The sequence below is a fragment of the Actinosynnema sp. NPDC002837 genome, assembly GCF_040295345.1.
Taxonomy (GTDB): Bacteria; Actinomycetota; Actinomycetes; order Mycobacteriales; family Pseudonocardiaceae; genus Actinosynnema.
Window position 1 is genome coordinate 1 of sequence record NZ_JBEOVG010000051.1, and the last position, 55,998, is coordinate 55,998.

General features: G+C 72.1%; 56 protein-coding genes (1 of these 56 only partly in view). 26 read left to right on the top strand and 30 right to left on the bottom strand.

Annotated features, from left to right (window positions below):
- Positions 1-64: 64 nt before the first annotated feature.
- Positions 65-2,122 (bottom strand): Stk1 family PASTA domain-containing Ser/Thr kinase, encoded by a 2,058-nt coding sequence (locus ABTZ99_RS28450; protein ID WP_498773695.1) that lies wholly within the window; start codon positions 2,120-2,122, stop codon positions 65-67.
- Between the two features lie 185 nt (positions 2,123-2,307).
- Here ABTZ99_RS28450 and ABTZ99_RS28455 point away from each other — a divergent pair, with 185 nt between their 5' ends.
- Entirely contained in the window at positions 2,308-2,673 is a 366-nt protein-coding gene (locus ABTZ99_RS28455; protein ID WP_498773697.1) for an Rv2175c family DNA-binding protein, read from the top strand.
- Between the two features lie 76 nt (positions 2,674-2,749).
- Here the strand turns inward: ABTZ99_RS28455 and ABTZ99_RS28460 are convergent, their stop codons facing one another.
- The 3 genes from ABTZ99_RS28460 to ABTZ99_RS28470 form a co-directional block, all read right to left on the bottom strand.
- On the bottom strand, positions 2,750-3,637 hold the full coding sequence (locus ABTZ99_RS28460; protein ID WP_498773699.1) for a phytoene/squalene synthase family protein: 888 nt from the start codon (positions 3,635-3,637) through the stop codon (positions 2,750-2,752).
- A 139-nt stretch (positions 3,638-3,776) separates the two neighbouring features.
- Positions 3,777-5,270, bottom strand: a complete 1,494-nt coding sequence (gene crtI / locus ABTZ99_RS28465; protein WP_499615442.1) for a phytoene desaturase family protein — start codon at positions 5,268-5,270, stop codon at positions 3,777-3,779.
- Positions 5,271-5,272: 2 nt separating this feature from the next.
- Positions 5,273-6,340: a polyprenyl synthetase family protein gene (locus ABTZ99_RS28470; protein ID WP_498773703.1), complete on the bottom strand. Its 1,068-nt coding sequence runs from the start codon at positions 6,338-6,340 to the stop codon at positions 5,273-5,275.
- A 105-nt stretch (positions 6,341-6,445) separates the two neighbouring features.
- Here ABTZ99_RS28470 and ABTZ99_RS28475 point away from each other — a divergent pair, with 105 nt between their 5' ends.
- Positions 6,446-7,333, top strand: coding sequence for a methylenetetrahydrofolate reductase (locus ABTZ99_RS28475; RefSeq protein WP_498773705.1), 888 nt, complete (start codon positions 6,446-6,448; stop codon positions 7,331-7,333).
- Between the two features lie 291 nt (positions 7,334-7,624).
- Here the strand turns inward: ABTZ99_RS28475 and ABTZ99_RS28480 are convergent, their stop codons facing one another.
- The gene (locus ABTZ99_RS28480; protein WP_499615446.1) at positions 7,625-8,275 is read right to left on the bottom strand and encodes a DUF3153 domain-containing protein; all 651 of its coding nucleotides are present in this window, start codon (positions 8,273-8,275) and stop codon (positions 7,625-7,627) included.
- A 105-nt stretch (positions 8,276-8,380) separates the two neighbouring features.
- Here ABTZ99_RS28480 and ABTZ99_RS28485 point away from each other — a divergent pair, with 105 nt between their 5' ends.
- Together ABTZ99_RS28485 and ABTZ99_RS28490 are read left to right on the top strand one after the other, a co-directional pair.
- Positions 8,381-10,060: a DUF885 domain-containing protein gene (locus ABTZ99_RS28485; protein ID WP_498773709.1), complete on the top strand. Its 1,680-nt coding sequence runs from the start codon at positions 8,381-8,383 to the stop codon at positions 10,058-10,060.
- 83 nt (positions 10,061-10,143) lie between these two features.
- Positions 10,144-10,770 (top strand): CHAP domain-containing protein, encoded by a 627-nt coding sequence (locus ABTZ99_RS28490; protein ID WP_499615449.1) that lies wholly within the window; start codon positions 10,144-10,146, stop codon positions 10,768-10,770.
- A gap of 376 nt (positions 10,771-11,146) precedes the next feature.
- Here ABTZ99_RS28490 and ABTZ99_RS28495 read toward each other — a convergent pair whose 3' ends face one another.
- Both ABTZ99_RS28495 and ABTZ99_RS28500 read right to left on the bottom strand, forming a co-directional pair.
- Positions 11,147-11,707, bottom strand: coding sequence for a GNAT family N-acetyltransferase (locus ABTZ99_RS28495; RefSeq protein WP_498773713.1), 561 nt, complete (start codon positions 11,705-11,707; stop codon positions 11,147-11,149).
- Positions 11,704-12,204 (bottom strand): YbaK/EbsC family protein, encoded by a 501-nt coding sequence (locus tag ABTZ99_RS28500; RefSeq protein ID WP_498773715.1) that lies wholly within the window; start codon positions 12,202-12,204, stop codon positions 11,704-11,706. Before ABTZ99_RS28500 ends, ABTZ99_RS28495 begins: the two co-directional genes overlap by 4 nt.
- A 182-nt stretch (positions 12,205-12,386) precedes the next feature.
- On the opposite strand from ABTZ99_RS28500, the gene ABTZ99_RS28505 reads away from it, so the two are divergent.
- Both ABTZ99_RS28505 and ABTZ99_RS28510 read left to right on the top strand, forming a co-directional pair.
- Entirely contained in the window at positions 12,387-12,800 is a 414-nt protein-coding gene (locus ABTZ99_RS28505; protein ID WP_499615453.1) for an SAV_6107 family HEPN domain-containing protein, read from the top strand.
- Positions 12,797-13,561 carry a maleylpyruvate isomerase family mycothiol-dependent enzyme gene (locus ABTZ99_RS28510; protein WP_498773719.1) on the top strand — a complete coding sequence of 255 codons (765 nt, stop codon included), beginning with the start codon at positions 12,797-12,799 and terminating at the stop codon, positions 13,559-13,561. Before ABTZ99_RS28505 ends, ABTZ99_RS28510 begins: the two co-directional genes overlap by 4 nt.
- Before the next feature lie 117 nt (positions 13,562-13,678).
- Here ABTZ99_RS28510 and ABTZ99_RS28515 read toward each other — a convergent pair whose 3' ends face one another.
- From ABTZ99_RS28515 to ABTZ99_RS28525, 3 genes are all read right to left on the bottom strand, one after another.
- Entirely contained in the window at positions 13,679-13,810 is a 132-nt protein-coding gene (locus tag ABTZ99_RS28515) for a hypothetical protein (protein WP_499615456.1), read from the bottom strand.
- Positions 13,811-13,852: 42 nt separating this feature from the next.
- On the bottom strand, positions 13,853-14,680 hold the full coding sequence (locus ABTZ99_RS28520) for an RCC1 domain-containing protein (RefSeq protein ID WP_499615459.1): 828 nt from the start codon (positions 14,678-14,680) through the stop codon (positions 13,853-13,855).
- 88 nt (positions 14,681-14,768) lie between these two features.
- Entirely contained in the window at positions 14,769-16,343 is a 1,575-nt protein-coding gene (locus ABTZ99_RS28525) for an alkaline phosphatase D family protein (protein ID WP_498773723.1), read from the bottom strand.
- A gap of 23 nt (positions 16,344-16,366) precedes the next feature.
- On the opposite strand from ABTZ99_RS28525, the gene ABTZ99_RS28530 reads away from it, so the two are divergent.
- On the top strand, positions 16,367-17,077 hold the full coding sequence (locus ABTZ99_RS28530) for a VOC family protein (RefSeq protein WP_499615462.1): 711 nt from the start codon (positions 16,367-16,369) through the stop codon (positions 17,075-17,077).
- A 109-nt stretch (positions 17,078-17,186) separates the two neighbouring features.
- On the opposite strand, the gene ABTZ99_RS28535 is transcribed toward ABTZ99_RS28530, so the two are convergent.
- On the bottom strand, positions 17,187-18,083 hold the full coding sequence (locus tag ABTZ99_RS28535; RefSeq protein WP_499615537.1) for an RNA polymerase sigma-70 factor: 897 nt from the start codon (positions 18,081-18,083) through the stop codon (positions 17,187-17,189).
- 139 nt (positions 18,084-18,222) lie between these two features.
- Between ABTZ99_RS28535 and ABTZ99_RS28540 the strand changes: the two genes are divergently transcribed.
- The 3 genes from ABTZ99_RS28540 (at position 18,223) to ABTZ99_RS28550 (ending at position 20,664) form a co-directional block, all read left to right on the top strand.
- Entirely contained in the window at positions 18,223-18,903 is a 681-nt protein-coding gene (locus tag ABTZ99_RS28540; RefSeq protein WP_498773727.1) for a class I SAM-dependent methyltransferase, read from the top strand.
- Positions 18,904-19,022: 119 nt separating this feature from the next.
- The gene (locus ABTZ99_RS28545; protein ID WP_499615465.1) at positions 19,023-19,667 is read left to right on the top strand and encodes a GntR family transcriptional regulator; all 645 of its coding nucleotides are present in this window, start codon (positions 19,023-19,025) and stop codon (positions 19,665-19,667) included.
- Between the two features lies 1 nt (position 19,668).
- Positions 19,669-20,664: a 1-aminocyclopropane-1-carboxylate deaminase gene (locus ABTZ99_RS28550; RefSeq protein ID WP_498773732.1), complete on the top strand. Its 996-nt coding sequence runs from the start codon at positions 19,669-19,671 to the stop codon at positions 20,662-20,664.
- 4 nt (positions 20,665-20,668) lie between these two features.
- Here the strand turns inward: ABTZ99_RS28550 and ABTZ99_RS28555 are convergent, their stop codons facing one another.
- Together ABTZ99_RS28555 and ABTZ99_RS28560 are read right to left on the bottom strand one after the other, a co-directional pair.
- Positions 20,669-21,550 (bottom strand): PHP domain-containing protein, encoded by an 882-nt coding sequence (locus ABTZ99_RS28555; RefSeq protein ID WP_499615468.1) that lies wholly within the window; start codon positions 21,548-21,550, stop codon positions 20,669-20,671.
- Complete coding sequence (locus ABTZ99_RS28560; RefSeq protein ID WP_499615471.1) at positions 21,547-26,091, bottom strand: ATP-dependent helicase; 4,545 nt, start codon at positions 26,089-26,091, stop codon at positions 21,547-21,549. The genes ABTZ99_RS28555 and ABTZ99_RS28560 overlap by 4 nt, the downstream gene beginning before the upstream one ends.
- A 75-nt stretch (positions 26,092-26,166) precedes the next feature.
- Between ABTZ99_RS28560 and ABTZ99_RS28565 the strand changes: the two genes are divergently transcribed.
- Positions 26,167-28,098: an Hsp70 family protein gene (locus tag ABTZ99_RS28565; RefSeq protein WP_499615474.1), complete on the top strand. Its 1,932-nt coding sequence runs from the start codon at positions 26,167-26,169 to the stop codon at positions 28,096-28,098.
- 51 nt (positions 28,099-28,149) lie between these two features.
- A complete protein-coding gene (locus ABTZ99_RS28570) occupies positions 28,150-29,361 on the top strand; it encodes an MFS transporter (RefSeq protein ID WP_498773740.1) in 1,212 nt (403 codons plus the stop codon).
- Here ABTZ99_RS28570 and ABTZ99_RS28575 read toward each other — a convergent pair whose 3' ends face one another.
- Complete coding sequence (locus tag ABTZ99_RS28575) at positions 29,362-29,487, bottom strand: hypothetical protein (RefSeq protein ID WP_498773742.1); 126 nt, start codon at positions 29,485-29,487, stop codon at positions 29,362-29,364.
- Between the two features lie 9 nt (positions 29,488-29,496).
- Entirely contained in the window at positions 29,497-30,336 is an 840-nt protein-coding gene (locus ABTZ99_RS28580) for a LysR family transcriptional regulator (RefSeq protein WP_498773744.1), read from the bottom strand.
- A gap of 71 nt (positions 30,337-30,407) precedes the next feature.
- Here ABTZ99_RS28580 and ABTZ99_RS28585 point away from each other — a divergent pair, with 71 nt between their 5' ends.
- The 6 genes from ABTZ99_RS28585 to ABTZ99_RS28610 all read left to right on the top strand — a co-directional run bounded on the left by ABTZ99_RS28585 (position 30,408) and on the right by ABTZ99_RS28610 (position 34,645).
- A complete protein-coding gene (locus ABTZ99_RS28585) occupies positions 30,408-30,869 on the top strand; it encodes a cupin domain-containing protein (protein WP_498773746.1) in 462 nt (153 codons plus the stop codon).
- Between the two features lie 24 nt (positions 30,870-30,893).
- Positions 30,894-31,745 (top strand): helix-turn-helix transcriptional regulator, encoded by an 852-nt coding sequence (locus ABTZ99_RS28590; RefSeq protein WP_498773748.1) that lies wholly within the window; start codon positions 30,894-30,896, stop codon positions 31,743-31,745.
- 81 nt (positions 31,746-31,826) lie between these two features.
- Positions 31,827-32,582, top strand: coding sequence for a glucose 1-dehydrogenase (locus tag ABTZ99_RS28595; RefSeq protein ID WP_498773750.1), 756 nt, complete (start codon positions 31,827-31,829; stop codon positions 32,580-32,582).
- 61 nt (positions 32,583-32,643) lie between these two features.
- Positions 32,644-32,838: a DUF3046 domain-containing protein gene (locus ABTZ99_RS28600; RefSeq protein WP_498773752.1), complete on the top strand. Its 195-nt coding sequence runs from the start codon at positions 32,644-32,646 to the stop codon at positions 32,836-32,838.
- A gap of 172 nt (positions 32,839-33,010) precedes the next feature.
- Positions 33,011-34,054: a recombinase RecA gene (gene recA, locus ABTZ99_RS28605; RefSeq protein ID WP_498773754.1), complete on the top strand. Its 1,044-nt coding sequence runs from the start codon at positions 33,011-33,013 to the stop codon at positions 34,052-34,054.
- A gap of 36 nt (positions 34,055-34,090) precedes the next feature.
- Entirely contained in the window at positions 34,091-34,645 is a 555-nt protein-coding gene (locus ABTZ99_RS28610) for a regulatory protein RecX (RefSeq protein WP_498774087.1), read from the top strand.
- 37 nt (positions 34,646-34,682) lie between these two features.
- Here the strand turns inward: ABTZ99_RS28610 and ABTZ99_RS28615 are convergent, their stop codons facing one another.
- Complete coding sequence (locus tag ABTZ99_RS28615) at positions 34,683-34,940, bottom strand: hypothetical protein (RefSeq protein WP_499615480.1); 258 nt, start codon at positions 34,938-34,940, stop codon at positions 34,683-34,685.
- Positions 34,941-35,077: 137 nt separating this feature from the next.
- Positions 35,078-35,767, bottom strand: coding sequence for a YqeB family protein (locus ABTZ99_RS28620; RefSeq protein WP_498773758.1), 690 nt, complete (start codon positions 35,765-35,767; stop codon positions 35,078-35,080).
- Between the two features lie 54 nt (positions 35,768-35,821).
- Between ABTZ99_RS28620 and ABTZ99_RS28625 the strand changes: the two genes are divergently transcribed.
- Positions 35,822-36,463, top strand: coding sequence for an HAD family hydrolase (locus ABTZ99_RS28625; protein WP_498773760.1), 642 nt, complete (start codon positions 35,822-35,824; stop codon positions 36,461-36,463).
- 138 nt (positions 36,464-36,601) lie between these two features.
- Here ABTZ99_RS28625 and eda read toward each other — a convergent pair whose 3' ends face one another.
- Complete coding sequence (gene eda, locus ABTZ99_RS28630) at positions 36,602-37,240, bottom strand: bifunctional 4-hydroxy-2-oxoglutarate aldolase/2-dehydro-3-deoxy-phosphogluconate aldolase (protein WP_499615485.1); 639 nt, start codon at positions 37,238-37,240, stop codon at positions 36,602-36,604.
- Positions 37,237-39,102, bottom strand: coding sequence for a phosphogluconate dehydratase (gene edd / locus ABTZ99_RS28635; protein ID WP_499615488.1), 1,866 nt, complete (start codon positions 39,100-39,102; stop codon positions 37,237-37,239). The genes eda and edd overlap by 4 nt, the downstream gene beginning before the upstream one ends.
- Before the next feature lie 227 nt (positions 39,103-39,329).
- Here edd and ABTZ99_RS28640 point away from each other — a divergent pair, with 227 nt between their 5' ends.
- The 4 genes from ABTZ99_RS28640 (at position 39,330) to ABTZ99_RS28655 (ending at position 43,147) form a co-directional block, all read left to right on the top strand.
- The gene (locus tag ABTZ99_RS28640; protein WP_498773766.1) at positions 39,330-39,626 is read left to right on the top strand and encodes an Rv0250c family protein; all 297 of its coding nucleotides are present in this window, start codon (positions 39,330-39,332) and stop codon (positions 39,624-39,626) included.
- 118 nt (positions 39,627-39,744) lie between these two features.
- Entirely contained in the window at positions 39,745-40,506 is a 762-nt protein-coding gene (gene sdhC, locus ABTZ99_RS28645) for a succinate dehydrogenase subunit SdhC (RefSeq protein ID WP_387488424.1), read from the top strand.
- A 9-nt stretch (positions 40,507-40,515) separates the two neighbouring features.
- Positions 40,516-42,393 (top strand): fumarate reductase/succinate dehydrogenase flavoprotein subunit, encoded by a 1,878-nt coding sequence (locus ABTZ99_RS28650; RefSeq protein ID WP_499615492.1) that lies wholly within the window; start codon positions 40,516-40,518, stop codon positions 42,391-42,393.
- Position 42,394: 1 nt separating this feature from the next.
- A complete protein-coding gene (locus ABTZ99_RS28655; protein ID WP_498773771.1) occupies positions 42,395-43,147 on the top strand; it encodes a succinate dehydrogenase/fumarate reductase iron-sulfur subunit in 753 nt (250 codons plus the stop codon).
- A 52-nt stretch (positions 43,148-43,199) separates the two neighbouring features.
- On the opposite strand, the gene ABTZ99_RS28660 is transcribed toward ABTZ99_RS28655, so the two are convergent.
- The 5 genes from ABTZ99_RS28660 to ABTZ99_RS28680 all read right to left on the bottom strand — a co-directional run bounded on the left by ABTZ99_RS28660 (position 43,200) and on the right by ABTZ99_RS28680 (position 46,823).
- On the bottom strand, positions 43,200-44,519 hold the full coding sequence (locus ABTZ99_RS28660) for a hypothetical protein (protein ID WP_499615496.1): 1,320 nt from the start codon (positions 44,517-44,519) through the stop codon (positions 43,200-43,202).
- A 52-nt stretch (positions 44,520-44,571) separates the two neighbouring features.
- Positions 44,572-45,792 carry an MFS transporter gene (locus ABTZ99_RS28665; protein ID WP_499615499.1) on the bottom strand — a complete coding sequence of 407 codons (1,221 nt, stop codon included), beginning with the start codon at positions 45,790-45,792 and terminating at the stop codon, positions 44,572-44,574.
- A 74-nt stretch (positions 45,793-45,866) separates the two neighbouring features.
- Positions 45,867-46,457 carry a TetR/AcrR family transcriptional regulator gene (locus tag ABTZ99_RS28670; protein ID WP_499615502.1) on the bottom strand — a complete coding sequence of 197 codons (591 nt, stop codon included), beginning with the start codon at positions 46,455-46,457 and terminating at the stop codon, positions 45,867-45,869.
- Positions 46,458-46,467: 10 nt separating this feature from the next.
- Positions 46,468-46,707, bottom strand: coding sequence for an ADP-ribosylglycohydrolase family protein (locus tag ABTZ99_RS28675; protein WP_499615540.1), 240 nt, complete (start codon positions 46,705-46,707; stop codon positions 46,468-46,470).
- Entirely contained in the window at positions 46,635-46,823 is a 189-nt protein-coding gene (locus ABTZ99_RS28680; RefSeq protein WP_499615505.1) for an ADP-ribosylglycohydrolase family protein, read from the bottom strand. Before ABTZ99_RS28680 ends, ABTZ99_RS28675 begins: the two co-directional genes overlap by 73 nt.
- A 44-nt stretch (positions 46,824-46,867) precedes the next feature.
- Between ABTZ99_RS28680 and ABTZ99_RS28685 the strand changes: the two genes are divergently transcribed.
- Positions 46,868-47,224 (top strand): hypothetical protein, encoded by a 357-nt coding sequence (locus ABTZ99_RS28685; protein ID WP_499615508.1) that lies wholly within the window; start codon positions 46,868-46,870, stop codon positions 47,222-47,224.
- 263 nt (positions 47,225-47,487) lie between these two features.
- Here ABTZ99_RS28685 and ABTZ99_RS28690 read toward each other — a convergent pair whose 3' ends face one another.
- The 3 genes from ABTZ99_RS28690 to ABTZ99_RS28700 all read right to left on the bottom strand — a co-directional run bounded on the left by ABTZ99_RS28690 (position 47,488) and on the right by ABTZ99_RS28700 (position 51,768).
- On the bottom strand, positions 47,488-50,337 hold the full coding sequence (locus tag ABTZ99_RS28690) for a vitamin B12-dependent ribonucleotide reductase (RefSeq protein WP_499615511.1): 2,850 nt from the start codon (positions 50,335-50,337) through the stop codon (positions 47,488-47,490).
- 109 nt (positions 50,338-50,446) lie between these two features.
- Entirely contained in the window at positions 50,447-50,905 is a 459-nt protein-coding gene (gene nrdR / locus ABTZ99_RS28695; RefSeq protein WP_033437157.1) for a transcriptional regulator NrdR, read from the bottom strand.
- 365 nt (positions 50,906-51,270) lie between these two features.
- Positions 51,271-51,768 (bottom strand): LysM peptidoglycan-binding domain-containing protein, encoded by a 498-nt coding sequence (locus tag ABTZ99_RS28700; protein ID WP_499615513.1) that lies wholly within the window; start codon positions 51,766-51,768, stop codon positions 51,271-51,273.
- A 242-nt stretch (positions 51,769-52,010) separates the two neighbouring features.
- Here ABTZ99_RS28700 and lexA point away from each other — a divergent pair, with 242 nt between their 5' ends.
- Positions 52,011-52,688 carry a transcriptional repressor LexA gene (lexA, locus tag ABTZ99_RS28705; RefSeq protein ID WP_238598522.1) on the top strand — a complete coding sequence of 226 codons (678 nt, stop codon included), beginning with the start codon at positions 52,011-52,013 and terminating at the stop codon, positions 52,686-52,688.
- Positions 52,689-52,707: 19 nt separating this feature from the next.
- On the opposite strand, the gene ABTZ99_RS28710 is transcribed toward lexA, so the two are convergent.
- From ABTZ99_RS28710 to ABTZ99_RS28720, 3 genes are read right to left on the bottom strand one after another with little or no spacing between them, the layout of a single operon-like run.
- The gene (locus ABTZ99_RS28710; protein WP_499615516.1) at positions 52,708-53,697 is read right to left on the bottom strand and encodes a hypothetical protein; all 990 of its coding nucleotides are present in this window, start codon (positions 53,695-53,697) and stop codon (positions 52,708-52,710) included.
- 37 nt (positions 53,698-53,734) lie between these two features.
- Positions 53,735-55,180: a GTPase HflX gene (gene hflX, locus ABTZ99_RS28715; protein ID WP_498773792.1), complete on the bottom strand. Its 1,446-nt coding sequence runs from the start codon at positions 55,178-55,180 to the stop codon at positions 53,735-53,737.
- Positions 55,181-55,222: 42 nt separating this feature from the next.
- Positions 55,223-55,717: an ArsR/SmtB family transcription factor gene (locus ABTZ99_RS28720; protein ID WP_372470452.1), complete on the bottom strand. Its 495-nt coding sequence runs from the start codon at positions 55,715-55,717 to the stop codon at positions 55,223-55,225.
- A gap of 68 nt (positions 55,718-55,785) precedes the next feature.
- Here ABTZ99_RS28720 and ABTZ99_RS28725 point away from each other — a divergent pair, with 68 nt between their 5' ends.
- A protein-coding gene (locus tag ABTZ99_RS28725; RefSeq protein ID WP_499615520.1) for an MFS transporter crosses the window boundary here: on the top strand, positions 55,786-55,998 show its start. The gene runs 1,005 nt beyond the window's last position; 213 of the gene's 1,218 nt are visible here — the first part of the coding sequence; the start codon lies at positions 55,786-55,788; the stop codon falls past the right edge of the window.

A 55,998-nucleotide genomic window follows, 5' to 3' on the forward strand; every position in this document is an offset into this window, starting at 1 on the left:
CCCCGACTCCACGAGTCGGGGGCCACCGGGCGTTCAGGGGTCGCGACGCCGGAGGCGGCGCAGCCTACACAGCGATGATCGTGACCTTCGTGTCCTTCGGGACGCGCTCACCGGCCCGCACGGACTGGTTGACCACGCGTGCCCGGTCGCGGTCGTTGAACTGGACGTCGACCTTGAGACCGGCCTCTTCCAGGATCTTCTTCGCTTCCTTGACCGACTTGCCCTCGACCTGGGGCACGGTCACCGAGTCCGCGGACACCACCACGGTCACCCGCCGGTTGCCCGGTGGCAGGTTCGTGCCCGCCGGCGGGTCGGTGCGGATCACCTTGCCGCCGTCGACCTTGTCGGAGAACTCCGTCGGGCCTTCGACCGGCTCGAACCCGGCCGCGCTCAGCTCGGCGAACGCCTCGTCCTTGGTCTTGCCCGTGACGCTCGGCACCGGCTTGGGCTCCGAGCCCTTGCTCAGCACGATCGTCACCGTCGAGCCGATCGGCACCGGCGTGCCCGGCGCCGGCTTCAACGTCACGACCTTGCCCTTGGGCACGCGGTCGCTGAACTCGTCCTCAGCGGGGTTGAGCTGCGCTTTCAGCCCGACCGACGTGATCTCCCGCTCGGCCGCGGCGACCTCGACGCCCCCGTTGACCTGCGGCACCACCGGCTTGCCCGCGGACACCACGAGCCGCACCAGGTCGCCCTGGTTGGCCTTCGTCCCGGCGGGCGGGTCGGTGCTGATCACCTGCCCGCTCGGCACGGTGTCGCTGTTCTCCCGGCGCACCGTCTTCTTCAGCGACGCCTCGTCCAGCAGCGCGGTGGCGACGGTCTCGTCCTGGCCGACCAGGTCCGGCACGGTCGCGACCCGGCCGATGGCCAGCCACCAGATCGTGACGCCGATCAGGATCGCGGCCACCACGACGACGCTGAGCCACGTGATGAACTGCCGCTTGCCGCGCGCCCGCATCTCCTCGTAGAGCTGCTCGGGCGTCTTCTTCTTCGGCGGTCTCTTGGGCCGCGGGCGGGCCGGGGGAGTCGGGCCGGCCGGCTTGGGCTCGGGCGGCGCGAGCAGCTCGGCCCGGGAGATCGCCCTGGTGCCCTGCGGACCGCTCGCCGGCGGCACGAGCGGGTTCGGCCGGTGCACCGGCACGGTCGGCTCGGCGAACGGCGCGCCCACGCCCACCCGCACCGGTTCCACCCGCAACGTCTGCTCGGCCGTGCTCACCGGCGCCGGCACGTGCTCGGTGGCCTCGTCCGCGACCGCCGCCGCGACGGGCACCGGCACGTCCACGGCGGCGATGCCGAGCTTCGCCCGCGCGGTCTCCACCTCGGACAGGAACGACTCGGCGTCCGCGGGCCGCAGGAACGGCTCCTTGCGGGTCGCCCGGCGCACCAGCTCCGCCACCTCGGCGGGCACGTCCGGCACCGGCGGCACCTCGTCGTTCACGTGCCGGTAGGCCACCGAGATGGCGTTGTCGCCCACGTACGGCGGCGCGCCGGTCAACATCTCGTACAGCAGCACGCCCGCCGAGTACACGTCGCTGCGCGCGTCCGTGGTGCCCGTGGTGACCTGTTCGGGTGACAGGTAGGCGACTGTGCCCAGGATCATGGTGTCGCTGGTCACGCCCGCCGTCGACACCGCGCGCACGAGGCCGAAATCGGCGACCTTCACCGTGCCGCCGGGCCCGATCAGCACGTTCTCCGGCTTCACGTCCCGGTGCACGAGGTCCGCGCGGTGGGCGGCGGCCAGCGGCGAGAGGATCTTCTCGATGACGGTGAGCGCCAGCGGCACGTCCAGCTTGCCGCGCGCGGTGAGCAGGTCGCGCAGCGTGCCGCCGTCGACCAGCTCCATGACCAGGTAGACCCGGTCCTCGTCCACGCCCTGGTCGTGCACCTGCACCACGCCGGGGTGGTGCAACTTCGCCGCGGACCGCGCCTCGCGCTCGAACCTCGCCACGAACTGCGGGTCGGCGGAGAACCGGGGATCCATGACCTTGATGGCCACGGTCCGCTCCAAGCGCGTGTCCACACCTCGGTAGACGGTGGACATGCCGCCCCGCGCGACCAGGGCGCCTACCCGGTAGCGCTGTTCGAGCAGCCCGCCGATCACGTTCGTCGCCGACCTTTCCACAGCCGTGGATCGTACGGTGGGTGGTGCCGACCGAGTGCTGTGCGCTGGAGCATCCCACGCGCGCTTGTGGGATCCGTGTCAAAGTCGGGTGAAACAGGGGGTAGCCGCAACCCGACCCGCGGGTGTACCGCCACCACCCGGTTGGCGCAGGGCGTCGTTCACGTCGTTGTGGCATCGTGACGCACGTGAGTGCGATTCCTGCCGCTGCGGATGTGCTGGCTCCCGACCTGGAGGTCCTGCCCCTCCCCGAGGTCGCCGAGCGTCTTGACCTGCCCATCAACCGAGTCCACCAGTTGCTGCGCGACGGTCAGCTGATCGCCGAGCGGCGCAACGGCGTCCTCGTCGTCCCCGCGCAGTTCCTCGCCGCCGGAGGCGTGGTGAAGGGCCTGCCCGGCACCATCACGGTGCTGCGGGACTCCGGCTTCTCCCCGGAGGAGATCCTCCGGTGGCTGTTCACCGAGGACGAGACCCTGCCCGGCACGCCCGTCGAGGCGTTGCGCGGCGACCGCGGCCGTGAGGTGAAGCGGCGGGCACAGGCCTTGGCCTTCTGACGAGCACCGCACCACCCCCAGACGACCGTCCGCGTCCGGGCGGCTGCCCAGCCGCCCGGACGCCGTGCCCCCCGGCCTAGCGCCCGGTGGCCCTGGCCACCAGCGCCCGCGCGAACCCGGGCACGGCCACCGCCAGCCGCCGCGGGGTCGGCACCACCACCCGCCGGTCCAGCACCTGGTAGTCGGCCGCCGCGATCTCGTCCAGGATCTCCCGGTACAGCGTGAGCGCGGTCCGCACGCACGGCCGCGACACGGGCCGCAGCATCGGCACACCCGCCTCGGCCTCCCGGTACTCGGCCAGCGTGCGCGCGACCAAGTGCCCCGTCACCCGCCGCACCCGCTGGTCGGCCTTCCCGGTCCGCCGGCACCACACCAGCAGCTCCCGGTCGACGCCGTACGCCGTCAGCACGTCCTGCGGCAGGTACAGCCGGCCCCGGTCGAGGTCCTCGCCGACGTCGCGCAGGAAGTTCGTCAGCTGGAACGCGCGGCCCAGCGCGGCGGCGGACGGCTCGGCCTCCGCGCGCGGCACGACCGTCCCGAACACCGGCAGCAGCTGCAGCCCGATCACCGCCGCCGAGCCGTGCACGTAGCGCTCCAGCGCCGGGAAGTCCGGGTAGGACGTGACGGTCAGGTCCATCCGCATGGACGTCAGGAACGCGGTGAACAGCGCGGGGTCGATCGAGTAGCGGCGCACGGTGTCCACCAGCGCGGCGAGCACCGGGTGGCCGGTCCGACGTCCCGCCAGCTCGTCGGCCAGCTGGGCGTCCAGCAGCGCGAGGTCACCGGCCGGGTCGGCCGAGTCGCCGCTGTCCACGATCTCGTCGGCCCACCGGGCGAAGCCGTACAGGGCGTGCACGGCGGGCCGCTGCGCGGGCGTGAGCAGGCGGGTGGCGAGGAAGAACGTGCGGCCGTGCCGGGCGTTCAGCTCGCGGCAGCGGGCGTACGCCGCGGCCAGGTCGGTCACCGCCGGTCCGCCGCCCGGGTAGCCGACGACCGCACCGGCTCGACAAGTGCGGCGCTCGATCGGGGGAGGGACGTGGTCGCGGCCATCGCGCCGACATCGTCGCACAACGCCAGACGTGACGGCCTCGTCACCCGCGCGCTCAGCGCCGGGTCTGCGCCCGCCTCGCCGCCGCGGGGCGCCGCGACCTCGCCCCCGTCGTCCCCGTGATCCGCTGGGCGGCCAGCTTGCCGGAGATCAGCACCGGCGGCACGCCCACGCCCGGCGTGGTGCCGCAGCCGGCCAGCACCGCGTTGTCCAGGACCAGGTTGCGCGGCCGGAACGGCCCGGTCTGCGCGAACGTGTGCGCGGCCGAGAACGGGGTGCCCGCGGCCAGGCCCATGGCGGCCCAGTCCGCCGGCGTGACCAGGTGCTCGACCTCGATCGCGTCGCCGAACCCGGTGAGCCCGCGCGCCTCCAGCACGCCGACCAGCTCGTCTCGGTAGGCCGGGCCGACGCGGTCCCAGTCGACCGGGCCGACGCGCAGGTTCGGCGCGGGCGCCAGCACGAACATCCCCTGCCCGGGCGGCGCCGTGACCAGCAACGACGGGTCGCTCATCAACGTGCCGCGGCGGGTCAGCTCGTCGAACGTCCGGTCCCACTCGCGGCCGAAGAACAGCGTGTGGTGCGCCAGCTCCGGCCACGTCCGGTCCACGCCCGCGTGCAGCACGACCGCCGACGGCGACCACGTGATCGGCACGGGACGGCGCGGCCGGTGGCCGAGCAGGCGGTACGCCATGGGCAGGTCCGGCGTGAGCACGACCGCGTCGCACGGGATGCGCTCGCCGTGCGTGGTGCGCACCGCGGTGACCCGGCCGCCGATGCGCTCCAGCCACGCCACCGGCGTCTGGAACCGCAGGTCCGCGCCCGCGTCCCGGGCCGCCGCCGCCAACGCGTCCGGCAACGCCCGCATCCCGCCCTCGGGGTAGTGCACGCCCGCGATGGTGTCCATGTACGCGATGACGGCGTACGCGGCGAGGGCCTTGCGCGGCGGCACGCCCGCGTACAGCGACTGGAACGAGAACACCCGCTGCAACCGCTCGTCGTGCAGGAACCGCGCCACCGACGGCCCGAGCCTGCCGAACCCGCGCAGCGCGGCCAGCCTCGCCAACTGGGGCGTGAGCAGGGACAACGGCGAGTCGAAGTTCGCGCCGATGAACTGCTCGCGCTCCACCCGGTACAGCTCGGTCAGCCAGCGGCGCAGCGCCCGGTACCCCGCGGCCTCGCGGGGACCGGCGAACCGGCGCACCTCGGCCTCCATCGCCTCGCCGTCGGAGTGCACGTCCAGCGTGCTGCCGTCGGCGAAGCGGGCCCGGTAGGCGGGGTGCACGGGCCGCAGGTCCAGCCGGTCGGCGAGCGAGTCGCCGACCGCGTCGAGCGCCTCGTCCACCAGCTCCGGCATGGTCAGCACGGTCGGCCCGGTGTCGAACCGGTAGCCGCCCAGGTCCAGCCGACCGGCCCGACCGCCGGGCACGGCGTCGCGCTCGACCACGGTGACCCGGCGACCGGCGCCGAGCAGGTGCAGCGCGGCGGACAGCCCCGCCAGCCCCGCGCCGACCACGACGACGTGGTCCGTGCGGCCGGTGACCGTGCGCATCGTCAGGAGGTCCGCTTCGTGGCGCTGATCGCCAGCTCCGCCAGCCGCTCACCCGCCGGTTCGGCGATCGGCGCCCGGTCGAGCGCCCGCAGAGCCGACTCGGTCAGCTCGGCGATCCGCTCCTCGACCGCGTCCACCGCGCCGACCTCGCGCAGCCGCGCGCGCACCTCGTCCACCGTGGCCACGTCCAGGTCGGGCTTGCCCAGCGCCTCGTGCAGCACGTCCGCGCCGAACTCCATGCCCAGCGCGACCAGCAGCGTCCGCTTGCCCTCGCGCAGGTCGTCGCCCGCGGGCTTGCCGGTGACCGTCGGGTCGCCGAACACGCCGAGCAGGTCGTCGCGCAGCTGGAACGCCACGCCGATGTCCGTGCCGAACGAGCGCAGGCCGTCCACCAGCTCCGGTGACGCCCCGCCGATCGCCGCGCCCATGTGCAGCGGCCGTTCCACGGTGTAGGCGGCGGTCTTGAGCCGGTCGATGCGCAGCGCCGCGGCCGGCGAGCTGTCGCCGCGCGCCTGCGTGAGCACGTCGAGGTACTGGCCGGCCAGCATCTCGGTGCGCATGTCCCGCCACGGCAGGCTCAGCCGCTGCAACGCGTCGGTCGGCAGGCCGGCGGCGAACAGCATGTCGTCCGCCCAGGCCAGCGCCACGTCCCCGATCAGCACGGACGCGGCCAGCCCGAACCGCTCCGGCTCGCCGAGCCAGCCCTCGTCGCGGTGCCTGCGGGCGAACCGGACGTGCACGGTCGGCATGCCGCGGCGGGTCTCGGAGGCGTCCATCAGGTCGTCGTGCACCAGCGCGCAGGCCTGGATCAGCTCCAGCGAGCTGACCGCCGTGAGCACGGCGTCGGCCAGCTCGCCCTCCGGGTCGCCACCCGCGGCGCGCCAACCCCACCAGGCGAACGTGGGCCGGATCCGCTTGCCGCCGCCGAGGACGAAGTCGGCCAGCGCGTCGACCGCGCTCGTGAAGTTCTCCTCCATGCGCGCACCCAGTGCCCGGCGGTCGGCCAGGTAAGCGGCCAACGCTTCGTCGACGTGCTTGGGCAGTTCGAGGTCCAACGGGTGGGGCGGCACCCGTCTATGGTCACCTCTGCGACTTCGGGGTGCCCAACCGGGGGGCTCGTCCCATCCAGTGACAGCCTGCTTCCACGCCTCGGGCGAACCTCTAGGCTGTGCGGCATGACGTCGGTGGTCGAACGCCTGCACCGGGGATCCCCCGTGTTCTCCGTCGAGTTCTTCCCCCCGCGCGACGAGTCCGAGGAGACCATCCTCTGGCGGGCGATCCGCGAGCTGGAGGCGTTCGACCCGGCTTTCGTGTCCATCACCTACGGCGCGGGCGGCTCGCAGCGCGACCGGACGATCCGCACCACCAGCCGGGTGGCGCAGGAGACGACCCTGCTGCCGATGGCCCACCTCACGCTGGTCGACCACTCGGTGGCCGAGCTGCGCAACGTCATCGGCTGGTACGCGGCCGTCGGCGTGCGCAACATCCTCGCCGTGCGCGGCGACCCCCCTGGCGACCCGAACGGCGAGTGGGTGGCGCACCCGGAGGGCCTGACCTACGCCGAGGAGCTCGTCCGGCTGTGCCGTGAGCTGGGCGACTTCTGCGTCGGCGTGGCGGCGTCGCCGTACGGCCACCCCCGGTCGACGGACCTCGACTCCGACACCGAGTACCTGGTGCGCAAGCTGCGCGCCGGCGCCGACTTCGCCATCGCGCAGCTGTTCTTCGAGCCCGAGGACTTCCTGCGCCTGCGCGACCGCGTCGCCGCGCGTGGCTGCGACACCGTGCTGATCCCCGGCATCATGCCGCTGACGACGCCTCGGACCCTGGCCAAGACGGTGGAGCTGTCGGGCGCGTCCGTCCCGGACTCGGTGGCGCGCCGCCTCGACCCGTACGCCGACGACCCGGCGGGCTTCCGCGCGGCGGGCATCGACCTGGTGACCGAGGTGGGGGAGCGGCTGATCGCCGAGGGCGTGCCGTGCCTGCACTTCTACACCTTCAACCGGTCGAAGGCGACCAGGGAGATCGTCGGCCGCCTGGGCCTTGTCCCGGCCCGCGCTCTGTAGAATTGCGCCGCCTCCGGCGTCGCGGGCGAGGTCGCCGGGAAGTCGACCGTTCGCGCCCTGATTCTCCGACGATCGAAAAGCGTGATCGCCGGAGAATGAGGACGCGAACGATCGACGCGACCTCGCGGGGGTGTGAACGATGACGGCCCCAGGCGACGTCGGGGCGTAACCGAAGACCGGATCCCGACCCCCGACCTTGGCCTCAGGCGACCTGACGGGCCCGGCGCGTCGGAACGGACGTGACCGGTCTCAGTCGATCTGGCGGGCAGGCGTCGGAACCGAATCAGTGTTTCAGGCGACTTGGTGGCGGCGGTGGGCGACGATCGCGAGGATCACCACGATGAGCGCGGCCCCGCCGGTCAGCCCGGCCACCAGCATGGTCCAGCCGAGGTACGACACCGAGTTCGCGCCCGCGTAGCGCACCGTGGCGCTCAACATCGACGCCTGGCCGGGCTTCGGGGACCACGCGATGGTCGCGTTGTCCTCCTCCTGCCCGTTCGTGTCGATGATTTCACCCGGAAAGCTGATCTTCACCTGGATGTCGGCGCGCTCCGGCGGCACCTGCGTCAAGTCGACCGACCCCGACAGCGTCACCAGGTCGCCGGAGCGCCGGAACGTCAGCTGGTAGCGGCTCGACGACGCGCTCGTCGCCACCGACAGCGCCCGCACCTCGTCGAACGACAGCCCGTTGAACGACAGCTGCGTGCCGACGTAGTCGTCCACCTTGTACGGCTTGGTGCTGACCCGGCTGGCCAGCTCGTTCGGCACCTTCAGCTGCGGGCCGGGGTCGTTGTCCTTGGTCGGCGGGGTGGCGGCGGTGATCTCGCCGGACACGCGGTCGTCGGTGGACAACGCCATGGCGGCGTGCAGCCGGACGCACCCCGTCAGCGCGAACAGCGCGAGGAGGAGAACCGGCAGGAGGAGCGCGGAGGCCCTGGGCACCAGGCCATCCTGCCGGCCACGGTCAAAAGTTGACCGACTACACCCGATCGTGAGCGTGGCTAATTACCTGTTGGAGGGACATGGGCCGGAGGTAACGTGCGGCTCATGGCAACCTCCTCCGCCGGCGTGCACGGCATCAGCAACCAGTTCGTAGCCGATTACGCGGCCGCGGACCCGTTGACCGCGACGTTCATCGGCAAGCCCGGCCACGACGACCGGCTCACCGACTACTCGCCGGAGGGGCACGCCGCCCGCAAGGAGCTGTCGCAGAAGGCGCTCGCCGCGATCACCGCCGCCGAGCCCGCCGACAAGTCGGAGGCCGACGCGAAGGCCGTGTTCCTGGAGCGGGTCGGCCTCGACGTCGAGCTGCACGAGGCCGGCCAGATGGAGGGCCACCTCAACGTCATCGCGAGCCCGGTGCAGTCGCTGCGCGAGGTGTTCGACCAGATGCCCACCGAGACCGCCGACGACTGGGCCGTGATCGCCAAGCGGCTCACCGCCCTGCCGGACGCGGTGGCGAACCTGCGCGCGGGTCTCGCCTACGCCGCCGACAAGGGCCACGTCTCGGCGTTGCGGCAGGTCAGCAAGGTCGCCGAGCAGTGCGACACCTGGGCGGGTCGCGCCGGCGGCAAGTCGTTCTTCGCCAACCTGATCGCCGACGCCCCCGTGGACGGCGCGCTGCGCACCGAGCTCGAAGCGGGCGCCAGGGCCGCCGCGGAGTCCTACGGCGACCTGGCCGCGTTCCTGCGCGACGACCTCGCGCCCAAGGCGCCGAAGAAGGACGCCGTCGGCGAGGAGGTCTACCGGCTCCAGTCCCGCTACTTCACCGGGTCCCGCCTCGACCTGGCCGAGGCCTACGAGTGGGGCTGGGAGGAGTTCACCCGCCTCGAGACCGAGATGAAGCAGGTCGCGAACCGGATCAAGCCGGGCGCCACCCTCGCCGAGGCCGCCGCCGCGCTGGACGCCGACTCCCGCTACCTGGTGCACGGCAAGGACGGCCTGCGCTCGTGGATGCAGGAGCTGTCGGACAAGGCGTTGCAGGACGTGCGGGGCGTGCACTTCGACCTGCCGGACGAGCTGATGAAGCTGGAGTGCCGCATCGCGCCGCCCGGCGGTGGCGTCGGCGCGTACTACAGCGGCCCCACGCCGGACTTCTCCCGTCCCGGCCGCATGTGGTGGTCCGTGCCGGACGACAAGGAGACCTTCTCCACCTGGCGCGAGGTCACGACCGTCTACCACGAGGGCGTGCCCGGCCACCACCTCCAGGTCGCCACGGCCGTCTACCAGGCGGGCAAGCTGAACGAGTTCCAGAGCCTCATGTGCTGGGTGTCGGGCCACGGCGAGGGCTGGGCGCTGTACGCGGAGCGGCTGATGCGCGAGCTCGGCTACCTCGGGGACGACGGCGACCTGCTCGGCATGCTCGACGCGCACCTGTTCCGCGCGGCCCGCGTGATCATCGACATCGGCATGCACCTGGAGCTGGAGATCCCCAAGGGCACCGGCTTCCACGAGGGCGAGCGGTGGACCCCGGACCTCGGTCTGGAGTTCATGCTGACCCGCACCATCACCGACCCGGCGCACGTGCACGACGAGATCGACCGCTACCTGGGCTGGCCGGGCCAGGCCCCGTCCTACAAGCTGGGTGAGCGGCTGTGGCTGGCGGCCCGCGACGACGCCCGCGCCCGGCACGGTGACGCGTTCGACCTCAAGGCGTTCCACCGGCAGGCCTTGGAGATGGGGGCCATGGGGTTGGACACTCTTCGTGAACGGCTCACGGAACTCTGACCCGACCCGGTGACCTCGGTTTCACGCCGAGGTCACCGGATCAGGTGTTTGATGTTGTGGGCGAACGACCGTAGGGGGACCTGATGACCGGACGTGCGATGCGTGCCGCACTCGGCGTGGTACTGGCCGGCGCGCTGCTGGTCGCCGGGTCACCGGCCCTCGGCCAAGCCCAACCGCTGGGCGACCAGGCCGAGTGGCGCGTCCGGCAGGACATCGTCGACAACGCCCTGCGGCAGGTCGGCCAACGCGAGGGCAACGGCAACTACTACCCGCCGCAGTACCAGGTGGCGGGCCAGGGCGTGCTGCGCCCGGCCGAGTGGTGCGGCGTCTTCGTGAACTGGGCCTGGACCACCGCCGGCGTGCCGGACCGGCCGTCGATGCGCCCCGCACCCGGCGCCTCCGTCCTGGACCAGGGCCACTGGGCGACCTACTGGCAGAAGTGGGGCAAGGCCACCGGCCGCTGGAAGGACATCTCCGAGCGCGACGTGGCACCCGGCGACGCCGTCGTCTACGGCAACTACCCGGACATGCACGCCCACGTGGGCGTCGTCGTAGAGGTCAAGTACGACCGGACGGGCCGCAAGGCCACCCACGTCCGCACCGTCGAGGGCAACTTCGGCGAACGGGTCGTCTACTCGAAGCTGCGCAAGATCGAAGGCCTGAACGCCGGCAAGTACCTCCAAGCCTCCGGCTTCGTCTCCCCCTTCTAACTCCCGCCCCAACCCCCGCCCTAAATCCCGCTCAACCCCCCGCGCCCTACCCCCACCCTCACCTCGTGCACTGACACGCCCTTGCCCACACCCTTTCCCAAAGGAAGGGCTTCGTGTCATCCCGCCGACCTGGCTCCGCCCTACCGCGCGTGTCAAGGGGGCCTGTTCACCGATACCTCGCGGCATTCACCTATACCTGCCCCCTTGATACGTGTGGTAGCCCGTAGGGAGGTCGGTGGGATGACACGAAACCCGCACCACAACGGACCCGGCGCAGAACCACCCAAAGAGCCGTCATCCTGCTGATCTGCCCGTCCGGCGAGGACTCTTTCAATCTTTTGATCTTCTAACCCACCACCCAGGGCTCCCCCCACCCTCACCCGAGCGGCAAAACCCTCCCCAACACCGCAAACGGCCTCGGATCGCCGGTGAACTGGTAGTGCCGCAGCACGTCCACGAACCCCACCCGCCGGTACAACCGCCACGCCTTGCTGGGCCCCTCCGGCGTGGACAACAGCACCCGCGAGCTGGGCACACCCTCCACCAGGTTCCGCAGCAACTGCTCGCCGACCCCGCGCCCCTGCGCCCGCGGCAGCACGTGCAGCTCGGTCAGCTCGAAGTAGTCGTGCATCCACTCCTCGACCGCCCTCGGCCCGGACACCATCGTCAACCCGTGCCGCACCTGCTCGTGCCACCACTGGCCGACCGAACCCCGGTACCCGTACCCGATCCCGATCAGCTCGTCCTGCTCGCCCAGCGCCACCACGCACCGCCACCCGTCGCGCAGCATGTGCGCCAACCACATGGGTGCGCGCTGCTCGGCCGTGCCGGGCGGGTACTCCATCGCGCTGACGTAGAGCGCGAGCGCCTCGTCCAGCCGGGAGCTCAACTCCCGCGCGGACAGCGCGACGACCCGCTGGGACGGCGCGGCGGTCACTGCGCGACCTCCGCGGATGTGCCGCCGGTCAGGTCGAGCAGGCCCGCGTACGTCGTGGGGTACACCGCGTGGGGGTGCCCGGCCGCTGCCCACACCACCTCGTACTGCTCCAACGCGACGTCCACGAACGTCGTGATCGGCGCCGGGTGCCCCACGGGGGAGACGCCGCCGATCACCTGCCCCGTGTGCTCGCGCACGAACGCGGGCGTGGCCCGTTCGATCGCGTCCGCGCCCGCCAGCACGGCGAGCTTCGCGGTGTCCGCGCGGTGCGCGCCGGAGGTGAGCACGAGCAACGGCGTGGCGACCCCGTCGCGGACCGCGGCGAAGATCAGGCTGTTGGCGATCGCGCCGACCGGCACGCCCACCGCCTCGGCCGCCGCGGCGGCGGTGCGGACGGCGTCGGCCAACACGCGGATCCCGTTCGCCGCATCATGATGGCCCGCCTCGGACAGTGCGGCGGCCACCTTGCGGATGCCGGGGTGGTCGAGTGCGCTCACCTGTTCATAAGACCACGGGCGGTCGGCTTGAGGAGTTCCGGGCCGGCAGGATAGTCTGGTCCTGCTCGAACGTTTGTTCGAGCAATGCCTTGGTGGTGGGGCGGGGGAAGCGCCCCACCACCAAGTGCCGCCGTCTCCCCGCGGCGGTCGTCGCTGTCCCGACGCCGCGAGGAGGCCGCGAGATGACTCAGACCTTCCCCCGCCGCATTCCCCTCCCGCTACCACCGGCGTCGGCGGTGACCCTGCTCGGACAGGCCCGCGAGTGCCTGACCGAGGCCGAACGGGACCCGAACCCGCCCACCCGCTTCGCCACGGCCTACCTGGCCGCGATGCGGGCGGCGGCGGCCGTGCTGGCGGCCAGGGGCCGACCCCACCGGGGCCGGGCCAAGCCGACCAGCGTGTGGGTCCTGCTGCCCTCCCTCGCGCCGGAGCTGCGCGAGTGGGCCGCGTTCTTCGCCGAGTGCTCGGCGACGCGCGCGGCCGTGCTGGCGGGCATCACCAGGCAGGTCACCCAGCGCGCAGCCGACGACCTGGTGCGCCAAGCGGCGCAGTTCACCGAGTTGGTCGACGAGATCATGTACGAGGACGGACTGTGAGCAGGGGACTGGTCGCCTACGACCGCCTGATCGACGTAGTGGAGGCCGAAGCCGAGCGCCTGGCGGCGTCGGCCGAGGGACAGCGCCCGGAACGCCAGGTGCCCGCGTGCCCCGGGCTCAACCTCGGGGAGACCGCGCGACACGTGGGCAGCACGTACCGGATGGTGGCGACGTGGCTGAGGGAAGGCAGCCAACCCCTGGTGTGGCAACAGGACCCGGAGCCGGGGCAGCCGTTGCCGGAGTACGTGCGGGCGGGCGTGCGGCCGCTGGTGCGGGCGTTGCGGCCGCACGAGCCGGACGACCCGTGCGAGACGTGGTGGCCCGCCGAGCGCAACCACAACTTCTGGGCACGGCGGCTGGCGCACGAGTCGACCGTGCACCGGATGGACGTGCAGGCGGCGGCCGGGTTGCCGATCGACCCGGTGGACGACGACGTGGCCGAGGACGGCGTGGACGAGATCCTCACGCTCTGGCTGGGGCACCGGCTCGACATCCTCGGCGTGCGCGGCACGCGCGAGGGGACGGTGGCGATCCGCACGGGCGACAAGGTGTGGCTGGCCACCACCGGCCCCGACCCGGCGGTGGCCCGGCTCGTCACCGACGGGGAGGTCTCGTCGGCGAACGGCGAGGTGACCGGGACCCCCATGCAGGTGTACCGCTGGCTGTGGGGCCGGATCCCGGACCGCGACCTGCCCCCGACGACCGGCGACCACGACGCGATCGCGCAGCTGTGGGCCTTGTTGAGGCTGGCGACCAAGTAACCGGCTGGACGTGCGTCCGCCGCCGCAGAGAGCGGTACCGGCGGCGGACGCGCTCACCTCCGCACCTTCATCTCCTACCCCTGCACTTCTCCCTGCCTCACCTCAGCACTCCCTGCCTCACCTCAGCACCAGGTTGTGGTAGTAGGCCGAGCTGATCTTCTGGATACCGCCCTCACGCACCTGGGTCGACACGTCCATCTGCCCTTGGCCGTTGTAGTTCCAGACGATGACCTTGCCGTCCTTGAGCACCGTGTTGTGGATCTGCCCGGCGGCGATCGCGGTGACCCCCGTCTACGCGATCGTGGGCACCGAGGCCTGCTCGTACTCGTTCCAGCCCCAGGCGATCACCTCGCCGTCGTCCTTCAGCGCGAGGTTGTGCTGGGCGCCGGCGGCGATGGCGACGACACCGGACCGGGCGGCCTCCGGCACGTCGACCTGGCCGTACTTGTTCCAGCCCCAGGCGATGACCCCGCCGTTCTTGAGGGCCAGCGCGTGACCGAGTCCCGCGGCGATCGCCGTGACGCCCGACGTCGCTTCCTTCGGCACGTCGAACTGGCCGAAGTTGATGCCGGCGCCGCCCGACTCCCAGCCCCAGACGAGGACTCCGCCGTCCTTGACCGCCAGGCTGAAGTGCTGGCCGGCGGCGATGGCGGTGACGCCGGACGTCGCCTCCGCGGGCACCTGCGTGAGCAGGGACCGGCCCCAGGCGATCACCTGGCCGTCCTTGATCGCCAAGCTGTGGTAGGTCCCGGCGGCGATCGCGTCGACCCCGTCCCACAGCGCCAGCGGCACCCGGAGGTGATCGCCTTCGAGCGACCCCGGATTGCTCCAGAGCAGGACCTTGCCGTCCTTGATCGCCAGGTTGTGCTTGAACCCGGCGGAGATGGCGGTGACCCCCGACCTGGCCTCCTCGGGGATCGGGACCTTCGCCACCGCGGCCGTGCCCCAGGTGAGGACCTCGCCGATGGGCACGGGAGCAGCGGACGCGCGGGCCACGCCGACCGACGTGGGAGCCACGCCGACCGACGCCCCCGACGCGGGCGCCACGCCGACCGACGCCACCGATGCGGCGACCACCGCCGCCACCAGGCCCGACGCGCGCAGGCCGCGAACGAACATTCTCAAGATGCTTCTCCAACAGGTGGGCTGTGATGGTTCACGCGCCCGGAGAAGCTACTGACGATCACCACACGCCGCGCACACAAACTCACAGCTCCAGGGCGGTGACCTCCGCCAACCCCGCACCCGTCGCCGTCTCCAACCGGAAGCGCGCCGCGCGCCCGTCGATCTCCAGCACGCCGACCGAGTTGCCGAAGTGAGGGCCGCTCAGCTTCTGCCACGCCACCGGGTCCGGCGAGATGCCGCGCCGGTCGGCCCACCACCGCAGCAGCCTCGCGATCGGCTTCGACCACGACAACCGGAACGCCGGCCGGAACACCCACGGCGGCTCGTTGTGCACCGGCGAGCACACGAGCTGGTACACCTTCGCCCGCACCGACGAGCCGAACGTCGCCCGTGCCGCGTAGCTGTGGTGCACGTCCCCCGACAGCACGCACACCGTGCCCGGCGCGTCCTCGGCCCCCGAGATCCGCTCCACCAGCCGTGCCATCCGCTCGAACGACGCCCGGAACGCGGGCCAGTGCTCCAGGTCCGCGACCTGCCGCACCTTCTCGCCCACCCGGCCGCGCCACCCCGGCAGACCGGCCATCCGCTCGTTCAACGACTGGAAGTGGCTCAACGCGTGCGGCATCAGCCACGGCAGCGACGAGCCCACCAGCAGGTGGTCGACGTCGCCGTGGGCGTTCTCCTCGATCCAGTCGAACTCCCGGTCGCCCACCATCAGCCGCCGCGGCCCGGCCAGGATGCGCCCGCTGCGCGTGTCGATCACCAGCAGCCGCACGCGGCCGAAGTCGCGCCGGTAGCTCCACCGCGTCGACTTGCCGCCGTCGACCTCCCGGTCCGCCTGCTCGGCGAAGTCCTCCAGCAACTCCCGCACGTCACCACCGGTGGACCGCACCTTGGCGTACAGCTCGTCGGTCGCCAGCTCGTCCGGGCTGAGGTTGCCCAGGTGCTGGTAGACCCAGTACGACGCGAGTCCCGCCCGGATGCGCTCCGGCCACCAGCGCTTGGTCGCCATCTGCTCGCGCCACGTCCGCGAGGTGTTCCAGTCGTCGCGCACGTCGTGGTCGTCGAAGATCATCGACGTCGGCACGACGGACATCAGCCAGCGGATCTCGGGGTCGGCCCACGACTCGTGGTACAGCTCGGCGTACTCGCGGAACGACACCACCTCGCCCGCCGGCTCCGGTCTGCGCTCGGCCAGCCACCGCTTGATCCGCGGCGTCGGCTCGTCGGCGTAGACCTGGTCGCCGAGCAGCACCAGCGCCTCCGGCCACCGCTCCTGCGGCTCGTCCTTCATCCGCAACGCGTACGCGTCCAGCGCGTCCGGCCCGAGCTTGTCCGGCGTGCCCTCGCCCTTGGCCGCGCGGCACGACCCGAACAGCAGCCGCCGCACCGGCGTGGTGCGGATGCTCGGGGCCGGGAACGGCGAGTCCGGCAGCGGCCAGACCACGTCACCGTCCAGCCGCACGTCGTAGGGCGTGGTCGTGCCCGGTTCCAGCCCTTCGACCACCACCAGCGCGAAGTGCTGCTCGCCGACCTGGAACGTCTCGGCGCGATGGCCGGCGACGGCGACCTCGCAGGCCGCGTCGGTCTCGACCCACACCGTGGCCGAGAGGGAGTCGACGTGCCGCAGCACCGGACCGAGAACGAGCTGAGCCATTGCGCAGACGTTACCTTCGGACCATGGCAACGAGGTGGTGCGATGTGGTGGTCGATTCGGCCGATCCGGCCGCGCTCGGCCGGTTCTGGTCGGCGCTGCTGGGTCGACCGGTCACCGGTGAGAGCGCCGACGAGGTCGACGTGGAGCTGAGCCCCGGGCAGGAGCTGGTGTTCGGGCTCGTGCCGGACGTGAAGCAGGTGAAGAACCGGGTGCACCTCGACCTGGCGTCGACGTCGCCGGAGGACCAGGCGGCGATCGTGGCGCGGGCCGTCGAGCTGGGCGCGAAGCCGGTCGACGTCGGGCAGGGCGACGTGCCGTGGGTGGTCCTGGCGGACCCGGAGGGCAACGAGTTCTGCGTGCTGGAGCAGCGCGACGAGTACGCGCACACCGGTCCGGTGGCGGCGGTCGTGGTGGACGCGTCCGACCCGCCGGCGCTGGCCGCGTTCTGGGCCGGTCCGACCGGGTTGCCCGTGACGCGCTCGGCGGCCGACTTCGCGTCGTTGGCGCAGGAGGCCGGGCCGTCCCTGGAGTTCGTGCGGGTGGCCGAGCCGAAGGTGGTGAAGAACCGGCTGCACCTCGACCTCGCGCCGTTCGCGGACGACGACCTGCCGACCGAGGTGGCCCGGCTGGAGGCGTGGGGCGCCGTGCGGGTGGACGTGGGGCAGGCCGACGTGCCGTGGGTCGTGCTGGCCGACCCCGAGGGCAACGAGTTCTGCGTGCTGACACCTCGCTGAAGAGGCCGTCATCTCCCACCTCCCCGACTCACTCGGCCTCCCTAGCCTCGCCTCACCCGACCTCACCGACTCACCCGACCTCACCGGCCTCACCAGCCCTCACCGAACCTCACCGCAGGGTGAGCGCGGTCTCTGCCCCGACCCGGGTCAGCTTCTCGGGGTTGCGGACGTAGTAGAGGCCGGTGATGCGCCCCTCCTCGACCTTGATCGCCATGACGCCGTCGACCTCGCCGTCGAAGCGCACGACGAGCGCCGGGTTCCCGTTGACCACGACGGGCTCGCCGGTGAACGTGCTCTCGAGCCGGCCAAGACCGCCGAGGACCATCCGGATCACCCTGTCGGCGCCGGTGACCGGCCGCGGCACGGCCCGCTTGACGCCGCCGCCGTCGCTGATCAGCACGACGTCGGGGGCGAGCACCGCGAGCAGTCCCGGCACGTCCTCGGCCTCCAGGGCGCGCCGCAACGACTCCAGCGCCTCCCGGGCCTCGCCCGGCGAGACCGCCTCACGGGGGCGGCGGGCGTCGACGTGCCGGCGGGCGCGGTGCGCGATCTGGCGGACGGCCGCGGGGGTCTTGTCGACGGCGGCGGCGATCTCGTCGTAGCCGACGTCGAAGGCCTCGCGCAGCACGAACACGGCGCGCTCGGTCGGCGACAGCGTCTCCAGGACGAGCATCAACGCCATCGACACGCTCTCGGCGAGCTCGACGTCCTGCGCCACGTCCGGCGCGGTGAGCATCGGCTCGGGCAGCCAGGAGCCGACGTACGCCTCCTTCCGGCGCCGCATCGTGCGCAGCCGGTTGAGCGCCTGCCTGGTCGTGATCCGGACCAGGTAGGCGCGCTGGTCGCGCACGTGCGCCAGGTCGACCTCCACCCACCGCAGCCAGACCTCCTGCAACACGTCCTCGGCGTCGGCGGCCGAGCCCAGCATCTCGTACGCGACGGTGAAGAGCAGGTTGCGGTGGGTGACGAACGCCGCCGTCGCCTGGTCGGTGGTGTGCTCGGCCATCGGCCGGTCCACGCCGGTCTCGAGCTGCGCCATGGTGTCTCCTTCGCTCCCGGGGCGGTCACAAGACGCCGCGTGGTCGAGAGTTGTGACAGGCGCGTGGCGCGGATCACTCGTCCCGCCGCGACGGCTAGGCTGAAGCGTGGTCAGGTTGCTGGACGACGAGTCGCTGGAACGGTCGTCGGTCGTGGCGAACTGCGCCATGAACCGCGAACGCGGGCTCACCGGTTCCAACGGCTACGGCCGCGAACTCGGCCTCGACGTCGTCGACCTGATCACCGACCGCCTGTCGCGGGGCGCCGAGGCGTTCCACTGGCTCGACCTGTGCTGCGGCACCGGCACGGCGCTGCTCGAATGCGCCCGCCTGGTGGACGACCCGCGGCTGCGGATCACCGGCGTCGACCTCGTCGACTTCTTCGCCGGACCGCCGCCCGCCGGGGTGGAGTTCGTCACGGGCCCGGTGGAGTCCTTCGCCCCGCGACGGTCCTTCGACCTGGTGACCTGCGTCCACGGCCTGCACTACGTCGGCGACAAGCTCGGCGTCCTCGCCCGCGCGGCGTCCTGGCTGACCGAGGACGGCGTCCTGGTGGCGAACCTCGACCTCGCCGCGGTCGTGTCGGCGGAGGGTCGTCCGTGGGGCCGGCGGCTGACCGGGTCGCTGCGGTCGGCGGGGTTCGACTACGACTCGCGACGGCGCCGCGTCAGGTGCGTCGGGCGCCGGCAGGTCGACCTCCCGTTCCGCTACCTCGGCGCGGACGACCAGGCCGGCCCCAACTACACCGGCCAACCCGCGGTGAACTCGCACTACTCGGATCGCCCCTGAACCTGGCGAAGGGGAGTGGGCGCAACCCGGTGGACGCAACCCGCTCCTGCCGCCGGCCGATCTCCCCGGCTCGCACGGCTCCTGGTGCTCTGGTCGGTGACCGTCTACAGTGCGCCAGTATGCAATATATTAGTCGCGCCCTCTACCGCGACCAGGCGTTGATCGCGATCCGCGAGGCGATCCTGGGCGGCGACCTGGCGCCCGGCGTGCCGATCAAGGACGTGGAGCTGGCCGAACGGCTGGGCCTGTCCCGGACGCCGGTGCGCGAGGCGTTGGCGCGGCTGACCGACGAAGGCCTGGTCGAGAGCAAGCCGCACAGCTACACGCGGGTCACGCCGCTGGACACGGCGGCGGTGCGCGACGCGCACGTGGTCGTCCAGGCCATGCACGCGGTCGCCGCCCGGCTGGCCGCGCCACGCCTCGTCGAGGCGGACCTGGACGCGATGCGCGCGGCGAACACGGCGTTCGCCCGCGCCCTCGCCTCCGGCGACGTGCCCGCCGCGCTCGCCGCCGACGACGAGTTCCACGCGGTGGCCGTGCGGCGTGGCGGCAACTTCGCCGTCACGGCCACCATCGAGCGCTACACGCCCCTGGTGCGCAGGCTGGAACGGCTGCGGTTCGCCGCGCCGACCGGCCGCCACTCGGTGGCGATGCACGACGAGATCATCACCGCCTTCGCCGCGGCCGACGCCGACCTCGCGGCACGGCTGGTCGAGCGGAACTGGGCGACGTTGGCAGACCTGTTCCGGGTTGAGGAGAACTGACATGGCGCTGGGCGATTTCGAGCGTTTCCCGCTGACCTTCGGCCCGTCCCCGGTGCACCGGCTGGAGCGGCTCACCAGTCACCTCGGCGGCGCGCGGGTGTGGGCCAAGCGGGAGGACTGCAACTCCGGGCTGGCCTACGGCGGCAACAAGACCCGCAAGCTGGAGTACCTGGTGGCGGAGGCGTTGGCGACGGGCTGCGACACGCTGGTGTCGATCGGCGGCGTGCAGTCCAACCACACGCGCCAGGTCGCCGCGGCGGCGGCGCGGGCCGGGCTGAAGTGCGTGCTGGTGCAGGAGAGCTGGGTCGACTGGCCGGACGCGGTGTACGACCGGGTGGGCAACATCCTGCTCAGCCGGCTGATGGGCGCCGAGGTGCGGTTGGTCCAGGCGGGCTTCGGCATCGGCGTGAAACCCGCGTGGGAGCAGGCGATCGAGGACGTGCGCGCGGCCGGCGGCAAGCCGTACGCGATCCCGGCGGGCGCGTCGGACCACCCGCTCGGCGGGCTCGGGTTCGCCGGGTGGGCGGCCGAGGTCGAGCGGCAGGAGGCCGAGCTGGGCGTGCGGTTCGACACGATCGTCGTGTGCTCGGTGACCGGCAGCACGCAGGCGGGCATGGTCGCCGGGTTCGCGGGCAGCGGCCGGCGGGTGATCGGCATCGACGCCTCCGCCGAGCCGTGCGACACCAAGGCGCAGATCACGCGCATCGCCAAGAACACGGCGGACCTGCTGGGCGTGAAGGTGACCGACGAGGACGTCATCCTCGACGACCGCTTCCACGAAGGCATCTACGGCGTGCCGGGTGAGTCCACAGTGGACGCCATGAAGCTCGGCGCCCGGCTGGAGGGCATGATCACCGACCCGGTGTACGAGGGCAAGTCGTTGGCGGGCCTGGTGGAACTGGTCTCCAGCGGCGAGATCCCGCGCGACTCCGACGTCCTCTACGCGCACCTGGGCGGCCAGCCCGCGCTCAACGCCTACAGCGCGCTGTTCCGCTGACGGCTCAGCGGACCCAGAAGTCGTGCGGCGTCCGTCCCGGGCGGAAGCCGCACGACTCGACCACCGCCGCGGCTTCGGCGAACCCGTGCCCGACCAGCGCGGGCTCGTGGGCGTCACTGCCGAAGCTCACCGCCCGACCACCGACCTCGCGCCACCACCGCACCACCTCGGCGTGCAGCGGGACCTTGGTGTTGACCTCCAACACCCGCCCGCTGCCCGCCAACGCCCGCAGCACCGCCCGGAACTCCTCCTCGAACCGGCGCGGCTCGAACACGCCCGGCCAGTCGCGGATCGGGTAGTCGACGTGCGCCAGCACCTCGAACGGCGCGGACGACCAGGCGAGCCGCCGCGCCTCGGCCAGGTAGCGCCGCACCACCTCGTCCGCCGGCAGCCGGCCGTACAGGGCGCTGATCTCCTGGTTGCCCCCGTCGTGCCGCACCGCGTGCACCGAGCCGAGCACGCGCTCGAACCCGGCGCCGCCGATGACCCCCGCCACCCGGTCCGGGTACCAGTGCGGCTCGCTCAACTCCACCCCCGACACCACCCGCAGCCCGGGGAACCGCTCCCGGCACCGCGCCAAGCAGGCCAGGTACCCCTCGACGTCGAGGTCCGGCGGTTCCAGGACGCCGTCCGGCCGGATGCGCGTGGTGAAGTGCCCGGGCAGCCTCGGCACGAACTCCTCCGGCACGGTCCACGACGTGAAGTCCGCGTGCTCGGTGAACGCGACCGAGGGCAGCCCGAGCTCGACCGCCCGCGCGCACGACCTCTCCATCGACCCGAGCAGCGTGTCCCACGACCACTCGCTGTGCACGTGCCCGTCCGGTGGCAACCCCATGTGCGCGGGACGTGCCGCGCCGCGCGAGGGTTGTCCGGACAGGTCCTTCACGCCCGCAGCCGCAACCCCTTGGGCGTGGCGCGGAAGCCCGCGTCCTGGAGGATGACCGCGAGCCGCGACCCCAGCGCCACCTCGCCGTCCGCGCGCTGCACGGCCAGCTGCCCCAGCCAGCCGTCGCGCACGGCTCGGCTCAGCGCTTGCGCCGCCGCGCGCAACGGGTCCTCCTCCTCGGTGAACGACAGCAGCGAACGGCCGCCCCGCTCCACGTAGAGCGTGGCCAGCCCGTCCACCAGCACGACCAGCGCGCCGGACTTGCGGCCCGGCCGGTGCTTGCCCTCGCCCGACGGCTCCGGCCACGCCAGCGCCGCGCCGTAGGGCTGCGCCGGGTCGGCCGCCGCCAGCACGACGGCGTCCGGCGTGCCCACGTGCTCCTGGCCCGGCGACCTCGACGACGCCCGCAGCCGGTCCACCGCGCCCCGGGCCGCGAACTGCGCCGCGCCGAGCCCTTCGACCACGTACCCGCGCACGACCTGCCCGGACTCCTCCATCGCGCGCAGCACCCGGTACACGCCGCTGAACCCGCCGGTCACCCGCTCGGTGTCCAGCGCGCCACGCGTCAGCACGCCGTGCCGCTCCAGGAACGCCTCGGCCCGCGCGTGCGCCCGCCGCGTCGCGTCCACCGCGGGCACCACGGCCAGCGACCACCGGCCCGCCACCGTCGGCGGCCCGGTGCGGCTGGGCAGGTCCGGTCTGCTGGCCCGCATCCGCGCGTAGCGGCCACGTGGCGCGGCCCGCCGGGGCTTGTGCGCCGTGCCGCCGCCCGCGACCAGCGCCCGCAGCGGCGCCAACGTGTCGTTCGTGACCACGCCCGCCCACACCAGGTCCCACAGCGCGCCGACGACCTCGCCGTCCGTCGTCGGGCCCTGCAACGACACCCGGTCGACCACCTGCCGGAAGAACAACGCGCCGCCGCCCAACGCCTCCACCACGGCGGTGTGCAGCGACGAGTCCGGCATCGCCTCCGGCACCAGGTCCGGCAGCAGCAGGTCGGCCACGTCCGTCGGCGCCAGCGCGATCCAGCCGTCGCCGCCGGCCAGCGAGCCGCACCCGGTCCACGTCACCTCGCCGGACGCGGTCAGCTCGTCCAGCAGCGCGGGGCTGTAGCCGGGCAGCCGCGAGGGCAGCACCAGCGACTCCACCGCGCTCGCGGGCAGCGGCGCGCCCGCGAGCTGCTCGACCACCGAGTACACGTCGTCCACGGTCGGCGCGGACCGCAGCCGCCGACCCACCCCGTGCCAGCCCGGCAGGAACCGGCCCAGCGCGGCCGGCTCCACCGGCTCCACCTCGGCCCGCAGCCGGGCCAGCGACGCACGCCGCAACCGCCGCAGCACCTCGGCGTCGCAGTACTCGGTGTGCGTGCCGCCGGGCCGCAGCTCGCCGCGCACCAGCCGCCCGGTGGCCGCCATCCGCTCCAGCACCCCGGTCACCACGGCCACGCCCAACCCGAACCGCTCCGCCGCCTCCACCGCCGGGAACGGCCCGTGCGTGCGCGCGTACCGCCCCAGCAGGTCGCCCAGCGGGTCGGCCACCGGCTCGGTGAACACCTCCGGCACGCCCACCGGCAGCGCCACGCCGAGCGCGTCGCGCACCCGGCCCGCGTCCTCGATGCCGATCACCCGGTCCTCGCCCGCGATGCGCACCCGGATCGCCCGCCGCTGCGCCACCAGGTCCGCCAGCCACTCCGGCCGCACGCCCCGTGCCAGCGCCTCCGCCTCGGACAGGTCGCCGAGGAACCGCAGCAGGTCCGCCGCGCCCTCCGCGTCGCGCGCGTGCCGGTCCGGCGCGAGGCGCTGGAGGTTGCGCTCGACCTCCTCCACGACCTCCGGGTCGAGCAGCTCCCGGATCGCCTCCGAGCCCAGCAGCTCCGCCAGCAGCGCCGAGTCCAGCGACAACGCCGCCGCCCGCCGCTCGGCCAGCGGCGCGTCCGCCTCGTACAGGAACATCCCGACGTACCCGAACAGCAGGCTGCGCGCGAACGGCGACGGCGACGGCGTCTCCACCTCGACCACGCGCACCCGCCGTGCCCGGATGTCGGTCATCAGCTCGCGCAGGCCGGGCACGTCGTACACGTCCTGCAGGACCTCGCGCATCGCCTCCAGCACGACCGGGAAGCTCTCGTACTTCGCCGCCACCGACAGCAGCTGCGCCGCCCGCTGCCGCTGCTGCCACAACGGCGAGCGCTTGCGCGGGTCGCGCCGGGGCAGCAGCAGCGACCGCGCCGCGCACTCCCGGAACCGGGCCGCGAACAGCGCCGAGCCGCCCACCTCGGCCACCACGACCTGCTCGACCTCCTCCGGGTCGAGCAGCACGTCGTCCGCGCCCGCCACGACCTGCGCGCCGTCCAGGTCGACCGCGTCGGGCAGCCGGATCACGATCCCGTCGTCGGAGTGCGCCGCCTGCACCTCGATGCCGCGCCGCTCCCGCAGCCGGGCCGCGATCGCCAGCGCCCACGGCGCGTTGACCTGCGCCCCGAACGGCGAGTGCACCACCAGCCGCCAGTCGCCCAGCTCGTCGCGGAACCGCTCCACCAGCACGACCCGGTCGTTGGGCACGTGCCTGGTCGCCTCGCGCTGCTCGCCCAGGTAGGCCAGCAGGTTCGACGTCGCCCACGCGTCCAGCCCGGCCGACGCGGTCCGCTCCGCCGCCGACGCGTCCTCCATCGTGGACACCTCGCGCAGGAACTTCCCCAGCGCCCGCCCCAGCTCCAGCGGGCGGCCCGGCGCGTCGCCCTTCCAGAACGGCATCCGCGCGGGCTGGCCCGGCGCGGGCACCACGATCACCCGGTCGTGCGTGATGTCCTCGACCCGCCACGACGACGTGCCCAGCAGGAACGTGTCGCCCACCCGCGACTCGTAGACCATCTCCTCGTCCAGCTCGCCGACCCGCGAGCCGGGACCGCGCTCGGACGGCGGCGTCATCACCGCGAACAGGCCCCGGTCCGGGATCGTGCCGCCCGAGGTCACCGCCAGCCGCTGCGAACCCGGCCTGCCGCGCAGCTCGCCCGTGATCCGGTCCCACGTGATCCGGGGCCGCAGCTCGCCGAACTCCTCGCTCGGATAACGGCCCGCGAGCATGTCCAGCACCGCCTGCAACGCCGACTCCGGCAGCGCGGCGAACGGCGCGGCCCGCCGCACCAGCCCGGACAGCGCCTCGACCGTCCACGTCTCCATCGCCACCATGGCCACGACGTGCTGGGCCAGCACGTCCAGCGGGTTGCGCGGGTACCGCACCGCCTCGATCGCGCCGTCCCGCATCCGCTCCGCCACCACCGCGCACGACACCAGGTCGCCGCGGAACTTCGGGAACATCACCCCGCGTGACACCGCGCCCACCTGGTGCCCGGCCCGGCCGACGCGCTGCAACCCGGACGCCACCGTGGGCGGCGCCTCCACCTGAACCACCAGGTCGACCGCGCCCATGTCGATGCCGAGCTCCAGCGACGAGGTGGCCACCACGCACGGCAGCCGCCCCGACTTCAGCTCCTCCTCGACCACCACCCGCTGCTCGCGCGACATGGAGCCGTGGTGTGCGCGGGCGATCGCGGCCGAGCGCTGGGTCGTGACGCCGGACTGGGCGGGCGCCTCGGCGGGGAACCGCTCCAGCTCGAAGGCCTCCTCGGCGAGCTCGTTGAGCCGCGCGGTGAGCCGTTCGGCCAACCGCCGCGAGTTGGCGAACACGATGGTCGACCGATGCTCTCGCACCAGCTCCAGGACCCGCTGCTCCACCGACGGCCAGATCGACGCCCGCTGCTCCGCGCCCGCCGCCGAGCCCGACACCTCGCCGGTCGGCTCGCCGAGCACCGACATGTCCTCGACCGGCACCTCGACCCGGACCTCGATCGTCTTGGCCGTCCTCGGCTGCACGACCCGCACCGGCCGCCCGCCCGCGAGGAACGCGCCCACCTCCTCGACCGGTCGGACCGTCGCGGACAGCCCGATCCGCTGCGCGGGCCGCTCCAGCAGCGCGTCCAGCCGTTCGAGGGACAGGGCGAGGTGCGCGCCGCGCTTGGTGCCGGCCACCGCGTGCACCTCGTCGACGATCACCGTCTCGACGCCGCGCAACGACTCCCGCGCGGCCGACGTGAGCACCAGGAACAACGACTCCGGCGTGGTGACCAGCACGTCCGGCGGTGTCCGGGCGAACGCGCGCCGCGCGTCCGCCGGTGTGTCGCCGGTGCGCATGCCGACCGTGACGTCCGGTTCGGGCAGCGACAGCCGGTGCGAGGCCTGCCGGATGCCCGCCAGCGGCGCCCTGAGGTTGCGCTCCACGTCCACCGCCAGCGCCTTCAGCGGCGAGACGTACAACACCCGGCACCGCCGCTTCGGCTCGGCGGGCTTCGGCGTGGACGCCAGCCGGTCGAGCGCCCAGAGGAACGCGGCCAACGTCTTGCCGGACCCGGTCGGCGCGATGACCAGCGCGTGCTCACCGGCCGCCGCCGCCTCCCACGCGCCCGCCTGCGCTGGCGTGGGCGCGGCGAAGGCCCCGGCGAACCACTGCCGGGTCGCGGGGGAGAACGCGGCCAGAACATCCACCCCCACATCTTGAACCAGGGGTCCGACATTTTTCGTTTGTGGCACGATCACCCCGTTCGAACCGAAGGGGTCACCGTGCGCGTCCTGTCCGTCGACCTGGGCACTTCCAACACCGTCGCGGTGCTCGCGGCGCACGGACGGCCGCCCAGGGTCGTGGAGGTGGACGGCTCGGCCACCATGCCGTCGGCCGTCTACTGCGAGGAGGACGGCACGCTGGTCGTCGGCCGTGACGCCGAGCGCCGCGCCCGCCTCGACCCCGCCCGCTTCGAGCCCAACCCCAAGCGCCGGGTGGACGACGGCGTGCTGCTGCTGGGCGACAACGTGGTGCCGGTGACCGACGCGCTGGCCGCCGTGCTGCGCCGCGTGCTCGACGAGACCACCCGCCAGCTGGGCGGCGAGCCGCTGGACGAGGTCCGCCTCACCCACCCCGCGCAATGGGGCCCGACGCGCCGCAACGTGCTGCTGTCCGCGGCCCGCCTCGCGGGCGTGACCGGCGAGATCGTGCTGGTGCCCGAGCCGGTCGCCGCCGCCTCCCACTACGCCTCGCTGGCCGTCGGCCAGGCGCTCGCGGTCTACGACCTCGGCGCGGGCACGTTCGACGTGGCCATCGTCGGCGCCACCCAGAGCGGCTTCACCGTGCTCGCCGAGGACGGCCTGCCGGACCTCGGCGGCCTCGACGTCGACCAGGCGCTGCTCGAGCACGTCGGCAGGCAGGTCTCGCACCGCGACCCGGCGGCCTGGCAGCGGCTGCTGCGCCCGGAGTCGACGGCCGACCGCCGGGCCCGCCGCACGTTGCAGGAGGACGTGCGCGCGGCCAAGGAGTCGCTGTCGCGGCACGCGCACACCGAGGTGCCGATGCCGGAGCCGTTCGAGGACGTGCTGGTCAACCGGTCCGACCTGGAGGCGCTGGTCCGGCCGAGCATGATGCGCAGCGTGGAGCTGCTGGAGTCCACGATCCGCTCCACCGGCATGGCGCCCAACCAGCTCGCGGGCATCTACCTGGTCGGCGGCGCCAGCCGGATCCCGCTGGTGGCGACCATGATCGCCGAGCAGGTGCGGATCGTGCCGACGAGCCTGGACCAGCCCGAGACGTCGGTCGCCCTCGGCGCGCACCACGTGCCCAAGAACGGCGTCACGCCGCGGTCCCAGGAGCCGACCAGGCCGACGGAGCCCGACACGGTCGTCACCAAGCCGGTGACCCCGCCGTCCGGCGCGTTCCAGCAGCCGAACCCGGCGGTCAGCGGCGCGCACCAGGTGAACCCGAGCGCCAGCGGCGCCTACCAGGTGAACCCCAGCGCGAGCGGCGCGTACCAGGTCAACCCCAGTGCCAGCGGCGCCTACCAGGTGAACCCGAACGCCAGCGGCGCGTACCAGGTCTACCCGCAGACCGGGCCGCAGCAGTTCAACTTCCCGACCGTCGCACCCCGCGCGCAGGCCAAGCCGGAGCGGAAGAAGCCCAACCGGACCGTGCTCATCTCGGCGGGCGCGGCCGTGGTGCTCGTGCTGGCCGTGGTCGGCGGGATCTTCGCGCTCAACGGGGTGAGCGTGCCCAGCGCGCAGGAGTGCAAGAACGACACCCAGCAGGACGACAAGGGCTTCACCGAGTGCCTGCGCCTGCTCGCGGGCACGATCCCGGACACCAGCACGTGCAAGGCGGGCGGCACGCCCGGCGTGGGCGGCGTCGACGGCATCAAGGGCACCGTGGTCAGCTGCGCGGTGAAGGACGACTACTCGGTCCAGTACGTGCTCACCGAGACGGTCGTCGGCGCGCAGCACGGCGCGGAGGCCGTCGTGCGGTCGCTCAAGACCGACATGGTCGAGGCGCAGTGGGCGGGCAACGGCCTCACCGGCAAGTACCGGGCCGCCGCGGACGGCGGGCTGGGGCTGCTCGTGTTCACCGCGGACGACCTGCCGCTGCTCGGCATCGTGACCAAGAGCGGCGGCGAGGAGCTGACCGCCGACCAGGTCGCGGACTTCTTCGAGGCAACGGTCCAACCCGGCACCTGAGACCCGGACGGTGGCTGGTAGGGCTCGTTCCGCCCTGGCACCCTCAAGATCGTGACCGTGGTCGACGCCGTGCAGCGCAGGGTCCTGCGGGTGCTGGCGGTGACCCAGGTCCTCGGTGCGGCCGGCGTCGCCATCGGCATGGCGGTCGGCACGCTCGTCGCGGCCGTGCTCGCCGACTCCGACGCGGTCGGCGGGATGGCGCAGACGGCCGCGGTGCTCGGCGCGGCGGTGTTCGCGCTGCCCGCGGCCCGGTTGGCGGCCCGCAGCGGACGTCGTCCGGCGCTGGCCCTCGGCTACGGCGCGGGCGCGGTGGGCGCGGCGGTGGCGGCGTGCGCGGTCGTGCTCGGCTCGTGGCAGGTGCTGCTGGTCGCGCTCGTGCTGTTCGGCGCGGCGGCCGGCGCGAACCTCGCCGCCCGGTACGCGGGCGCGGACCTGGCCCACCCGCACCGCCGGGCGCGCTCGGTGGCGCTGGTGGTGTGGGCGGCGACGGTGGGCGCGGTGGTCGGGCCGAACCTGGCCGACCCGGCGGGGCGGGTGGCCGTGCGGCTGGGGTTGCCGGTGGGCGCCGGGCCGTACCTGCTGTCGGCGGTGCTGTTCGGCCTGGCCGCGCTCGTCGTCCTGCGGTTCCTGCGGCCCGATCCGCTCACGGTGGCGAGGGCGGCCGTCACGCCCCGCGCCCGGCGGTCGGTGGTGGTGTGGCGGTCGCTGCCCCCGGCCGGGAAGCTCGCGCTGGGCGGCCTGGCGCTGTGCCACACCGCGATGGTGGGCATGATGTCGATGACCCCGGTCCACATGGAGCACGGCGGCTCGTCGTTGCGCGTCGTGGGCGTGGTGGTCAGCCTGCACGTCGCCGCCATGTACGTGGCGAGCCCGCTGTTCGGGTGGATGGCCGACCGGCTCGGCCGGGTGCCGGTGCTGGCGATCGGCGCGGCGCTCGTGGTCGCCGCGTCCGGCATCGCGGGCATGGCGCCGTCGCACGGCGCGCCGCAGCTCGCCGCGGGGATGGCGCTGCTGGCGTTCGGCTGGTCGGCGGGCGTGGTGGCGGGATCGGCGCTGCTCACCGAGTCGGTCGAGGTGGCGGACCGGCCGGCCGCGCAGGGCCTGTCGGACCTGTGCATGAACGTCGGCGGCGCGCTCGGCGGCGTCGTGGCGGGCGTCGTGGTGACCGCGTGGTCCTACGCCGCGCTCGGCCTGGTGGTCGGGTTCACCGCGCTGCCGCTGCTGGTGACGTGCCTGTTCGCGTCCGTGCAGCGGGTGCGGTGATCAGCGCTTGCGGTTGTACCAGAGCGCGCGCAGGCCGACCACGATCGCCGCGACCAGGCCGGCGATCACCGCGACCGTGGCGATCGGCGACGACATGCCCGTGGGGTCTTCCTGCAACAACAGCACACGTCGAGGTTAGCGCGCCGCCGCCGCGAACTCGCGCACGCGGACCGTTTCGCCCGCCGTGCGCCAGACCATGCCCCAGGCCAGGCGCGGTGCGCCCACCAGCGGCAGGAACGCGATCTTCGGGCGCGCGAAGTAGCCGGCCGCGTGCGCACCCAGCGGGCAGACGCCCTCGCCGTCGGCGATCGCGGTGAGCAGTTCCTGGAACGTCGTGACGTCCCGACCTCGCTTGATCGGCGCGCCGGCGGGCGTCGTGTCGCGCCAGTAGGCGGCGCGGAAGACCGTGTCGCGGGCCAGGTCCTCCAGCGTCACGGCCTCCTGCCGCGTGAACGGGTGGGTGTCGGACACGGCGAGCACCAAGGGCTCTTCGTGCACCACCGGCCCGCACGTCAGGTCCGGCTCGCGGACCGGGAACAACGTCACCAGCACGTCCACCTCGTCGGCCCTGAGCAGCGCGAACGGATCGGTGAACGGCGCCTCCCGCACGCGCACCTCGCTGTCGGGGTGGCGGGCGCGGAAGGTGTTCAGGACGTCGGCGACGAGATCGGCGAGGGCCGGCGCCTCGAAGCCGACGCGCAGCAGGGACGTGCCGCGTGCGGCCTCCACAGCGCGCGCTATGCCGTCCACGATCTGCTGATAGGCCGGCGCCAGGTCGTCACGCAGGCGGCGGCCGATGGGCGTGAGCGCGACCCGTCGGCTGGTCCGCTCGAACAGCGGCGCGCCGATGCGGCGTTCCAGCTGCTTGACGGACTGGCTGACCCGCGCCTGGGAGACGTGCAGCCGCTCGGCGGTGCGGCTGAAGTGCAGCTCCTCCGCCAGCGCCAGGAAGACCTCCAGGTCACGTCGTTCCATAACCGCCAGGTTATCGTTCCATTCGATCGTGGTCGTTGTTCGGGGCCCTGCCGGCGACGAGGCTCGACCACATGGAAAACACCCTGCTCGTCCGCGCCGACCAGGCCGAGAAGCTCGCCGCCGACCCCGCCGCCGTCGTCACCCTCCTCGCCGACCTCGACGGTCTGACCAGCAACCGGTCCACCTTCCGCGACGGCGCCGACGGCGCGCCGCCGCACTTCCACACCCGCGCCTCGGAGCTGTTCTTCGTGCTCGACGGCACGCTCCAGGTGCTGCTGGACCAGGACGTGGTGACCCTGGAGCGCGGCGACTTCCTCGTCGTGCCGCCACGCGTGCCGCACGCGTTCGGTGCGCTCAAGGGCGCCGACGCGGACGTCCTGTACGTCTTCACGCCGGGCGTGGGCCGGTTCGACTACTACCGCCTGCTCGACCGCGTGCAGCGCGGCGAGGCGAGCCCTCAGGAGATCCGCGACTCGCAGGACCGGTTCGACAACCACTACGTCGACAGCCCGGCCTGGACGGCGGCGCGCTGACCGGGCTCGTTGTTACCGTGGCACATGACCAGCGAATCCCTTGCGGTCCGACCGCGTCGGCGCGAGCAGCTCCGCGACTTCCTGCGGACCTGCCGCGCCCGGCTCACGCCCGCCGACGTCGGCCTCGTGGCGGTGGGCAGGCGCCGGACGCCGGGACTGCGGCGCGAGGAGGTCGCCGCGCTGGCCGGGGTCGGGGTGTCCTGGTACACGTGGCTGGAGCAGGGCCGCGACATCACGGTCTCGTCGGAGGTGCTCGACGCGATCAGCCGGGCGTTGCGCCTGACCGACCTCGAACGCGCCCACCTGTACCTGCTGGCCGGTCTCAACCCGCCGCGGGTCGGCGGCGCGCGAGGTGACGAGGTCAGCCCGGAGCTGCGCCGCCTGCTCGACGCGTGGATGCCGCGGCCCGCGATCCTCCGGGACCGGTACTGGAACCTGCTCGCGATCAACGACGCGACCCGGACCGTGTTCGGCTACGACGACACCGACCACAACTGCCTGGTCACGTTCTTCACCAACGCCCGCTACCGCGACATGCACGTCCACTGGGCGTCGGTCGCACCGGTCGTCGTCGCCGCCTTCCGCGCCGACGCGGCGCACGCGCCCGGCGACCCGGGGTTCGACCGGGTGGTCGACGCGCTCGGCGCCGTGAGCACCGAGTTCGCCGAGCTGTGGGCGCGCCACGAGGTGGGCGCCCAGGTGCAGGCGGTGAAGGCGGTCCGCCACCCGGAGGCGGGCGACCTGGTCTTCGACGTGACGACCCTGGCCGTGGCCGACGGCTCGGACCGGTACCTGGAGCTGTGCAACCCGCGGCCCGGCACGGCGACCGCGGAGCAGCTCGAACGCTTGGCGCGCGGGGCGGCCGTCTCGGCCTGACCGGCGCGCGAGGGTGGTGGTGGCACTCCCGGGTTGAGCGCGCACTGCCTGCCCGCGGCGCCGGTCGGCACGCTGGATCCCATGACGCACAGCACTTCCCGGTTCAAGGACAAGGTCGCGCTCATCACCGGCGGCACGAGCGGCATGGGGCTGGCCGCCGCGCGGAGGCTGCTCGCCGAGGGCGCGCGGGTGGTCGTCACCGGGCGCGACCAGGCCCGGCTGGACGCCGTGGTCGACGAGCTGGCAGGCGACGTCCTCGCGGTGCGCGGCGACGTGGCGAGCCTCACCGACCTCGACGCGCTGACGGCCGCGATCAGGGACCGGCACGGCCGGCTGGACGTGGTCTTCGCGAACGCGGGCGTCGCCTCGTTCCAGCCGAGCGGCGACGTCACCGAGGCCGAGTTCGACCGCCTCGTGGGCATCAACTTCAAAGGCGTGTTCTTCACCATCCAGAAGACCCTCCCGCTGCTGGCCGACCACGCCGCGATCGTGATCAACGCGTCGTGGACGCTGCACCGCGGCCTGCCCGGCGCGTCCCTCTACGCGGCGACCAAAGCGGCCGTGCACAACCTGGCGCACACCCTCGCGGCCGAACTGGCGCCCAGGGGAGTGCGGGTGAACTCGGTCAGCCCCGGCTACATCGAGACCCCGATGTTCCACGACAACGTCTCCGCCGAGGCGGGAGCCGCCGTCGTCGCCGCAGTGGCCGCCGGTCGGCTCGGCACCGCCGAGGACGTCGCCGCCGCGGTCGCGTTCCTCGCCTCCGGTGAGGCGTCCTACGTCAACGGGCAGGACCTGGTCGTCGACGGTGGCCTGGTCGCCGCGGCGCTGGGCTGACCGGGCGCGTTCGCCGACGTCGGCGGTCCGGTCCGGACGGCCGCGCGTTAGGCTGGACCCGATGCGCATCACGATGTTCCGCAAGCTGATGGCCAGGGAGTTCGGCCAGGTCAGGGCGGAGATGGTGGCCCGGGACCACGTGCTGTCCGCCCTCGGCGGTCGGACTCCCGACCAGGCGTTGGAGGCGGGTCTCGAGGCCAAGGAGATCTGGCTGGCCGTCTGCGACGCCTTCGACGTGCCGGAACAGCGGCGGTGACCCGGCGTGTCGACCCGGTGGTCGAACACCTGTTCGGCTACACTCCCCGACACGACCGGGTGACACCACCCCGCGGGTGACCTGGTCCCCACCGGAAAATGTCGGACCCCACCCGTAACGTCGGCCCCGACATCGCACCGCGAACCCAAGACACTCCGAGGTGGACTTCCAGATGGCACCCCAGGCACCCGACCGGGACAAGGCCCTCGAACTGGCCCTGGCCCAGATCGACAAGCAGTACGGCAAGGGCTCGGTCATGCGGCTCGGCGACGAGGTCCGCGCCCCGCTCCAGGTGATCCCCACCGGTGCGATCGCGCTCGACGTCGCGCTCGGCATCGGCGGCCTGCCCCGCGGCCGCGTGATCGAGATCTACGGCCCCGAGTCCTCGGGTAAGACGACGGTGGCGCTGCACGCCGTGGCCAACGCCCAGCGCGCCGGCGGCATCGCGGCGTTCATCGACGCCGAGCACGCGCTCGACCCGGACTACGCGAAGAAGCTGGGCGTCGACACCGACGCGCTGCTGGTCTCCCAGCCCGACACGGGCGAGCAGGCGCTGGAGATCGCGGACATGCTCGTCCGCTCCGGCGCGCTCGACATCCTGGTCATCGACTCGGTGGCGGCCCTGGTGCCCCGCGCCGAGATCGAGGGCGAGATGGGCGACAACCACGTGGGTCTGCAGGCCCGGCTGATGAGCCAGGCGCTGCGCAAGATCACCGGCGCGCTCAGCAACTCCAACACCACCGCGATCTTCATCAACCAGCTGCGCGAGAAGATCGGCGTGATGTTCGGCTCGCCCGAGACCACGACCGGTGGCAAGGCGCTGAAGTTCTACGCGTCGGTGCGGCTGGACGTGCGGCGCATCGAGACCCTGAAGGACGGCGGCGAGCCGGTCGGCAACCGCACCAGGGTCAAGATCGTGAAGAACAAGGTGGCCCCGCCGTTCAAGCAGGCCGAGTTCGACATCCTCTACGGCCAGGGCATCAGCCGTGAGGGCTCGCTCATCGACATGGGCGTCGACCAGGGCATCCTGCGCAAGTCGGGCGCCTGGTACACCTACGAGGGCGACCAGCTGGGCCAGGGCAAGGAGAACGCGCGGAAGTTCCTGCGCGACAACCCGGACGTGGCCAACGAGATCGAGAAGCGGATCAAGGACAAGCTGGGCATCGGCGCCACCCTCGACGCCGAGGAGCCCGCCGCGGCGCCGGTCGAGTTCTAAGCCGGCGTGGCGGGACGAGGTGGCCGTGGTCGCGGGCTGTCCCGCGACCCTTCGGCCGAGGACACCGAGCCGCGCCCGGTCGACCCGGCGAAGGAGCAGCGCAAGGCGACGGACATCTGCTACGCGCTGCTCACCGCCCGGGCCCGCACCCGCGTCGAGCTGAAGGACGCCCTGCTGCGCAAGGGCATCAGCGAGCAGACGGCCGAGCTGGTGCTGGCCAAGTTCGACCGGGCGGGCCTGATCGACGACGCCGCGTTCGCCGAGGTCTGGGTCCGCTCGCGGCACGCGCACCAGGGCCTGGCCCGCCGTGCCCTGGCCGTGGAACTGCGGCGCAAGGGCGTGGCGGACGAGGTGGCGGCCGAGGCCGTCGCCGCGGTGGACGACGAGGCCGAGGAAGACCGGGCGCGCGACCTGGTGCGCAAGAAGCTGCGCACCATGGCGGGCCTGGACGACACCACCAAGATCCGCCGCCTGGTCGCCGCCCTGGCCCGCAAGGGCTACGCGGAAGGCCTGGCCTACCGCGTGGTCCGCGAGGAACTGCGCCGGGCCGGCGAGGACACCACGACGTTGGACGACCTGGCTCAGGACTGAAGGGCGGACCGCCGCCGGGAGCGGATGCGGCGACCGGTCACCGCGGGCCGAGGCCCGGCTTGAGGGCGAACAGGTCGTCGGGCGGGTCGACCACCGCGTCGAAGCCGGCGCCCACCCGGTGGTCCGGCCGGTGCCGGCCGCGGTAGGTCGCGTCGAACGGCGGCACGTCGTCACCGCTGATGCGCAGGCCCAGCACCGAGGTGTCGGGCCCTTCCTCTTGGTGGACCACCTCCAGCCCGACGACCACGCCGACCAGCGCCCACCACGGCCAGTCGAGGTCTTCGAGGTACCACACCGCGAGTGGGATCAGAGCGCACAGCCGGCACAGCACCGCGCTGCCCCCTGAGCCACAACCGCCCACCCGCGCCGTCGGTCTCCGCCTGCCTGGCGTTCCCGCCCCCGCCGGTGATCACTCCGTGAGCGTATGCGCACTCACGGCAGCGTTCGGGTGAGACGCCAGTACTGGCGCTTCTTCTCCTCGCGCACGACGACGCCGAGCCGGCTCAACTCCTCCCGCAACTCGGCGGCGTCCTCCTTGTCCTCCTTGCGCAACGCCTCGGCCCGCACCTTCAGCAGCGCGTTCGCCCCGGGCGGCAGGTCCGGCGTGCCGTCGACCCACCGCCGGTAGTCCTCCCGGTACGGGTCGCCGTCCAACCACTGGTAGCCGTGGGTCTGGAAGGCCTCGGCCAGCACCTCCGGCTTCAGGTCGTGGCTCTCCCGGGCCAACTCGCCGGTGTCCACGCCGAGCAGCACGAGCTTCTTGCCGTCCAGGAACACCCCGGACACCAGCGTCCGGTCGAAGCTGCGGTGCCGGCCGCCCCTGAGCAGTTCGACGCCCTCGTTGAACACCTCGACCACCAGCCGCTCGTGCGCCGCGATCCCGGCCACCACCAGCCCGAGCAGCGCGCCGACGGCCACCGAGCCGATCGTCGCCCACGGCTCCGGCACGGACGCCACCAACCGGAACGGTCCCTGCATCGGGGCCCACGACAGGTCGGCCACCCACCCGGCGATCGACTTCAAGCCCCACACCACGAGCGCGCCCAGCACCGGGAACCCGACCGACACCAGCGCCACCTGCCCGCGCGGCTCGGCGACCACCGTGGTTCGTCGCGCGTCCATCCCCCACTACCTCCCCAGAAGTGAGCACTCAACCTATCGTCGTAACCTGTTCGAGTGAGGATCAGGGCCGACCACGTCGTCTGGGACTGGAACGGCACCTTGTTCGCCGACAACGACGCCGTGCTCGCCGCCGTCAACCGGGTCTGCGCGGACTTCGGCCACGCCGCCATCACGCTGGAGCACTGGCGCGAGGTGTTCAGCCGCCCGATCAAGGACTGCTACGAGCGGATGTTCGGCCGTGCGCTGACGGCGGCGGACTGGGCTCGCATCGACACCGTCTACCACGCCGAGTACCGCGCGTTGATGGACCGCTGCGGGCTGGCCACCGGCGTGCCCGACCACCTGAGGGCGCTGCGGCACAGCCAGTCGCTGCTGTCCATGTGGTTCCACGACGAGCTGGTGCCGCTGGTCGCCCGCTTCGGGCTCGGCGAGCTGTTCAGCCGGGTCGACGGCCTCAAGGCCGCGGGTGACGGCGGCTCGAAGGCCGAGCACCTCGCCGAGCACCTGGCGGCCCTGCGGCTGCGCCCGCGCGATGTCGTGCTCATCGGCGACGTGGCCGACGACGCCGAAGCCGCCAGGCACGTCGGCGCGCAGGTCGTCCTGGTCGCCACCGGCACCAGCTCGCGCGCGGTGCTCGAACGCACCGGCGCACCGGTCGCCGACTCGATCCCCGAAGCCCTCGCCCACCTGGCCTGACGAAGAGGGCGCCTCCCCGTCACGGGAAGACGCCCTCCGTCGAGATCAGACCACCGGGACGCCCGGGTTCAGCGCACCCGGAACGCCTGGGTTCAGACCACCGGAACGCTCGGATTCAGCGCACCGGAACGTCCCGGGTCAGAGCGCCGACGCGGCCCGCGCCAGCTCTTCGATCCGCGCCCAGTCGCCGGCCACCAGCGCGTCCTTGGGCGCGAGCCACGACCCGCCGACGCACCCGACGTTCGGCAGCGCCAGGTAGTTCGGCGCGGTCGCGGGCGTGATGCCGCCGGTCGGGCAGAACCGCAGGCCGGGCAGCGGACCGCCGATGGACTTCAGGTAGTCCACCCCGCCCGCGGCCTCGGCCGGGAAGAACTTCAGCGACGTCAGCCCGCGCTCGGCCAGTCGCATCGCCTCCGACACGGTCGCCGCGCCCGGCAGGAACGGCAGCCCGGTGTCCTCGGCCGCGTCCAGCACCCGGTTGGTCGACCCCGGCGTGACGAGGAACGCCGCACCGGCCTTGGCCGCCTGCTCGGCGTGCTCCGGCGCGGTCACGGTGCCGGCGCCGATCACGATGCCCGGCACCTCCGCCGCCACCCGCTCGATCGCGGCCAGCGCGGCCGGCGTGCGCAGCGTCAGCTCGATCACCCGCACCCCGCCGCGCAGCAACGCCTCCGCCAGCGGCACGGCGTGCTCGGCGTCGTCCACGACGACGACCGGGATGACGGGGGACAGCGCGAGCAGGTCCGCCGCCGTCGCGTGAGCCGGGGCGTTGGTCACCGGGACACCTCCTGGTTGAACTGGCCTTCGAAGTGCGAGGCCGCGATCGGTCCGAACACGCTCGCGCCCCGGTCGGCGGGCCCGATCGCCCGGCGCAGCGCGGCGAACAGCTCCCGGCCCGTGCCGGTCCACGCCTGCGCGTCCGGCGGGAAGTCCACCAGATCGCGCGCGGCCAACTCCGCCGGGTCCACGAACGCCTCCAGCGTGCCGGTCTCGGCGTCCAGCCGCAGCACGTCGCCGTCACGCACGCGGGCCAGCGGACCGCCTACGGCCGCCTCCGGGGTGACCTGGATCGCGGCCGGGATCTTGCCCGACGCGCCGGACATCCGGCCGTCGGTGACCAGCGCGACCTTGAAGCCCCGGTCCATCAGCACGCCCAGCGCGGGCGTCAGCTTGTGCAGCTCGGGCATCCCGTTGGCCTGCGGGCCCTGCTGCCGCACCACCACGACCACGTCCCGCTCCAGCTCACCGGCCTGGAACGCGGCGCTGAACGCCTCCTGCGAGGTGAACACGCGCGCGGGCGCCTCCACGACCCGGTTCTCCGGCTTGACCGCCGACACCTTGATCACCGCACGGCCGAGGTTGCCCGACAGCATGCGCAGGCCGCCGTCGGCCGCGAAGGGCTCCGAGGCGGGCCGCAGCACGTCGGTGTCCAGCGAGCGCGGCGGGCCCGGCCGCCACATCAGCACGCCTTCCACCAGCACCGGCTCCTGCCGGTAGCGGTCGAGCCCGGGGCCGGCCACGGTCGTCACGTCGGCGTGCAGCAGGCCCGCGTCCAGCAGGGTGGAGACGAGGAACGGCACGCCGCCCGCGGCCTGGAAGTGGTTGATGTCCGCCGACCCGTTCGGGTAGACGCGGGCCAGCAGCGGCACCACCGAGGACAGCTCGGAGAAGTCGTCCCAGCTCAGCTCGATGCCCGCGGCCGACGCGATCGCGACCAGGTGCATGGTGTGGTTGGTCGACCCACCGGTGGCCAGCAGCGCGATCACGCCGTTGACCACGGACTTCACGTCCACCACGTGCCCGATCGGGGTGTAGTCCTCGCCCCGGCTGATCTCCACCGCGCGCCGCGCGGCCTCCTCGGTCAGCGCCTTGCGCAGCTTGGTGCCCGGCGGCACGAAGCTCGCGCCGGGCAGGTGCAGGCCCATGACCTCGACCACGAGCTGGTTGGAGTTCGCCGTGCCGTAGAACGTGCAGGTCCCGGGGCTGTGGTAGGACTGCGCCTCGGCTTCGAGCAGGTCCTCGCGGGACGCCTTGTTCTCCGCGTACAGCTGCCGCACGCGGGCCTTCTCCGAGTTCGGCAGGCCGGAGCTCATCGGGCCCGCGGGCACCAGGATCGCGGGCAGGTGCCCGAACGACAGCGCGCCGATCAGCAGGCCGGGCGTGATCTTGTCGCACACGCCGAGCAGCAGCGCCGAGTCGAACATCTCGTGCGACAGGGCGATGCCGGTGGCCATCGCGATGACCTCGCGGCTGAACAGCGAGAGCTCCATGCCCGCGCGGCCCTGGGTGATGCCGTCGCACATGGCGGGCACGCCGCCCGCGAACTGCGCCACGCCGCCGACGGCCCGGGCCGCGTCCTTGATCCACGCGGGGTACTCGTGCATCGGCTGGTGGGCGGACAGCATGTCGTTGTACGCGGACACGATCGCCACGTTCGGGCGACGCAGCGCCCGGAGGAGGTCTTTGTCACCGCCCGTGATCCCGGCGAAGCCATGGGCCAGGTTGCTGCACGCCATGTCGCGGCGGGCGGGGCCGTCTTGCTGGGCTTGGGCGAGTCGTTCCAGGTAGGCGGACCGGCCGGCGGCGCTGCGGGCGGCGATTCGAGCCGTCACTTCGGCGACGACGGGATGCACGCTCATGGTTCGCTGTCTCCGGTGGTGATCACGGGCCGTGGTGGGCCCGGTGGGACGACAGCGCTGGCGTCGCACGGACGGACGTGACAGCAGGCACAGTATGTCACGACACATGATCGTGACAAAAACGATTCAGATCCTGGGACGCGACTCGGGACACACTGTGGTTCTTGTCACAAGGGCTTCCGCTTGGCAGAGTCGGCACACGGATCGACCCGAGGGAGGTGCTGACCATGACGTCCTCCGAGATCGTGGAGCTGCGTCGGGCGCTTGGCCAACTGCGCCACTGCGTCGGCGGCCTGCGCGCGCGGTACGGCGACGTGGCCGCGGTGCAGAGGCTGGCCAACGACGTCGAGCGCATGGACATCGACGCGACCGAGCTGGCGGAACTGGACAGCACGCCACGGCCGCGTGAAGCGCCTCGGGTCGAGAGGGAGGTCGTCGTCGTCCCGGACACGCCGTACGACCCGAAGCTGTGGCACGACGCCGACGACGAAGGACTCGGCGGCTACCGCAGTCACCGAACCTGAGCTGAGGAGAGGACCGGCCCCCGCGTGCGAACGCGGGGGCCGCTCCCGTTTCAGGGCCGGTGATGTGTCCCAAACCACAATGTGTCCCGCACCACAACGACGTGGAACGAGGTGAGGTATGAGGGCGCAGATCGCCCAGCGCACGTTGCGCACAGACCGGTGGTGGCTACCGCCGCTGGCGACGTTCGCGGGCCTGCTCCTGATTTCGATCTACGCGGCCGTGCGGACCTTCATGGGCGACTACTACTGGGTGGACGAGTACCGCTACCTGACGCCCATGTACTCGCCGTGCCTGACCGAGGAGTGCCTGCCGAACGCGGCGCACTTCGGCCGCCTGCTGCCCGAGCTGCCGGGGTTCCTCACCCCGCCGGTGATCATCATCCCGTTCCTGCTCGGCTTCCGGGTGACCTGCTACTACTACCGCAAGGCGTACTACCGGGCGGCGTGGATGTCCCCGCCCGCGTGCGCGGTGGCCGAGCCGCACGCCAAGTACACCGGTGAGACCCGCTTCCCGCTCATCGCGCAGAACCTGCACCGGTACTTCTTCTACGCGGCGTCGCTCCTGCTGCTGATCAACATCTACGACGCGGTCTTCGCGTTCAGCACCGGCATCGGCCTGGGCAACATCGTGCTGCTGGTCAACGTCGGCCTGCTCGGCGCGTACACGCTGTCGTGCCACTCGTGCCGCCACATCGCGGGCGGGCGGCTGAAGCACTTCTCCAAGCACCCGGTCCGGTACTGGGCGTGGACGCAGATCTCCAAGCTCAACGCCAGGCACATGCAGCTGGCGTGGGCCTCGCTCATCTTCGTCTGCGTCACGGACCTCTACGTCGCGCTGGTCGCCTCCGGGACGATCGCCGACCTCCGATTCGTCAACTGAGGAGTGGTTTTGCCCGAGCTGGAACGGCATTCGTTCGACGTGCTCGTGATCGGTGCCGGCGGTGCGGGGTTGCGCGCCGCGATCGAGGCCCGTGAACACGGGATGCGCACGGCGGTGCTGTGCAAGTCGTTGTTCGGCAAGGCCCACACGGTGATGGCCGAGGGCGGCATCGCCGCGGCCATGGGCAACGTGAACTCGAACGACAACTGGCAGGTGCACTTCCGCGACACCATGCGCGGCGGGAAGTTCCTGAACAACTGGCGGATGGCCGAGCTGCACGCCAAGGAGGCGCCCGACCGGGTCTGGGAGCTGGAGACCTACGGCGCGCTGTTCGACCGCACCAAGGACGGTCGGATCAGCCAGCGCAACTTCGGCGGCCACGAGTACCCGCGCCTCGCGCACGTCGGCGACCGCACCGGGCTGGAGCTGATCCGCAGCCTCCAGCAGAAGGTCGTGTCGCTGCAGCAGGACGACCACGCCGAGACCGGCGACTACGAGTCGCGGCTGAAGGTGTTCCAGGAGTTCACCGTCACCGACCTGGTGCTCGACGACGGCAAGGTGGCCGGCGCGTTCGGCTACTGGCGCGAGTCAGGCCGGTTCGTGCTGTTCGAGGCGCCCGCCGTGGTGCTCGCGACCGGCGGCATCGGCAAGTCGTTCAAGGTCACGTCGAACTCGTGGGAGTACACCGGCGACGGCCACGCGCTGGCCCTGCGCGCGGGCGCGTCCCTGATCAACATGGAGTTCGTGCAGTTCCACCCGACCGGCATGGTCTGGCCGCCGTCGGTGAAGGGGATCCTGGTCACCGAGTCGGTCCGCGGTGACGGCGGCGTGCTGCGCAACTCCGACGGCAAGCGGTTCATGTTCGACTACATCCCCGAGGTGTTCAAGGACAAGTACGCCGACAACGAGGCCGAGGCCGACCGCTGGTACGCCGACCCCGGCAAGAACCGGCGGCCACCGGAGCTGCTGCCGCGCGACGAGGTGGCGCGTGCCATCAACTCCGAGGTCAAGGCCGGTCGCGGGTCCGAGCACGGCGGCGTGTTCCTGGACGTGTCCACGCGCCTGCCCGCCGAGGAGATCATGCGGCGGCTGCCGTCGATGCACCACCAGTTCAAGGAGCTGGCGGACGTCGACATCACCGCGCAGCCGATGGAGGTCGGGCCGACCTGCCACTACGTGATGGGCGGCGTGCAGGTCGACCCGGACACGGGCGCGTCGTCGGTGCCGGGGCTGTTCGCGGCGGGCGAGGTGTCCGGCGGGATGCACGGCTCGAACCGGCTCGGCGGCAACTCGTTGTCCGACCTGCTGGTGTTCGGTCGCCGTGCGGGCGCGGGCGCGTCGGACTACGTGGCGGGGCTGCCCGCCCGGCCGGTGTGCTCGGACGAGGCCGTCGCCGAGGCGGAGCGGACGGCCGTGGCGCCGTTCTCCGGTTCCGACGGTGGCGGCGAGAACCCGTACACGCTGCACATGGAGTTGCAGCAGGCGATGAACGACCTGGTCGGCATCATCCGCAAGGCCGAGGAGATGGACCAGGCGATCAAGCGCCTGGAGGAGCTGAAGCGGCGCGCCGCGACCCTGGTGGTCGAGGGGCACCGGCAGTTCAACCCCGGCTGGCACCTGGCGCTCGACCTGCGGAACATGCTCGTGGTCAGCGAGTGCGTGGCGCGTGCCGCGCTGCTGCGCACGGAGAGCCGCGGCGGGCACACGCGGGACGACTACCCGGGCATGGACGCCGACTGGCGGCGCAAGCTGCTGGTGTGCACGCTCTCCGGCTCCTCGGTCGAGGTGGTGGAGGAGCCGCAGATCCCGATCCGGGCGGACCTGCTGGCCTTGTTCGAGCACAGCGAGCTGCAGAAGTACCTGACCGCCGACGAGCTGGAGGGCTGACATGGGGTACCAGGGGCACTTCCGGGTGTGGCGCGGTTCGGACGAGGGCGGTGGTCTGGAGGACTTCACCGTCGAGGTCAACGAGGGTGAGGTCGTCCTCGACGTGATCCACCGGTTGCAGGCGACGCAGACGCCCGACCTGGCCGTGCGGTGGAACTGCAAGGCGGGCAAGTGCGGGTCGTGCTCGGCGGAGATCAACGGCAAGCCAAGGCTGCTGTGCATGACGCGGATGTCGGTGTTCGCGGAGGACGAGACGGTGACCGTGACGCCGATGCGCACGTTCCCGGTGATCCGCGACCTGGTCACGGACGTCTCGTACAACTACCAGAAGGCACGTGAGGTCCCCGCGTTCAAGCCGCCGAAGGGCGTGGCGCCGGGGGAGTACCGGATGCAGCAGGTCGACGTGGAGCGCTCGCAGGAGTTCCGCAAGTGCATCGAGTGCTTCCTGTGCAACAACACGTGCCACGTGATCCGCGACCACGAGGAGAACAAGGAGTCGTTCGCCGGGCCGCGGTTCCTGATGCGGGTGGCCGAGCTGGAGATGCACCCGCTCGACGAGGCCGACCGGGTGCAGGAGGCGCAGTCGTCGCACGGCCTGGGGCTGTGCAACATCACGAAGTGCTGCACGGAGGTGTGCCCGGAGCACATCAAGATCACCGACAACGCGTTGATCCCGATGAAGGAACGCGTGGCCGACCGGCGTTACGACCCGATCGTCTGGCTGGGCAACAAGCTGTTCCGCAACAAGGCCTGACACCGGACCTGCGTCGCGCCGCACGACGGTGGCGCGACGCGGGTCCCGGTCGTCAGGCGACGCGGACCCGCTCGCTGAGCAGCGGCCGGTAGTGGTCGGTCAGGCCGGGGTAGCGGGCGCGCCACAGGCCGGCGGGCTGGTCCGGCACGGTGGCCGAGAAGGCGTAGCCGCCGGAGCTGTGGTACTCGGCGTTCGGCACGGTCGCGACCGTGGTCCACGTGTCGGTGCCCGCGGCGCGGAACTGGATCTCGACCGGTATCGGGTACGGCGTGCTTGCGCCGAACCGGAGCAGGCCGCTCGCGGTGACGGCGCCGGACGCGTCCCGGGCGGCGGTGAAGGCGGCGAACTCCACCGGCTGGTAGACCACGACGTCCGCGGTCGTGGCGCCGGTGGAGATGAAGATGTCCTCGAACGGGCTGAACACCTCGAACTTGCCGGTGGCCGGCGGCGTGGTGGGCAGCCGGAAGCGGCCGTCGGCGTCGGTGGTCGCGGTGCCCAGGAACGTGTGGCAGACGGTCTGGTAGTAGTAGCAGAACCACACGTGCACCGGTTGGCCCGCCGCCGGCTGCCGCCCGCCGGGCGCCTCCCAGGTCACCCGCCCGGACAGCACGGTCTCCTCGCCGCGGTCGACCCGCCCCGGCTCGACGCGGGTCGTGATGGTGGAGGGCGAGGGCGTCGGGGTCACGGTGATCGTGTGGGTGCCCGCGCGCAGCATGCCGTCCCTGCTGTGGAACGTGGCCTCCACGAATCCGATGTCCTCGTAGAACGCGTCCTGGTCCATCGGCAGGGTGACGCGGTAGGACCCGTCGGCCGCGGTGGTCGCCTCGACGCGGTGGCCGCCGTACACGTTGCTCAGGGCGATGGCGGCGTTCGCGATGGGCTTGACCTCGCGGGTGGCCGGCCAGCGGCCGGTCAGCGCGCCGTGCACGTCGACCGAACGGCGCGCGTAGGTGGCGGTGGGGTCGTCCGAGACGAACGTGAGCGTCGTGTCGACGTAGTAGGACAGCGCGCCCTCTTGCGCGCGCGGGGTGCTGACGCCGGCCGCGTCGGTGGCCTCCACGTCGACGCGGTAGCCGCCGAGCTGGTCCAGTCGCAGCGGCGCGGGCGTGTGCCAGACGCCGTCGGCCGCGGTGCCGGAGTGCAGCACGAACTCGTCGACGACGGCCACGTCCTGCCCCGTCGCGTACGACACGACGTAGGCGCGCAGCGAGGCGATGCCGGCGTCTGCGGTCGCGGAGATCTCCAGCGTGCCGAGGTCTCCGGTGGCGCTGTGGGCCCACCGAATGTTCGGTCCGGCGGCGGCGTGGGCGGTGGTGGTGACGGGCAGCGCGGCCAGTGCGAGCACGGCGACGGCCAAGGCGGATCTTCGCATGTGTCGATCTCCCCCACTTCTCGGTGCGGCCCCCACAGCCGCTTGGGGGACTTTAAGACGCGCGCCCACGTGCACTGCGGACTTCGGCGGGAGTGGGTCCGTCCGGCGCAAGGGCCTTGTCCGGCCTCCGCGCGGCTGCGGTCCACCGCCGCACGTCGGGGATCAGGGTGCCGAGGCCGAGCACCGCGAGCACCGCGCCCAGCCACAACGGCGCGCGCAGGCCGTGGTCGGCGATGAGCAGGCCGCCCAGCCACGACCCGATGATGATGCCGGAGGTGATGAACGACCCGTGCACGGTGTTGACCAGCGCGCCGGTGTTGCCCGTGCGCTGGACGCGGGTCACCAGCGCGGGGTTCATCGTGACTCCGACCAGGCCGATGCCGAGCAGGCTCACCACGGCGGGCGCCTTCTCGTCGGCGAAGAGGGCGAAGGTGGTGAGGAAGAGGGCGTTGAGCGCCAGTCCGGCGAGCAGGGCGGGCAGCGCGTGGCGGTCGGCGAGCCGGCCGACCACGTGGTTGCCGAGGAGCGTCGCCGCGCCGTAGGCGATGAGCAGCAACGGGACCGTGCTCGTGGCGAAGCCGGTGACCTCGGTCAGGATCGGGTTGGCGTAGCTGAACGCGGCGAACGTCGCGCCGATGACGCACGTGCTGGTGGACAGCACGAGCCACAGCCTCGGCCGGACGACGGCGCGCAGTTCGGCGCGCACGGTCGTGTCGCCGCCGGCGCGGTCCAGCCGCGGCACGCCCGCGAGCGTGCCGGCGGCGGCCACGACGGTGAGCGCGGCGATGCCCCAGAACGCCGCGCGCCAGCCGAGGTGCGCGCCGAGGAACGTGGCCAGCGGCAGGCCGAGGAGCGTGCCGAGCATCAGTCCGTTGAGGACGGTCGCGGTCGCGCGCCCGCGCAGGTTCTCCGCGACCAGGGCGGAGGTCACCGAGAGCGCCACGCCGAAGAACGCCTGCGCCGCCGCGCCGGTGACGACGCGGGCGGTGACCATCACGCCGTACTCGGTGGCCGTGGCGGCGAGGACGTTGCCGGCGAGGAAGACGGCGAACAGCGCCATCAGCGCGGGCTTGGGCCGGAGCCGGAGCATCAGCACGGTGAGCAGCGGGCCGCCGACGGCCATCGCGGCGGCGAACGCGGTGATCAGGTAGCCGATCTCGGGGATGGTGACGTGCAGGCCGGCGGCCATCTGCGGCATCAGGCCGGCGACGACGAACTCGCTGGTGACCATGGTGAAGATGCCGAGGGCGAGCAGGTGGACGACACGGGGCATGTCGGGGTGCTCCTATTTGTATTGATCTGTCCAAAATGCGGGCGCGCGTGATCGCCTTGGTCTTCCCAGGGTTGCTAGAGGGCTTGCCGGGCGGTGTCCGCGATGGCGTTCAACGTGGGGATGTCCGCGCCGCCCTGGCCTGCGACCCGGATGCCCGCGATGACGGCGTTGACGAACCGCGCCAACTCCGCCGGGTCGCGCCCGGACCTGAACTCACCGTCCCGCAGGCCGGTCGCGATGACCGCCCGGAGCGCGTCGAGCCTGCGCCGCTGGTCGTGCTCGACCAGTTCGGCGGCCTCGGGGTCGCGCCCGGCCAGCTCCACGGTCGTGTTGACGGTCAGGCAGCCGATCCCGCGATCGTCCCGCCGGTTCTCCACCTCGCCCGCGATGATCGCGTCGAACAGGTCGCGCAGGCGTCTGCCGGGCGACCGCGTCTCGTCTTCGAGCAGCGCGATCTGGTTGTCGGTCATCAGCTCGGTGTAGCGGACGAGGGCGCGCTTGAAGAGCTCGTGCTTGCTGCTGAAGGTGTTGTAGATGCTGCTGCGCCCCAACCCGGTGGCGCGGCACAGGTCTTCGGTGGACGTGGCCTCGTAGCCGTTCGCCCAGAACGTGCGCATGGCGGCGTCGAGCGCCTGCTCCTCGTCGAACTCCTTGGGTCGGGGCACGGGGGAGACGTTAGCAGGTTTTGGAACGGCCCATACAAAACCCGGGGGTGCGCCCGGATCGGCGCACGAGTCCCACCGGCACGACGCGCATGGTCGCGCCGCAGCCCTTCGAGGAGGCGCCGGTGGCTTCCCGCCACGGCAACCCGGCGGCCAACCTCTCGCACGCCTGCGAGCACGTCATGCCGGGCGCGCGGTTGTTGTCCGGCGACTCCCACCACCGCGCGAAGTGCTCCCGCAACGCGTCCGCGATACCGTCCCGCCCACGCCGTAGCGGTGCTCGATCTCGGCGACGTCCATGAACTCGGTGGGCGCACCCAACGCGTCGCCGAACGCCAATCCCGACAACGCGCCACTGGCTTTCGTCACGGCCGCATCGCAGGTGCGGACCGTGTTGGCGGCGTGGAAAACCGGTGCTGTCCGAGGCCTGCCGCGTGCCGGTCAGTCAGCTCGCTGAAGTGGCTGTGAGCAGATCTGACTCGACTCACAGCCACTCAGCGCGGCGTCAGTGGTTGACTGGCGCCTCCGTCACGAACTACTTCTTCGCGGGGGTCTGTGCCAACGTGCTGGCTGCAGCCGACTTCTCCGCTTTGGTCGACGACGGGTCGCCAAGCACCTTGCCGGCATTCGACGCCGCCTTCGGGCCGGTCTGCCCCTTGCTGCTCGGCGCCTGGGAAAGCGCGCTGGCCGCTGCCGACTTCTCGGCAGCCGTCGACTTGTGGTTCGACAGCACCTTGCTTGCCTTCGAGGCCGCGTTCGGGCCGGTCTGACCGCGGTTGCCGCGAGTCATGGCTGTCACATCCTTGATTCTCGATTTGTGATCGCAGCCAGACCGTGGTCGCATAGTGGTTCTCACGCCGCAGTCGCGACCTCGGTCTGGCTGCACCGAACGCCCGGCCCTTCAGAGGCCGGGCGTTCGTCGTTCCGGCGCCTCTTGCGCCGGTACGTATCGCACATGAGGGCTGGGACGCAGCGGTCCCAGCCCTCATGTCGCTGTTGAGTTGTGATCAGCGCGTCACCGCACGTCGAACGATCAGCTGCAGCCCGAGGTGGAGCCGCAGCCCTCGCACAGGTAGCACGAGCCGGCCGGGCGCATCTTCGTGCCGCACGTCATGCACAGCGGCGCGTCGGCGGCCTTGCCCAGGTGCAGTTCGAGCAGTTCCGTGGAGCTGCCGACCCTGACGTCCTGCGGCTTGGACTTCTTCTCCTCCGGCGCAGGCGTGGTCGAGGTGGCCGGAGCCGCGTCGACCGACGTGCGCAGGCCCTCCAGGTCCACGTCGCCGTTGCCGTAGTCGGACGAGACCTGCGCGGTGCGCTCGTCGGCGGTGAAGATGCCGAGCTGCGCCCGCTTCTCGAACGGCAGGTAGTCCAGCGCCAGGCGGCGGAACAGGTAGTCCAGGACGCTGGTCGCGATGCGGACGTCCGGGTCGTCCGTCATCCCCGCCGGCTCGAAGCGCAGGTTCTGGAACTTCGAGACGTAGAACTCCAGCGGGATGCCGTACTGCAGGCCCACCGAGATGGACATGGAGAACGCGTCCATCACGCCGGCCAGCGTCGAGCCCTGCTTGCCCAGCTTGACGAAGATCTCGCCGAGGCCGTCGTCCGGGTACGACCCGGCGTGCAGGTAGCCCTCCGCGCCGCCCACCGTGAACGACACCGTCTGCGACGGGCGCTTCTTCGGCAGCCGCTTGCGCACCGGGCGGTACTCCACGACCGTCTCGGTCTTGGCCTCCACCGCCGAGGACGCCTTGGCCGACTTGCCCGCCGACAGCGGCTGGCCGACCTTGCAGTTGTCGCGGTAGATCGCCAGCGCCTTCAGGCCGAGCTTCCAGCCCTGGTAGTAGATCTCCTCGACCTCCTCGACGGTCGCCGTCTCCGGCATGTTCACCGTCTTGGAGATCGCGCCCGAGATGAACGGCTGCACCGCGGCCATCATCCGCACGTGGCCCATCGGCGCGATCGAGCGGTCGCCCATGGCGCAGTCGAACACCTCGTAGTGCTCGGGCTTGAGGCCCGGCGCGTCCACCACGTGGCCGTGCTCGCCGATGTACTCGACGATCGCCTCGATCTGCTCCTGCTGGTAGCCCAGCACCTTCAGCGCCCGCGGCACGGTCTGGTTGACGATCTGCATCGAGCCGCCGCCGACCAGCTTCTTGAACTTCACCAGCGCCAGGTCCGGCTCGATGCCGGTGGTGTCGCAGTCCATCATCAGGCCGATGGTGCCGGTGGGCGCGAGCACGCTGGCCTGCGCGTTGCGCCAGCCGTTGCGGGCGCCGATGCGCTGGCACTCCTGCCACGCCTTGGTCGCGACCTTCTGCACCGCGCCGTCGTTCGCGTGGTACGTGCGCAGCATGTCGTTGGCGGCCGAGTGCTTGCGGATGACCCGCTGGTGACCCTCGGCGTTGCGGGCGTAGCCCTCGTACGGGCCGACGATGCCCGCCAGCTCGGCGGACCGCTTGTACGCCACGGCCTGCATCAGGGACGTGATCGCGGCGGCCAGCGCGCGGCCACCCTCGGAGTCGTACGCGTGACCGGTCGCCATGAGCAGCGCGCCCAGGTTCGCGTAGCCGATGCCCAGCTGGCGGAACGCGCGGGTCGTCTCGCCGATCGCGGGCGTCGGGAAGTCCGCGAAGCAGATCGAGATGTCCATCGCGGTGATGATCAGCTCGACGGACTTGGCGAACAGCTCCGCGTTGAACGTGCCGTCGTCGGAGAGGAACTTCATCAGGTTCAACGACGCCAGGTTGCAGCTGGAGTTGTCCAGGTGCATGTACTCCGAGCACGGGTTCGAGGCCGTGATCCGGCCCGACTCCGGCGTGGTGTGCCAGTCGTTGATCGTGCCGTCGTACTGGATGCCCGGGTCGGCGCACTCCCACGCGGCCTGCGCCAGCTTGCGGAACAGGTCCTTCGCGTCGACGTGCTCGATGATCTCGCCGGTCTGGCGGGCGCGCAGGCCGAACTGCCCGCCGTTCTCGTAGGCGTGCATGAACTCGTCCGACACGCGGATCGAGTTGTTCGCGTTCTGGTACTGCACGGACACGATGTCCTTGCCGCCCAGGTCCATGTCGAACCCGGCGTCGCGCAGCGCGCGGACCTTGTCCTCTTCCCGCGCCTTGGTCTGGATGAACTCCTCGACGTCCGGGTGGTCGACGTCCAGCACGACCATCTTCGCCGCACGGCGGGTCGCGCCGCCGGACTTGATGGTGCCCGCGGACGCGTCGGCGCCGCGCATGAACGACACCGGGCCGGACGCCGTGCCGCCGGAGGACAGCAGCTCCTTCGACGAGCGGATGCGCGAGAGGTTCAGGCCCGCGCCGGAGCCGCCCTTGAAGATCAGGCCCTCCTCGCGGTACCAGTTCAGGATCGACTCCATCGTGTCGTCGACCGACAGGATGAAGCAGGCGCTGACCTGCTGCGGCGAGCTCGTGCCCACGTTGAACCAGACCGGCGAGTTGAAGCTGAACACCTGGTGCAGCAGCATCCAGGTCAGCTCGTGCTCGTAGATCTCGGCGTCCTCGGCGGTGGTGAAGTAGCCGTGCTTGACGCCCGCCTCGACGTAGGTCTTCACCACGCGGTCGATGAGCTGGCGCAGGCTGTGCTCGCGCTGCGGCGTGCCCACCGCGCCGCGGAAGTACTTGCTGGTGACGATGTTGGTGGCGTTGACCGACCAGAAGTCGGGGAACTCGACGCCCCGCTGCTCGAAGTTCACCGAGCCGTCGCGCCAGTTCGTCATCACGACGTCGCGGTGCTCCCAGGTGACCTCGTCATAGGGGTGCGTGCCCGTGGTGGTGTAGACGCGCTCCACCTTCAGCTTGGCGTTCTTGTCCCCCGCGCCGTTGCGGGCGGCCGTCTTCTTGCTGGAGCCACCGACGGTCTCCGTCATTCCGACTTCCTCATTCCGTTTCACGAGTTCTCGACGTCCGATGCGCGACCCACGTCCGGGCTCCCCCCGTCCGAGCCGGTCAGGCGCAGTTGTCTTGCGTCGCGTCCGCTCAGTCGTCCGTGAGCTGGGCGGTGCGAAGATCGGCGATCTCCTTCTCGAAGTCCTCGACGGACGAGAAGGAGCGGTAGACGGAGGCGAACCGCAGGTAGGCCACCTCGTCCAGGTCGCGCAGGGGGCCGAGGATGGCCAGGCCCACCTCGTGGCTCGGGATCTCGGCGTTGCCGCCCGAGCGGATGGACTCCTCGACGCGGTGCGCGAGCTGTTGCAGGGCGTCCTCGTCGACCGGGCGGCCCTGGCACGCACGGCGCACGCCGTTGACGACCTTGTCGCGGCTGAACGGCTCGGTGACGCCGGAGCGCTTGACCACCGCGAGCACGGCTTCCTCCACGGTGGTGAACCGGCGACCGCAGCTGGAGCAGGAGCGCCGGCGGCGGATCACCTGGCCCTCGTCGACCTCCCGCGAGTCGACCACACGAGAGTCGGCGTTGCGGCAGAACGGGCATCGCACGGCTGGTCTCCCCTCCTCCGCGCAGCATCCATCGCGTTAGCCCTCATGGCGGGGAATACCCCAACCTGTGGACTAACTACGTTGGTGTAACCACTAGATGTAGGGGTCAACCTATGCCCGGACCCTACTGCTCCGCAACTCAACACGCGTGTCCCGGACCACTCGATGGGAGGAACGCGCGCTGGGCGACGCACCGGTCACGGACCGCCCTCGGACCCGTCGCAGGTCACCGCCGATTCGCGAACGCAAACGCGCGGGTCGAACGCTCGCGCCCACCGCGTCGAACGCTCAGGACCCCCGAGTTCACCGTTCCGGATGTTGAAACTCGGGGGTCCTGAAGGTTCGACGCGCGCGAGGGGGAGGGGTCAGGGGGTGCCGTGGGGGACGACCAGGGACTGGCCGGGGACCACGTCGGTGCCGGGGAGGGAGTTCAGCTCGCGGATGCGGGAGACCACGGCGTCCGGGTCGCTGGCGGGTGCGCTGCGTTCGGCCACGTCCCACAGCGACTCGCCCACCTGGACGTGCACGACGTTGGTCCGTTCGGGGACGGTGGTGGCGCCGGAGGTGTACAGGAAGAGCAGGCTCAGCAGGCCGGCGAAGACGGCCGCGACCGCCGAGTACGCGATGAACTGGACGGCGGGGTGGCGCTGCGGCCGGACCTCGCAGGCGACCGGCTCGGGCGCGGTGCGGCGCACGGCGAGCGGGCGGGGGCGGGTCGACGGGCGGCGGTTGTCCTTATCGTGTACGTCGAACCGGCGGAGGACCCGTGGTCCGGGTCGCAGTCCCGCGCCGAGTGCGACATCCTCGGCACCGGCGCCGTCGACCAGTTCGAAGCTGTTACGGGTGCCAATGACCACCGCCATGATGTCCTCCAACGCAGGTCATCCGATCATGATCGAACCTGTGTTCGATCGAACGTCCGTGCGAATGTGTACCACTTCGCCGGGCGAAATCGCTAGGACACGCCGAGGTTTACTTCGAACAGGTGTTTGATCTGGACACGGAACGCGACTACCGTCCACAAGTGAAGATCGTCGGAGAAGCCGGCCTGGGCAATCGGGACCGGTGAGGAGGAAGCACCGTGGCACGCAAGACCAGCGAAGACCTGCGCACCGCCGATGTGCCCTCCGCGCCCGAACCGGCGGACATCGCGGGCAACGCCGGGCTCACCCTGCGCCAGCGCAAGGTGCTCGACGTGATCCGCGACTGGCTCGACCGGTTCGGCTACCCGCCCAGCGTGCGTGAGATCGGGGAGGCGGTCGGCCTGACCTCCACCTCCTCGGTCGCCCACCAGCTGCGCGCGCTGGAGCGGAAGGGGTACCTGCGTCGCGACCCGAACCGGCCGCGCGCGGTGGGCGTGCTGCCCGCCGAGATCGTGACCGGCCTCGACCCGGCGTCCAAGCCGACGCCCGCGTACGTGCCCATGCTGGGCCGCATCGCGGCCGGTGGGCCGATCCTGGCGGAAGAGGCCATCGAGGACGTGTTCCCGCTGCCGCGCGAGATCGTCGGCGAGGGTGACGTGTTCCTGCTGAAGGTCGTCGGCGACTCGATGGTGGACGCCGCCATCACCGACGGCGACTGGGTGGTCGTCCGCCAGCAGCCGACGGCGGACAACGGCGAGGTGGTGGCCGCGATGATCGACGGCGAGGCCACCGTGAAGACGTTCAAGCGCAAGGAGGACGGGCACGTGTGGCTGATGCCGCACAACGCGGCCTACCAGCCCATCCCCGGTGACGACGCGTCGATCCTGGGCAAGGTCGTCGCCGTCCTGCGCAGGCTCTAGGCGGGCACTGGCGCGCCGCTCACGCCCGGCGTCGGCGTGAGCGGCGCACCAGCGCGCCCACCAGCACCAACGCCACCGCGCCGCCGCCCACCACCGGCCACGGCGACCGCGGTCCGGTGGCCGGGGGAGTGGTGGTCCCCTCGCCCGTCGACGGCGTGGCTTCCGTCGTGGTCGTCGGCGCGGGCGGCACGGCCAACGCCGCCGCACCCGCCACCGCGCGCACGGTTGACGAAGCGCCCGCGTTGCCGAACTCCGACGCCGACAGCAGCGTGCCGTCCGGGTCGAACGCGAGGGCCTCGCCCTGCGGCTCACCGGCCAGCGGCACCCGCACGGGGTCCGACTCCAGCGCCTTGGCCAGGTCGCCGTCCGGCACCGGGAACAGGTACGCGTCGGTGTAGGTCCGCAACGCCGCCACCCGGCCGTCCCGGGACATCGCGCCGCCCGTGACCAGGCGCGTCACCACGGAGTTCTGCAACGGCCCGCCCGCGGTGTCCGTGGTGCCGATCGACACCCGCGCCACCTGCTCCAGCGGCGTCGGCGCGCCCTCGCTCAGCCCGGACGCCGGCCGGTACACCAACGCCGACCCGATCGTTTCCTTCGTGATGATGTGCGGAATGCCGGAACCGTCGAGCAACAATGCCTCGGCGTCGTGCTTTCCGTCAGGATACGTAAGTCGGTACAAACGTGCGCTGCCGTCCGGTGAAACGGCGTGCAATGCCACGGTTTCGCGCGACTTGCCGTTGTCGCCGGTATCCGCCGCCCACAGGGTTCCGTCAGGAGCCAAAGCGAGATCTTCGACGTCGAACGGGTTCGTCGGCGCGGAGATGGTGCGCGTGATCACGCAGGTGCGGTCGAGCACCTGGACCCGCAACCGGCCGTCGTCGCTGTCGTTCACCGCGAACCACTGCCCGCCGTCGGACGCCAGCCCGGACAGCTCCTCCAGCCGCTGGTCGGTCACCGCGCACACGTCGGCGACGGCTGGCTCCGCCGAAGCGGAACCGGCCGTCATCACCACTCCCAGGACTACCAGCAGCGCGCGCAAGGGCTCAGGCGCGGCTTCCGTTCACGGCGAACTTCTCCAGCACGCCGGCCAGGTCCGGTCGGACCCGGGCGGACAGCTCGGTGCCCTCCTCGGTGTGCCGCTCCTTGAGCACTTCACCCTCGCGGTGCACGCGTGCGACCAGCTCGCCCCGCGCGTACGGCACGAGCGCCTCGACCACGACCTCCGGCCGCGGCGTCATGGCCGCGATGCGCTCGCGCAGCTCGGCGATGCCCTCGCCGGTGTGCGCGGACACGAACACCGCCGTGGGGAACAGGTGCCGCAGCCGGGCCATGCCCAGCTCGCCCACCGCGTCGACCTTGTTCACCACGAGCAGCTCGGTCGGCATCGGGTCGTCCCGCCGCGACGAGATCTCGGTGATCACCTCGCGCACGGCCTTGACCTGCATCTCCGGCATCGCGTCGGAGCCGTCGACCACGTGGACCAGCAGGTCCGCGTCGGCGACCTCCTCCAACGTCGACCGGAACGCCTCGACCAGCTGGTGCGGCAGGTGCCGCACGAAGCCGACCGTGTCGGTCAACGTGTAGGGCAGGCCCTCGGGCGTCTCGGTGCGCCGCGTGGTCGGGTCGAGGGTCGCGAACAGGGCGTCCTGCACCAGCACCCCCGCGCCGGTCAGCGCGTTGAGCAGGCTGGACTTGCCCGCGTTCGTGTACCCCGCGATGGCGACGTTCGGCACCGAGTTGGCCACGCGGCGGTGCCGCTTGGTCTCCCGGATGACGCTCATCGCGGCGATCTCGCGGCGCAGCTTGGAGATGCGCGCGCGGATGCGCCTGCGGTCGGTCTCGAGCTTGGTCTCACCGGGACCGCGCAGGCCCACGCCGCCGTTGCCGCCGCCGGCACGACCACCGGCCTGCCGGGACAGCGACTCGCCCCAACCGCGCAGGCGCGGCAGCAGGTACTGGAGCTGGGCCATCTCGACCTGGGCCTTGCCCTCGCGCGTGGACGCGTGCTGGGCGAAGATGTCGAGGATCAGCGCCGTGCGGTCGACGACCTTGACCTTGAGCTTCTCCTCCAGCTGCCGGAGCTGGCCGGGTGAGAGCTCGCCGTCGCAGATCACCGTGTCCGCGCCGGTGGCGATCACGATGTCGCGCAGCTCGTGGACCTTGCCGGAACCGATGTAGGTGGCCGGGTCGGGCCGGTCGCGCCGCTGCACGAGGCCTTCCAGCACCTCGGAGCCCGCGGTCTCGGCGAGCAGGGCCAGTTCCGCCAGGGACGCGTCCGAATCGGCCGCCGTGCCCTCGGTCCACACGCCGACCAGCACGACCCGCTCCAGCCGGAGCTGGCGGTACTCGACCTCGGTGACGTCCTCGAGCTCGGTGGACAACCCGGCTACGCGGCGTAGCGCGGCACGCTCCTCGAGCGCCATGTCGCCGGTGGACAGCTCGTCCTCGTGGTCGAGCCAGTCGTTGCTGCTGTACGTGTTTTCCGTCATTTGCCCTTCATCGTCCCACGGCACCCCTGCCGGGACGAGTGGTTAATCGCCTGGGTAGAGCGCCAGGTAGATCGCCACGCGTTCCCCGTCGGGGTGGGCCGGCTCGGCTGCCAGCTCATCCAACAACGTCTGGAGGCGCCGTTTTAGTTCCGCGCGGTCGACCCGGGCGACCAGCCGGAACTGGTTCATCGCGGCCGGGCCCACCTCGGCGACCTCGCTCAGGAACGCCTGGAACACCGCCTCGCTGGTCTCCTCGGGGTAAGGGCTGCTGCCCTTGTGGAGCTGCCAGGACAGCCCCGTCGACCGGTACGGGATCTCCCGCGCGCCCCGGTTGCCCGTCCGCTCCTCCTGCGCTTCCAGGAAGCCCGCGGCGACGAGTTTGCGCACGTGGTGGAGGGTGGTGGCGGGGTCCTTGCCGAGCCGTTCGGCGATCTCCTTGTTGGTCATCGCGCGGTCGTAGGTGAGGCGGATGATGCGCAGCCGCACGGCCGAGGCCAGGGCGGCGGCCTCGGCGTCGGTCGCCGGACGTCGTTGCACCCGCACAGCCTAGACCGCGGCCGCGCAAGTGATTGACAGTTTCCAATCACTCCCGCGACACTTCCGCCGTGTCCCTCTGGTCTCATCGCGACTTCCGCCTGCTGTGGGCAGGCGACACCGTCAGCCAGTTCGGCTCCACGATCGGCCGCACGGTGTTGCCGCTGCTCGCGGTGGGCGCGCTGGCCGCCACGCCGTTCGAGATGGGCGTGCTCTCGGCGGCGGGCACGGCCGCGTTCCTGCTGATCGGGCTGCCCGCCGGGGTCTGGGTGGACCGGTTGAGC

What these genes read in the sequence shown, in the direction of transcription:
- ABTZ99_RS28640 (WP_498773766.1), top strand. Translation starts at nt 39,330, where the DNA reads ATGACGTCCTCCGAGATCGTGGAGCTGCGTCGGGCGCTTGGCCAACTG.
- ABTZ99_RS28525 (WP_498773723.1), bottom strand. Translation starts at nt 16,343, where the DNA reads ATGGCTCAGCTCGTTCTCGGTCCGGTGCTGCGGCACGTCGACTCCCTC.
- ABTZ99_RS28485 (WP_498773709.1), top strand. Translation starts at nt 8,381, where the DNA reads ATGGCAACCTCCTCCGCCGGCGTGCACGGCATCAGCAACCAGTTCGTA.
- ABTZ99_RS28535 (WP_499615537.1), bottom strand. Translation starts at nt 18,083, where the DNA reads ATGGCCGAGCACACCACCGACCAGGCGACGGCGGCGTTCGTCACCCAC.
- ABTZ99_RS28600 (WP_498773752.1), top strand. Translation starts at nt 32,644, where the DNA reads ATGCGCATCACGATGTTCCGCAAGCTGATGGCCAGGGAGTTCGGCCAG.
- ABTZ99_RS28585 (WP_498773746.1), top strand. Translation starts at nt 30,408, where the DNA reads ATGGAAAACACCCTGCTCGTCCGCGCCGACCAGGCCGAGAAGCTCGCC.
- ABTZ99_RS28665 (WP_499615499.1), bottom strand. Translation starts at nt 45,792, where the DNA reads ATGCCCCGTGTCGTCCACCTGCTCGCCCTCGGCATCTTCACCATGGTC.
- edd (WP_499615488.1), bottom strand. Translation starts at nt 39,102, where the DNA reads ATGAGCGTGCATCCCGTCGTCGCCGAAGTGACGGCTCGAATCGCCGCC.
- ABTZ99_RS28580 (WP_498773744.1), bottom strand. Translation starts at nt 30,336, where the DNA reads ATGGAACGACGTGACCTGGAGGTCTTCCTGGCGCTGGCGGAGGAGCTG.
- ABTZ99_RS28620 (WP_498773758.1), bottom strand. Translation starts at nt 35,767, where the DNA reads ATGGACGCGCGACGAACCACGGTGGTCGCCGAGCCGCGCGGGCAGGTG.
- recA (WP_498773754.1), top strand. Translation starts at nt 33,011, where the DNA reads ATGGCACCCCAGGCACCCGACCGGGACAAGGCCCTCGAACTGGCCCTG.
- ABTZ99_RS28595 (WP_498773750.1), top strand. Translation starts at nt 31,827, where the DNA reads ATGACGCACAGCACTTCCCGGTTCAAGGACAAGGTCGCGCTCATCACC.
- ABTZ99_RS28545 (WP_499615465.1), top strand. Translation starts at nt 19,023, where the DNA reads ATGCAATATATTAGTCGCGCCCTCTACCGCGACCAGGCGTTGATCGCG.
- ABTZ99_RS28690 (WP_499615511.1), bottom strand. Translation starts at nt 50,337, where the DNA reads ATGACGGAGACCGTCGGTGGCTCCAGCAAGAAGACGGCCGCCCGCAAC.
- sdhC (WP_387488424.1), top strand. Translation starts at nt 39,745, where the DNA reads ATGAGGGCGCAGATCGCCCAGCGCACGTTGCGCACAGACCGGTGGTGG.
- hflX (WP_498773792.1), bottom strand. Translation starts at nt 55,180, where the DNA reads ATGACGGAAAACACGTACAGCAGCAACGACTGGCTCGACCACGAGGAC.
- ABTZ99_RS28490 (WP_499615449.1), top strand. Translation starts at nt 10,144, where the DNA reads ATGACCGGACGTGCGATGCGTGCCGCACTCGGCGTGGTACTGGCCGGC.
- ABTZ99_RS28505 (WP_499615453.1), top strand. Translation starts at nt 12,387, where the DNA reads ATGACTCAGACCTTCCCCCGCCGCATTCCCCTCCCGCTACCACCGGCG.
- ABTZ99_RS28590 (WP_498773748.1), top strand. Translation starts at nt 30,894, where the DNA reads ATGACCAGCGAATCCCTTGCGGTCCGACCGCGTCGGCGCGAGCAGCTC.
- ABTZ99_RS28700 (WP_499615513.1), bottom strand. Translation starts at nt 51,768, where the DNA reads ATGGCGGTGGTCATTGGCACCCGTAACAGCTTCGAACTGGTCGACGGC.
- ABTZ99_RS28520 (WP_499615459.1), bottom strand. Translation starts at nt 14,680, where the DNA reads ATGTTCGTTCGCGGCCTGCGCGCGTCGGGCCTGGTGGCGGCGGTGGTC.
- ABTZ99_RS28710 (WP_499615516.1), bottom strand. Translation starts at nt 53,697, where the DNA reads ATGACGGCCGGTTCCGCTTCGGCGGAGCCAGCCGTCGCCGACGTGTGC.
- ABTZ99_RS28550 (WP_498773732.1), top strand. Translation starts at nt 19,669, where the DNA reads ATGGCGCTGGGCGATTTCGAGCGTTTCCCGCTGACCTTCGGCCCGTCC.
- ABTZ99_RS28655 (WP_498773771.1), top strand. Translation starts at nt 42,395, where the DNA reads ATGGGGTACCAGGGGCACTTCCGGGTGTGGCGCGGTTCGGACGAGGGC.
- ABTZ99_RS28660 (WP_499615496.1), bottom strand. Translation starts at nt 44,519, where the DNA reads ATGCGAAGATCCGCCTTGGCCGTCGCCGTGCTCGCACTGGCCGCGCTG.
- crtI (WP_499615442.1), bottom strand. Translation starts at nt 5,270, where the DNA reads ATGCGCACGGTCACCGGCCGCACGGACCACGTCGTCGTGGTCGGCGCG.
- ABTZ99_RS28475 (WP_498773705.1), top strand. Translation starts at nt 6,446, where the DNA reads ATGACGTCGGTGGTCGAACGCCTGCACCGGGGATCCCCCGTGTTCTCC.
- ABTZ99_RS28530 (WP_499615462.1), top strand. Translation starts at nt 16,367, where the DNA reads ATGGCAACGAGGTGGTGCGATGTGGTGGTCGATTCGGCCGATCCGGCC.